Annotated in this window: 55 protein-coding genes and 1 pseudogene (2 of these 56 cut by a window edge); 33 read left to right on the top strand and 23 right to left on the bottom strand. The window is 72.6% G+C overall.

The genetic code is table 11. The features are described 5' to 3' along the window. From rlmN to MTDSW087_RS09610, 5 genes are all read left to right on the top strand, one after another. Window positions 1-69, top strand: the end of a protein-coding gene (rlmN, locus tag MTDSW087_RS09630) for a dual-specificity RNA methyltransferase RlmN (protein ID WP_144763183.1). The gene continues 1,215 nt to the left of window position 1, outside the view; the window shows 69 of its 1,284 coding nt (coding positions 1,216-1,284); the start codon falls outside the window, past its left edge; it ends in the stop codon at window positions 67-69. 304 nt (window positions 70-373) lie between these two features. Further along, window positions 374-1,273, top strand: coding sequence for a transporter (locus MTDSW087_RS09625; protein WP_144763181.1), 900 nt, complete (start codon window positions 374-376; stop codon window positions 1,271-1,273). A 190-nt stretch (window positions 1,274-1,463) separates the two neighbouring features. Beyond that, the gene (locus MTDSW087_RS09620; protein ID WP_186383793.1) at window positions 1,464-3,191 is read left to right on the top strand and encodes an AsmA family protein; all 1,728 of its coding nucleotides are present in this window, start codon (window positions 1,464-1,466) and stop codon (window positions 3,189-3,191) included. A 26-nt stretch (window positions 3,192-3,217) separates the two neighbouring features. Further along, window positions 3,218-4,144: an efflux RND transporter periplasmic adaptor subunit gene (locus MTDSW087_RS09615; RefSeq protein ID WP_144763176.1), complete on the top strand. Its 927-nt coding sequence runs from the start codon at window positions 3,218-3,220 to the stop codon at window positions 4,142-4,144. A gap of 215 nt (window positions 4,145-4,359) precedes the next feature. Further along, window positions 4,360-6,447, top strand: a complete 2,088-nt coding sequence (locus tag MTDSW087_RS09610) for a methyl-accepting chemotaxis protein (protein WP_144763174.1) — start codon at window positions 4,360-4,362, stop codon at window positions 6,445-6,447. 118 nt (window positions 6,448-6,565) lie between these two features. Here the strand turns inward: MTDSW087_RS09610 and MTDSW087_RS09605 are convergent, their stop codons facing one another. From MTDSW087_RS09605 to MTDSW087_RS09565, 9 genes are all read right to left on the bottom strand, one after another. Continuing rightward, window positions 6,566-9,709 carry an efflux RND transporter permease subunit gene (locus tag MTDSW087_RS09605; RefSeq protein ID WP_144763172.1) on the bottom strand — a complete coding sequence of 1,048 codons (3,144 nt, stop codon included), beginning with the start codon at window positions 9,707-9,709 and terminating at the stop codon, window positions 6,566-6,568. Beyond that, on the bottom strand, window positions 9,709-10,641 hold the full coding sequence (locus MTDSW087_RS09600; protein WP_144763170.1) for an efflux RND transporter periplasmic adaptor subunit: 933 nt from the start codon (window positions 10,639-10,641) through the stop codon (window positions 9,709-9,711). The genes MTDSW087_RS09605 and MTDSW087_RS09600 overlap by 1 nt, the downstream gene beginning before the upstream one ends. 312 nt (window positions 10,642-10,953) lie before the next feature. After that, complete coding sequence (locus MTDSW087_RS09595) at window positions 10,954-11,613, bottom strand: OmpA family protein (RefSeq protein ID WP_144763168.1); 660 nt, start codon at window positions 11,611-11,613, stop codon at window positions 10,954-10,956. Between the two features lie 144 nt (window positions 11,614-11,757). Next, window positions 11,758-13,632 carry a caspase family protein gene (locus tag MTDSW087_RS09590; RefSeq protein WP_186383792.1) on the bottom strand — a complete coding sequence of 625 codons (1,875 nt, stop codon included), beginning with the start codon at window positions 13,630-13,632 and terminating at the stop codon, window positions 11,758-11,760. 221 nt (window positions 13,633-13,853) lie between these two features. Beyond that, window positions 13,854-15,140 (bottom strand): TRAP transporter large permease, encoded by a 1,287-nt coding sequence (locus MTDSW087_RS09585; protein ID WP_144763164.1) that lies wholly within the window; start codon window positions 15,138-15,140, stop codon window positions 13,854-13,856. Beyond that, window positions 15,137-15,766 (bottom strand): TRAP transporter small permease, encoded by a 630-nt coding sequence (locus tag MTDSW087_RS09580; protein ID WP_144763162.1) that lies wholly within the window; start codon window positions 15,764-15,766, stop codon window positions 15,137-15,139. The genes MTDSW087_RS09585 and MTDSW087_RS09580 overlap by 4 nt, the downstream gene beginning before the upstream one ends. A 310-nt stretch (window positions 15,767-16,076) precedes the next feature. Then, the gene (locus MTDSW087_RS09575; RefSeq protein WP_144763161.1) at window positions 16,077-17,093 is read right to left on the bottom strand and encodes a TRAP transporter substrate-binding protein; all 1,017 of its coding nucleotides are present in this window, start codon (window positions 17,091-17,093) and stop codon (window positions 16,077-16,079) included. 87 nt (window positions 17,094-17,180) lie between these two features. Continuing rightward, entirely contained in the window at window positions 17,181-18,371 is a 1,191-nt protein-coding gene (locus MTDSW087_RS09570) for a CaiB/BaiF CoA transferase family protein (protein WP_144763159.1), read from the bottom strand. Continuing rightward, entirely contained in the window at window positions 18,368-19,243 is an 876-nt protein-coding gene (locus tag MTDSW087_RS09565) for an HTD2 family dehydratase (RefSeq protein WP_144763156.1), read from the bottom strand. The genes MTDSW087_RS09570 and MTDSW087_RS09565 overlap by 4 nt, the downstream gene beginning before the upstream one ends. Before the next feature lie 135 nt (window positions 19,244-19,378). Between MTDSW087_RS09565 and MTDSW087_RS09560 the strand changes: the two genes are divergently transcribed. Continuing rightward, window positions 19,379-20,314, top strand: coding sequence for a LysR family transcriptional regulator (locus tag MTDSW087_RS09560; RefSeq protein ID WP_144763148.1), 936 nt, complete (start codon window positions 19,379-19,381; stop codon window positions 20,312-20,314). A gap of 117 nt (window positions 20,315-20,431) precedes the next feature. On the opposite strand, the gene gltX is transcribed toward MTDSW087_RS09560, so the two are convergent. Both gltX and MTDSW087_RS09550 read right to left on the bottom strand, forming a co-directional pair. Beyond that, window positions 20,432-21,775 (bottom strand): glutamate--tRNA ligase, encoded by a 1,344-nt coding sequence (gene gltX, locus MTDSW087_RS09555; protein ID WP_144763146.1) that lies wholly within the window; start codon window positions 21,773-21,775, stop codon window positions 20,432-20,434. Window positions 21,776-21,839: 64 nt separating this feature from the next. Beyond that, the gene (locus tag MTDSW087_RS09550) at window positions 21,840-22,073 is read right to left on the bottom strand and encodes a hypothetical protein (RefSeq protein WP_144763144.1); all 234 of its coding nucleotides are present in this window, start codon (window positions 22,071-22,073) and stop codon (window positions 21,840-21,842) included. A 244-nt stretch (window positions 22,074-22,317) separates the two neighbouring features. Here MTDSW087_RS09550 and MTDSW087_RS09545 point away from each other — a divergent pair, with 244 nt between their 5' ends. After that, window positions 22,318-22,539, top strand: a complete 222-nt coding sequence (locus MTDSW087_RS09545) for a hypothetical protein (protein WP_144763142.1) — start codon at window positions 22,318-22,320, stop codon at window positions 22,537-22,539. A 5-nt stretch (window positions 22,540-22,544) separates the two neighbouring features. Here MTDSW087_RS09545 and MTDSW087_RS09540 read toward each other — a convergent pair whose 3' ends face one another. The 3 genes from MTDSW087_RS09540 to MTDSW087_RS09530 all read right to left on the bottom strand — a co-directional run bounded on the left by MTDSW087_RS09540 (window position 22,545) and on the right by MTDSW087_RS09530 (window position 23,763). After that, on the bottom strand, window positions 22,545-22,727 hold the full coding sequence (locus MTDSW087_RS09540) for a NepR family anti-sigma factor (RefSeq protein ID WP_144763140.1): 183 nt from the start codon (window positions 22,725-22,727) through the stop codon (window positions 22,545-22,547). Window positions 22,728-22,835: 108 nt separating this feature from the next. Beyond that, window positions 22,836-23,162: a hypothetical protein gene (locus MTDSW087_RS09535; RefSeq protein WP_144763138.1), complete on the bottom strand. Its 327-nt coding sequence runs from the start codon at window positions 23,160-23,162 to the stop codon at window positions 22,836-22,838. A 130-nt stretch (window positions 23,163-23,292) separates the two neighbouring features. Then, window positions 23,293-23,763, bottom strand: coding sequence for an SRPBCC family protein (locus tag MTDSW087_RS09530; protein ID WP_144763136.1), 471 nt, complete (start codon window positions 23,761-23,763; stop codon window positions 23,293-23,295). Window positions 23,764-23,946: 183 nt separating this feature from the next. Between MTDSW087_RS09530 and MTDSW087_RS09525 the strand changes: the two genes are divergently transcribed. Then, complete coding sequence (locus tag MTDSW087_RS09525) at window positions 23,947-25,233, top strand: ArgE/DapE family deacylase (protein WP_144763134.1); 1,287 nt, start codon at window positions 23,947-23,949, stop codon at window positions 25,231-25,233. Window positions 25,234-25,240: 7 nt separating this feature from the next. On the opposite strand, the gene MTDSW087_RS09520 is transcribed toward MTDSW087_RS09525, so the two are convergent. Beyond that, window positions 25,241-26,272: a sensor histidine kinase gene (locus MTDSW087_RS09520; RefSeq protein WP_144763132.1), complete on the bottom strand. Its 1,032-nt coding sequence runs from the start codon at window positions 26,270-26,272 to the stop codon at window positions 25,241-25,243. Between the two features lie 214 nt (window positions 26,273-26,486). On the opposite strand from MTDSW087_RS09520, the gene MTDSW087_RS30775 reads away from it, so the two are divergent. The 3 genes from MTDSW087_RS30775 (at window position 26,487) to MTDSW087_RS09500 (ending at window position 30,566) form a co-directional block, all read left to right on the top strand. After that, on the top strand, window positions 26,487-27,167 hold the full coding sequence (locus tag MTDSW087_RS30775; protein WP_244948379.1) for a hypothetical protein: 681 nt from the start codon (window positions 26,487-26,489) through the stop codon (window positions 27,165-27,167). Further along, entirely contained in the window at window positions 27,097-28,392 is a 1,296-nt protein-coding gene (locus MTDSW087_RS09510) for a DNA-packaging protein (RefSeq protein WP_244948378.1), read from the top strand. The genes MTDSW087_RS30775 and MTDSW087_RS09510 overlap by 71 nt, the downstream gene beginning before the upstream one ends. Window positions 28,393-29,087: 695 nt before the next feature. Continuing rightward, entirely contained in the window at window positions 29,088-30,566 is a 1,479-nt protein-coding gene (locus tag MTDSW087_RS09500; protein ID WP_144763126.1) for a methyl-accepting chemotaxis protein, read from the top strand. A gap of 233 nt (window positions 30,567-30,799) precedes the next feature. On the opposite strand, the gene MTDSW087_RS09495 is transcribed toward MTDSW087_RS09500, so the two are convergent. Next, complete coding sequence (locus MTDSW087_RS09495; RefSeq protein WP_144763124.1) at window positions 30,800-31,087, bottom strand: hypothetical protein; 288 nt, start codon at window positions 31,085-31,087, stop codon at window positions 30,800-30,802. A 319-nt stretch (window positions 31,088-31,406) separates the two neighbouring features. On the opposite strand from MTDSW087_RS09495, the gene MTDSW087_RS09490 reads away from it, so the two are divergent. From MTDSW087_RS09490 to MTDSW087_RS09480, 3 genes are read left to right on the top strand one after another with little or no spacing between them, the layout of a single operon-like run. After that, the gene (locus MTDSW087_RS09490; RefSeq protein ID WP_144763122.1) at window positions 31,407-32,579 is read left to right on the top strand and encodes a phage portal protein; all 1,173 of its coding nucleotides are present in this window, start codon (window positions 31,407-31,409) and stop codon (window positions 32,577-32,579) included. 10 nt (window positions 32,580-32,589) lie between these two features. After that, window positions 32,590-33,069, top strand: coding sequence for an HK97 family phage prohead protease (locus MTDSW087_RS09485; RefSeq protein WP_144763120.1), 480 nt, complete (start codon window positions 32,590-32,592; stop codon window positions 33,067-33,069). Window positions 33,070-33,075: 6 nt separating this feature from the next. Then, window positions 33,076-34,350 carry a phage major capsid protein gene (locus MTDSW087_RS09480; RefSeq protein WP_144763118.1) on the top strand — a complete coding sequence of 425 codons (1,275 nt, stop codon included), beginning with the start codon at window positions 33,076-33,078 and terminating at the stop codon, window positions 34,348-34,350. Between the two features lie 36 nt (window positions 34,351-34,386). Here the strand turns inward: MTDSW087_RS09480 and MTDSW087_RS09475 are convergent, their stop codons facing one another. The 3 genes from MTDSW087_RS09475 to MTDSW087_RS09465 all read right to left on the bottom strand — a co-directional run bounded on the left by MTDSW087_RS09475 (window position 34,387) and on the right by MTDSW087_RS09465 (window position 37,180). Then, complete coding sequence (locus tag MTDSW087_RS09475) at window positions 34,387-34,932, bottom strand: PAS domain-containing protein (RefSeq protein ID WP_144763116.1); 546 nt, start codon at window positions 34,930-34,932, stop codon at window positions 34,387-34,389. A gap of 215 nt (window positions 34,933-35,147) precedes the next feature. Beyond that, complete coding sequence (locus tag MTDSW087_RS09470; protein ID WP_144763114.1) at window positions 35,148-35,999, bottom strand: S1 family peptidase; 852 nt, start codon at window positions 35,997-35,999, stop codon at window positions 35,148-35,150. A 425-nt stretch (window positions 36,000-36,424) separates the two neighbouring features. Next, window positions 36,425-37,180, bottom strand: a complete 756-nt coding sequence (locus MTDSW087_RS09465; protein ID WP_144763112.1) for a S1 family peptidase — start codon at window positions 37,178-37,180, stop codon at window positions 36,425-36,427. Between the two features lie 38 nt (window positions 37,181-37,218). Here MTDSW087_RS09465 and MTDSW087_RS09460 point away from each other — a divergent pair, with 38 nt between their 5' ends. The 12 genes and pseudogenes from MTDSW087_RS09460 (at window position 37,219) to MTDSW087_RS09405 (ending at window position 47,771) form a co-directional block, all read left to right on the top strand. Continuing rightward, complete coding sequence (locus MTDSW087_RS09460; protein WP_144763110.1) at window positions 37,219-37,767, top strand: head-tail connector protein; 549 nt, start codon at window positions 37,219-37,221, stop codon at window positions 37,765-37,767. 12 nt (window positions 37,768-37,779) lie between these two features. Next, window positions 37,780-38,001 (top strand): annotated as a pseudogene (locus tag MTDSW087_RS30770) (phage head completion protein); the annotation flags it as partial. Window positions 38,002-38,152: 151 nt separating this feature from the next. Beyond that, window positions 38,153-38,563, top strand: coding sequence for a tail completion protein gp17 (gp17, locus tag MTDSW087_RS09450; protein WP_144763108.1), 411 nt, complete (start codon window positions 38,153-38,155; stop codon window positions 38,561-38,563). Window positions 38,564-38,601: 38 nt separating this feature from the next. Continuing rightward, on the top strand, window positions 38,602-39,015 hold the full coding sequence (locus MTDSW087_RS09445) for a phage major tail protein, TP901-1 family (protein WP_144763198.1): 414 nt from the start codon (window positions 38,602-38,604) through the stop codon (window positions 39,013-39,015). Next, a complete protein-coding gene (locus tag MTDSW087_RS09440; RefSeq protein WP_144763106.1) occupies window positions 39,015-39,338 on the top strand; it encodes a gene transfer agent family protein in 324 nt (107 codons plus the stop codon). The genes MTDSW087_RS09445 and MTDSW087_RS09440 overlap by 1 nt, the downstream gene beginning before the upstream one ends. Further along, window positions 39,335-39,559 (top strand): phage tail assembly chaperone, encoded by a 225-nt coding sequence (locus MTDSW087_RS09435; RefSeq protein WP_144763196.1) that lies wholly within the window; start codon window positions 39,335-39,337, stop codon window positions 39,557-39,559. The genes MTDSW087_RS09440 and MTDSW087_RS09435 overlap by 4 nt, the downstream gene beginning before the upstream one ends. 12 nt (window positions 39,560-39,571) lie before the next feature. Beyond that, on the top strand, window positions 39,572-40,135 hold the full coding sequence (locus tag MTDSW087_RS09430) for a phage tail tape measure protein (protein ID WP_144763104.1): 564 nt from the start codon (window positions 39,572-39,574) through the stop codon (window positions 40,133-40,135). A gap of 107 nt (window positions 40,136-40,242) precedes the next feature. Further along, entirely contained in the window at window positions 40,243-40,884 is a 642-nt protein-coding gene (locus MTDSW087_RS09425) for a DUF2460 domain-containing protein (protein WP_144763102.1), read from the top strand. A 20-nt stretch (window positions 40,885-40,904) separates the two neighbouring features. Beyond that, window positions 40,905-41,777, top strand: coding sequence for a DUF2163 domain-containing protein (locus MTDSW087_RS09420; protein WP_144763100.1), 873 nt, complete (start codon window positions 40,905-40,907; stop codon window positions 41,775-41,777). An 11-nt stretch (window positions 41,778-41,788) separates the two neighbouring features. Continuing rightward, window positions 41,789-42,265 carry an NlpC/P60 family protein gene (locus tag MTDSW087_RS09415; protein WP_144763098.1) on the top strand — a complete coding sequence of 159 codons (477 nt, stop codon included), beginning with the start codon at window positions 41,789-41,791 and terminating at the stop codon, window positions 42,263-42,265. Continuing rightward, entirely contained in the window at window positions 42,253-46,164 is a 3,912-nt protein-coding gene (locus tag MTDSW087_RS09410; RefSeq protein WP_144763096.1) for a baseplate multidomain protein megatron, read from the top strand. Before MTDSW087_RS09415 ends, MTDSW087_RS09410 begins: the two co-directional genes overlap by 13 nt. A 26-nt stretch (window positions 46,165-46,190) precedes the next feature. Then, complete coding sequence (locus MTDSW087_RS09405; protein ID WP_144763094.1) at window positions 46,191-47,771, top strand: DUF2793 domain-containing protein; 1,581 nt, start codon at window positions 46,191-46,193, stop codon at window positions 47,769-47,771. A gap of 26 nt (window positions 47,772-47,797) precedes the next feature. On the opposite strand, the gene MTDSW087_RS09400 is transcribed toward MTDSW087_RS09405, so the two are convergent. Both MTDSW087_RS09400 and MTDSW087_RS09395 read right to left on the bottom strand, forming a co-directional pair. Next, window positions 47,798-48,706, bottom strand: a complete 909-nt coding sequence (locus MTDSW087_RS09400) for a hypothetical protein (RefSeq protein WP_144763092.1) — start codon at window positions 48,704-48,706, stop codon at window positions 47,798-47,800. Between the two features lie 240 nt (window positions 48,707-48,946). Then, the gene (locus MTDSW087_RS09395) at window positions 48,947-49,996 is read right to left on the bottom strand and encodes a hypothetical protein (protein WP_144763090.1); all 1,050 of its coding nucleotides are present in this window, start codon (window positions 49,994-49,996) and stop codon (window positions 48,947-48,949) included. A gap of 187 nt (window positions 49,997-50,183) precedes the next feature. Here MTDSW087_RS09395 and MTDSW087_RS09390 point away from each other — a divergent pair, with 187 nt between their 5' ends. The 6 genes from MTDSW087_RS09390 (at window position 50,184) to MTDSW087_RS09365 (ending at window position 53,107) form a co-directional block, all read left to right on the top strand. After that, window positions 50,184-50,819, top strand: coding sequence for a lysozyme (locus MTDSW087_RS09390; protein WP_144763088.1), 636 nt, complete (start codon window positions 50,184-50,186; stop codon window positions 50,817-50,819). Then, a complete protein-coding gene (locus tag MTDSW087_RS09385) occupies window positions 50,816-51,307 on the top strand; it encodes a hypothetical protein (protein WP_144763086.1) in 492 nt (163 codons plus the stop codon). The genes MTDSW087_RS09390 and MTDSW087_RS09385 overlap by 4 nt, the downstream gene beginning before the upstream one ends. 91 nt (window positions 51,308-51,398) lie before the next feature. Further along, entirely contained in the window at window positions 51,399-51,719 is a 321-nt protein-coding gene (locus tag MTDSW087_RS09380; RefSeq protein ID WP_144763084.1) for a hypothetical protein, read from the top strand. Further along, complete coding sequence (locus MTDSW087_RS09375) at window positions 51,716-51,925, top strand: hypothetical protein (RefSeq protein ID WP_144763082.1); 210 nt, start codon at window positions 51,716-51,718, stop codon at window positions 51,923-51,925. Before MTDSW087_RS09380 ends, MTDSW087_RS09375 begins: the two co-directional genes overlap by 4 nt. Window positions 51,926-52,038: 113 nt before the next feature. Beyond that, window positions 52,039-52,416, top strand: a complete 378-nt coding sequence (locus tag MTDSW087_RS09370; RefSeq protein ID WP_144763080.1) for a PepSY domain-containing protein — start codon at window positions 52,039-52,041, stop codon at window positions 52,414-52,416. Between the two features lie 13 nt (window positions 52,417-52,429). Beyond that, window positions 52,430-53,107, top strand: a complete 678-nt coding sequence (locus MTDSW087_RS09365) for a response regulator transcription factor (protein ID WP_142583754.1) — start codon at window positions 52,430-52,432, stop codon at window positions 53,105-53,107. 3 nt (window positions 53,108-53,110) lie between these two features. Here MTDSW087_RS09365 and MTDSW087_RS09360 read toward each other — a convergent pair whose 3' ends face one another. Together MTDSW087_RS09360 and MTDSW087_RS09355 are read right to left on the bottom strand one after the other, a co-directional pair. After that, entirely contained in the window at window positions 53,111-53,515 is a 405-nt protein-coding gene (locus MTDSW087_RS09360; protein WP_144763078.1) for a type II toxin-antitoxin system VapC family toxin, read from the bottom strand. Then, on the bottom strand, window positions 53,515-53,751 hold the full coding sequence (locus MTDSW087_RS09355) for a type II toxin-antitoxin system VapB family antitoxin (protein ID WP_144763076.1): 237 nt from the start codon (window positions 53,749-53,751) through the stop codon (window positions 53,515-53,517). Before MTDSW087_RS09355 ends, MTDSW087_RS09360 begins: the two co-directional genes overlap by 1 nt. A 77-nt stretch (window positions 53,752-53,828) precedes the next feature. Here MTDSW087_RS09355 and MTDSW087_RS09350 point away from each other — a divergent pair, with 77 nt between their 5' ends. Next, window positions 53,829-54,568 carry the 5' portion of a sensor histidine kinase gene (locus tag MTDSW087_RS09350; RefSeq protein WP_373322020.1) on the top strand. The gene runs 706 nt beyond the window's last position, so 740 of the gene's 1,446 nt are visible here — the first part of the coding sequence; the start codon lies at window positions 53,829-53,831; its stop codon lies off the right edge, out of view.

Here is a 54,568-nt window from a genome sequence, read left to right as displayed (position 1 = left end):
GCCCGCGCCCGGATGATGCTCGAGGAGGGCATGGGCGCGGAAGGGTTCTACGCCGATCCGGAGGATTAAGCGGCGATTGCTTGCGCCTTGTTTTGACGCGCGCTCTTACGCCGAACCGGTATCCACCTCGGCTCGAAGAGCGCTTTGGAGGATCCATCAGGCCTGTCATACGACATCCGGGTGGTCCCTTCGGGAGGCGGATGTCGCCTTCGCTCAGGCGCCGCGCGGGCTTGCCGAGACCGCGTCCGGTCCGATCAACCGGACGCGGTCTCAGGCGGAACGGACTAAAGCCAAGCTTTGAGCCGTCACACCTTCCAAGGGCCGGCCGTCCGCATTCCGCGGCCACGGCGGCCGCGGGAGGTGGACCGAACGGATGCGAAGGTTCTCGGCACGGATTTCGGCACGGATCACAGCAAGCGTCACGGCACGGATCACGACGGCCCTCGCGGCGGTGCTCGCGGCCGGCCCGGCGCTCGCCGGCTCGGCGGCGCAGCCCGGCCAGACGATCGGCCTGCCGACCGGCGCGCAGCTTCCCGTCGGCCTCTACTTCGTGAACCTGTCGAGCTTCGGCGTGCGGGAGACCGCGCCGCTCTCCTCCGAATCGAACGTGAACCTGCCGACGCTCGCCCTCTCGACGCCGTGGACCGTGCTCGGGGCGCGGCTGCACCTCTTCTTCACCCAGCCGGTGGCGGCCTCCAGCGTGCGCGGCGCGCCCTACCAGAGCGGCATCGGCCAGCAGCTCCTCGCCGGCCAGCTCGCCTGGGACCTCGGCGGCGATGTCGGCGTGAGCTACCTGTTCGGCGGCTACCTGCCGATCGACACGCGCTTCCTCACGCAGGAGGCCTCGCTCAGCCACCGCTTCGCCGTGAGCTATACCGGCCAGGGCTACAACCTGACCGCCAACCTGCTCTACGGCACCTTCCTCAGCGAGCGCTCGCCCTTCGGCGTGCTCTATCCCGACTATCTCAACCTCGACATCACGGCGACGAAGAAGTTCGGCAAGTGGGAGATCGGCCCGGTCGCCTTCGGCTCCCTCGACCTGCCGGTGAACGTGGCCGGCTATCGCCGCCAGGGCCAGATCGCCGTGGGCGCCCTCGTGGGCTACAATTTCGGGCCGGTGACCCTGCAGGGCTACGTCACCCGCGACGTGGTCGAGCGCACTTACGGCGGCGCCGAGACCCGCGGCTGGCTGCGGGCGATCGTGCCGCTCTATCAGGACAAGGGCGAGGCCGAGCCGGACCGCGCGCTGGTGACGCGCCGGCAGGCGGAGTGACGGCCCGCTCCTCCCGACCAAGGCCCGCATCCCGCATCGACAGGTCCCGGGAGCGGCAGGGACGGGACGGCGCCCGGGCTCAGCTTGACGGCTGCGCGGGCTGAGCGTCTAACGGTCGCGCGAACACAGGATGTCCGCCGGCCGGCCAGCCGCCAGGACTGATCTCCACAAGGCTGATCCACGTGAGCCGATGCGTCTTCGCGGTCTCCTGATCGGCGCAAGCGGACTCGCCCTCGCGGCGGTCGCCGCAGCCTATCTCGCGCGGCCCCTGCTCGCGGAGCGGGCGCGCGGCCTGATCGAGACCCGGCTCGCGCGCGAGACCGGCCTCGCCTGGACCATCGGCAGCGTCGGCCTCGACCCGTTCGGCGTGACCCTCGACGACGTGGCCCTTTCCGGCGAGGGCCTGAACGGCCGGCTGAGCCGGGTGCGGGCCTCCGGCCCGTTCAGCCTGCTCTTCGGCGGCGGTGGTACGGTGAAGGTCGCCCTCGAGGGCGCACGCCTGACCCTGCCGCTCGCCCTGCCCGCCCTGCGCACCTCCGCGGGCGGGGACGGCCCAGCGCTCACGGCCTTGCGCGGTGTGGTGCGCGGCTCCGATGCCGCGCTCACCGAGGACGGCCGGGCGCTGGCGCTCGCCATGGCCGGTGCCGACCTCACCCTCGACCTGATGCCGGGCCCCGGCACGCGCGGCCCGGCGATCCGCCTGGACCTGCTGGAGCGGGGGGCGGTCGCGGAGATCGATTCCGCTGCCCCCGGCGCGGCGCGGCCGGTGCGCCTGACCCTGGTGCCCAAGCAGGGGCCGCGGGTCACGGCCGCCGCGACCGCCCGGTTTGACGCGGCCGCCCTCCGCCTCGACGCGGTCTCCGGCACCCTCGACCTCGCGCCCTTCTCCGGCAGCCTCGCGCTGGAGGCCGGGAGCCCCGGCGCGAAGCCCCGCCTCAGGCTCGACCTGCGCCTCGAGGCGCTGGCGCTCGCCGACGAGAACGCCGCGATGCGCGTCGATCCGGTGGCCGGCATCACCGTGCCGGTGCGGGCCGACCTCGTGCCGCATCCGAGCTGGTTCGCCGGCTACGAGGCGGATGCCACCATCGCCGTCGCGCGCCTCGCCCTCGGCCCGGTGCGGGCCGGCGCGCTCCGCCTGACCGCGCGGGTCAAGTCCGGACAGCTCGACGCCTCCTTCGACGCTGCCTCCCTCTACGGCGGCACGGCGCGGGGACGCTACGTGGTCGCGCCGGAAGGCGGCCAGGGCCGCCACCAGGTCGGCCTGTCGCTCAACGCCGTGCGGGTGCAGCCGCTGGTCCAGGACGCGGCCGGCGTGTCGAGCCTCGACGGCACCGGCAACGGGCGCCTCGACGTGCAGGCCCTGGGCGGGTCGATCCCGGCGCTCCTGCGCAGCGCCGGCGGACAGGCCGAAATCTCGGTGACGGACGGGCGGATCGACGGGCTCGACCTCGCCCGCGCCGCGGGCCTCACCGCCGCCCCCGGGGGCCTCGCCGCCCGCCTCGACCGCCTCGGCGCGCACTTCGCGCTGGCGGAGGGCCGGGCGACCACCGACGACCTCCAGATCAAGACCGGGCTCATCGAGGCGCAGGGGGACGGACGGCTCGACCTCGTCGCCCGGACGATCGACCTGCGCCTCAAGCCGCTGAAGGTGGCGGGCGGCGGCCGCCTCAACGTGCCGATCCGGATCTCCGGGCCCTGGACCGGGCCCGCCATCTCCGCCGACCTCGCGGGGCTGGCGCAGGATCCGGGCGGCACGCTCCAGGGTCTGCAGAACCTCGGCAACAGCCTGCTCGGCAACGACCCGAACACCGATCTCGGCGAGGCCATCGGCGGCTTCCTCGACGCGCTGATTCCGCGCCCGGACCGCGGGCCGGCGGAGCGCCTCCCCTCGGACCGCGCCCCGCGGCGCCGGCCCTGACCCTCACGCGACGAGTCCCTGCGGCGATGCCCATCCCCTCCCTCCGGCCTCACGCCCTGCTGGGCCTCTCCCTTGGACTCACCCTTGGACTCACCCTTGGCCTCCCGCTCCCCCTCGCCGCCGCGCCGGCCCGGGCCGCGGAGGAGGCGCCGCGCTCCGCGGTCTCGGTGAGCGTGCGGCCGGCCGCGGCGCGCTGCTTCCCCGACCGGGTGGAGGTGACCGGGACCCTCACGCCGCGCGAGCAGGTCGATCTCGGCGCCGACCGCGAGGGACTGAAGGTCTCGCAGGTGCTGGTGAACCCCCTCGACACGGTGACCACGGGGCAGATCCTGGCCCGGCTCACGCCGATGGAGGGCCCCTCCGACGGGGCCGGGACGCCCCTGCGCGCGCCGGTCGGCGGCACGGTGCTGCGCAGCCAGGCGATGATCGGCCAGCCGGCCTCGCCGCGGCTCGGGCCGCTGTTCCAGATCGTGACGGGGGGCGAGATCGAGCTCTCCGCCGAGGTGACCCTGTCCGATCTCGGGCGGATCGCCGCCGGCCAGGCGGTGGCGGTGCGCCCCCTCGGCCTTCCCGAGGTCGTCGGCAAGGTCCGGCGCGTCGAGGCCGCGACGGATCCGGCCTCGCAGACCGGCCGCGTGCGGATCGCCCTGCGGGGCGCTCCGGAGGCCCGGGTCGGCACCTTCGCGCGCGGCATCGTCACCGTGGGCGAGCGCTGCGGCATCGGCGTGCCCTACTCGGCGGTGCAGTACGAGCCGGACGGCACCATCGTCCAGGTGGTCGACGGCACCCGCATCGAGACGCGGCAGGTCACGGTGGGGCTGCTCGCGGGCGACGACGCCGAGATCCTCGCGGGGCTCTCGGACCAGGATCTCGTCGTGGTCCGCGCGGGCGCCTTCCTGCGCGAGGGCGACGTGGTCCAGCCGATCGTGACGGAGCCGGCGGGGCGCCCCTGATTCAGGCCGAGCGGTGCGTCTCGATGCTCGCCCGGCCGATGGCCTGAAGCATTCGCGAGGATCCGATACGCATTGCGGCCTTCGACAAGCGTTCTCGTTTCCGGATCCGAAGATTTCATGCTTCATTAACCGCACAATGTTTCCTCTTTCCCGACGATCCGCGCTGGCTCCGAGAGATCATTCATCGGAGCCGGCGGCGAAGTCGGGAGGACCCAGTGACAGTCAAACTTCGCCTGATCGCGATCATTTCCCTGTTGAGCCTCGCGGCGATCGCCGAATCGGGCAAGCAAGTCTACGAGGCCTGGGGGCGCTGGCGGCAAGCGTTGCTGGTCTCCGAGCTGACGAATGCCGACCGTCACTTCCTGCGCGGCATCTCGGAGCTGCGCTTCGAGCGCGGCGCGACGCTCTCGGCCCTGCGCCTCGACAGCGAGAAGCTCGGGCCCAACCTCGCCGACATCGCGGCGCGGCGCGCGGCCATCGATGGCGGCCTGCCGCAGGCGCTCGCCGCCTTCCCCACCGGCGGCGATGCGACGATGCGGACCGCCCTCGCGAACCTGCAGGCGCAGTACGAGGGCTGGCGCCGCGCCCGCAGCGACGCCGACGCGGCGCTCGCCAAGCCGCTCCCGGCGCGCGATGCCGCCCTGCACGGCCGGGTCTCGAGCCAGGGCCTCGCGCTCATCGCCGCGATCGAGGCGGCGATGAGCGCCACCGAAGCCTGGGTCCGCGGCGAGGATCCCTCCCTGTCCGACGCGATCCAGATGCGGGCGATGAGCTGGGCGGCGCGCAGCTTCGCCGGCAATGCCAGCGTGCTCATCAACGACGTCCTCTCCGAGAACCGCCTGATCACCCCGAAGGAGCAGATCGAGTTCGCCGCCCAGCGGCGGCAGGCGGATTTCGCCTTCGGCGTCGCGCGCGCCGTCGCGGAGACGATGCGCGAGGCGGGCGAGGTCCCGGCCGCGATCCAGGCGGCGCAGGCCGGCTACTTCTCGGGCCCCTTCGACGAGCAGGTGCGCAAGACGCTGGAGGCGCTGGCGGACCGGTCGCTGCCGCGCCCGACGCTCGCCGAGTCGCGCAGCCGTTCGACGCCCGCCCTCAACACGATCACGGGGGTCGCCTACGCCTCGGTCGACCGGCTCGACGCGGTCGCCGCCGGGGCCGCCGCGCACGCCCGGGCGGACCTCGCCCTGCAGGCCGGCCTGCTCCTTCTCGCCCTGGTGCTCGCCGGGGGCGGCACCGCCTGGGTGATCCGCGGCGTCACCGGCCCGCTCACCGCGATGACCGCGGCGATGCGGCGCCTCGCCGACGGCGACGTCGCCGTGGAGCTCCGCCAGAGCGGGCGCCGGGACGAGATCGGCGCGATGGCCGCCACCGTCGAGGTGTTCCGCGCCAACCTGATCCGCGCCCGCGAACTGGAGCAGGAGACGGCCCTCGCCCGCGCCTCCTCCGAGGAGCAGCGCCGGGCCGGCATGCGCCAGATGGCCGACCGCTTCGAGCAGGCGGTGAGCGGCATCGTCGGCCAGGTCTCGGATTCGGCCGCGCGCCTCCAGACCACCGCCCGGACCCTGTCGGCCAACGCCGCCGCCACCGCCGACCAGTCGGTCACCGTCGCGGCGGCGGCCGAGCAGGCGGCGGGCAACGTCACCACCGTGGCGGCGGCGGCCGAGGAGCTCGGCGCCTCGGTGCAGGAGATCGGCCGGCAGGTGACCAGCTCGGCGGATTTCGCCCGCACCGCCGTCGCCGAGGCCCGCCAGACCGCCCGGCACGTCCAGGCCCTCAGCGAGACCTCGGCCCGGATCGGCGACATGGTCGGCACGATCTCGCAGATCGCGAGCCAGACGAACCTGCTGGCCCTCAACGCCACGATCGAGGCGGCCCGCGCCGGCGAGGCCGGCCGCGGCTTCGCGGTGGTCGCGGCGGAGGTGAAGGAGCTCTCGAACCAGACGGCCAAGGCCACCGAGGAGATCGCCGCCCAGATCGGCCAGATCCAGGGCGCGACCGATCAGGCGGTCCGCGCCATCGAGAGCATCAGCGCGCGCATCCAGGAGATCAGCGGCGTGTCGGCCTCCGTCGCCGCGTCGGTGGAGGAGCAGGGCGCGGCCACCAGCGAGATCGTGCGCAACGTCGCCCAGGCGGCGGTCGGCGCGGGCGAGGTGACGAGCAACATCGCGGGCGTCGCCGATTCTGCGACCGTGACGGGCACGGCGGCGAACGAGATGCTCGCCTCCGCCTCGGACCTGTCGCACCAGTCGGACCACCTCTCGACCGAGGTCGCCCGCTTCCTGGCAACGATCCGCGCGGCTTGAAGCCTGGGTGTCGAGAGGGCTCAGCCCTCTCGCGGGTCCGGGCGGAGCCCGGGTGTCGATGCCGGGGCGCTGCCCCGGCACCCCGCCAAAGGGACGATCCCTTTGGGATCTCCGGAATTCAGGCCGGCGGGCTTGCCGGCCCGAGGCCCGGGGCGACGGCGCCGCCGCCGGGCGGCGCGTCCTGCGGCTTCTCCGCCGCGGCCTTGCGCCGGCCGAGCGAGCCGAGCCGGCGCAGGAGAGCCAGCGAGCGGTCGCTGATCTCCGAGACCGTGACGAAGACCGCCGGCACGAAGACCAGCGAGAGCAGCGTCGAGAAGATCAGGCCGCCGATCACCGCGAGCGCCATCGGCGAGCGGAACTCGCCGCCGATGCCGAAGGCCAGCGCCGAGGGCAGCATGCCCGCCACCATGGCGATGGTCGTCATCACGATCGGCCGCGCCCGCTTCTGGCCGGCATCGATGATCGCCGCGTCCCGGGCCATGCCGTGCCGCATGGACTCGACGGCGAAGTCGACCAGCATGATCGCGTTCTTGGTGACGATGCCCATCAGCATCAGGATGCCGATCCACACGGGCGTGGTGAGCTGCTTGCCGGTGATCATCAGCGCGATCACCGCGCCGCCGAGGGAGAGCGGCAGCGAGAACAGGATGGTGATCGGCAAGAGGAACGAGCCGAACAGCAGCACCAGCACCGCGTAGACCATCATCAGGCCGGCGCTCATGGCGTGGGCGAAGCCGTCGGCGAGCTCGTTCAGGCTCTCGGCGTCGCCGCCCTGGTCGACGGTGACGCCCTTGGGCAGCGACTTCATCACCGGCAGGTCGTCGATCGCCTTCAGCACGTCGCCCAGCGCCGCGTTGCCGACGAGGTCGCAGGCGACGGTGGCCTGCCGCTGGCGATCGTAGCGGGTGATGTTGGTCGGGCCCTGCTGGAAGTCGAGCGCCGCGATCGCCGAGAGCGGGATCGAGCCGCCCCCGCCCTTGGGCACCCGCACCTGCTCCAGCACCGACTGGTTGACCCGGGCCGAATCGTCGAGCTGCACCCGGATCGGCACCAGCCGGTCGCCGGCGTCGAACTTGGCGAGCGCCGGCCCGACATCGCCGATCGTGGCGACGCGGATGGTCTCGGCGAGCAGCGTCGGCGAGACGCCGAGCCGCGCCGCGAGGTCGAGATGCGGGCGGATCCGGAGCTCCGGCCGGTCGAGGGTGGTGCCGGAGATCACGTTGGCGACCGTCGGCAGGCGCCGCATCTGGCCGGCCAGCTCGTTGGCGACGTTGGCGACCGTGCGCGGGTCGGAGCCGCGCACCACCAGCGAGATCGCCCGCAGGCCGTTCTCGTCCACGAAGTAGAAGCGGATGTCGGGCACCGCCCTCAGGCGGCTGCCGATCTCGCGCTCTAGCTCGCGCTGGGTGATCGAGCGGTCCTTCTTCGCCGTGTAGTTGATGATGAACGAGGCCCGGCGCGCCTCGATCGGCTCCTTCGGCACGCGCCCGCCATCGACGAACACGCTCTTCACCTGCGGCAGCTCGCGGATCACCCGGGCCACGTCCTCGCTGACCTTCTCGGTCTCGGAGAGCTGCGAGCCCGGCGGCAATTCGAGCGCCATCACCGAGCGCGAGGAATCCTGCGCCGGCAGGAAGCCCTTCGAGAGCAGGCCGATCGAGGCGATCGAGGCGGCGAAGGTCAGCAGGCCGACGAGCACGGTGAGCGGGTAGTAGCGCACCGAGAGGGTGACGAGGCGGGTATAGGCCCGCAGCACCGGGCCCGGCGGCTTCTCGGGCTTGTGGTGCGGCTTCATGATGTAGGCCGCCAGCATCGGCGTGACGAAGCGGGCGGCGAGCAGGGAGAAGAACACCTGCACCGCGACCGTGATGCCGAACTGTTTGAAGAACTGCCCGGCGATGCCGGACATGAAGCTCGCGGGCGCGAAGATCGCGATGATGGTGAGCGAGATCGCGATCACCGCGAGGCCGATCTCGTCGGCGGCCTCCATCGCCGCCTGGACCGGCGACTTGCCCATGCGCATGTGCCGGACGATGTTCTCGATCTCCACGATCGAATCGTCCACGAGGATGCCGGTCGAGAGCGTGATGGCGAGGAAGCTGACGAGGTTCAGCGAGAAGCCGAGCAGGTCCATCGCCCAGAAGGCGGGGAAGATCGATAGCGGCAGCGAGACCGCGACGATCACCGTGGCGCGGAAATCCCGCAGGAACAGGAACACGATGACGACGGCGAGGAAAGCGCCCTCGAACAGGGTCGAGATCGCCGCGTCGTAGTTGCCGTGGGTGAAGTCGACCGAATTGTCGATCTGGCGGATGTCGTAGTCCGGGTTCTCGGCGCGGATCTGCGCGACGCGCTTCTCCACCGCCTTGGCCACCACCACGTCGCTCGCCCCCTGCGCGCGCTTGATGCCGATCGCCACCACCGGCTCGCCGTTGAGGCGGGCGAAGGTGCGCCGGTCGGCCACCGTGTCGGTGACGCGGCCGAGATCCTCCAGCCGCACCTGCCCCCCGGTCGGCAGGGTGATCATGGTGCCTGCCAATTCCTCCAGGGTCTTGGCCGAGGCCAGGGTCCGGATCGCCTGGTCGCGGCCGCCGATCTCGGCGCGCCCGCCCGTCACCGTGATGTTGGTGCCGTAGAGCCGCCGGCTCACGTCCACGGCGCTGAGGCCGAAGGCCTGGAGCCGGTCGGGATCGAGGGAGACCAGGATCTCGCGGGCGGCGCCGCCGATCACCTCGGCCTCGGCCACGCCCTTCACGTCCTGCAGCGAGCGCTTGACGGTGTTCTCCATGAACCAGGAGACCTGCTCCGGGCTCTTGTTCGGCGCGGTCGCCGCGTAGGTGACGATCGGCAGCCCCACCACGTCGACGCGCTGGATCAGCGGCTCCTGCACGCTCTGCGGGAGGTTGGCCCGCACGCGGGTGACCGCGTCCTTCACGTCGTTGAGCGCCCGGTCGGTGTTGGTCTCCAGCCGGAAGGCGATGGTGGTCACCGACAGGCCGTCCGTGACCGAGGAGATGATGTGGCGCGCCCCCTCGACGCCCGAGACGCCGTCCTCGATCGTCTTCGTCACCTGCGCCTCGATCTCGGCGGGCGCCGCGCCGAACTGCGAGACGACGACGGAGATCAGCGGGATGTCGGCGGCCGGCAGGCGGGTGACGGGCAGCTTCATGAAGCTGACCCAGCCCAGCGCCAGGAGGATGATCGAGGCCACAACCGAGGGCAGCGGACGCTTGATCGCCAGGGCCGAGATGTTGACGGACATCAGCGCGAGGCTCCGACCTGACCGGTGATGACGGGGGTGACGCGGTCGCCGGCGCGGAGCGCGGTGCCGGCATTGGCCACCACCGGCTCGCCGTCGCTCAGGCCCTCGCGGATCTGCACGTTGCTCTCGTCGGAGAGGCCGGTGCGGACGCTGCGGGTCTCCACCCGGCTGCCGTTGAGCACCTGCACGGTGGGCACCCCGTTCTGGTAGCTCACCGCGGCGCGGGGCACGGCCACGCCGCAATCGCGGGCTGTCTCCAGGACGGCGCTCGCGAACTGGCCGGGCCGGAGCGCCGTCGGCGGCTCGAGGCTGATGCGGGCGCGGCCGAGCTGGGTCCGCGGATCCACCTCGCTCACCGGCACCCGCACGCTGCCGCGGATCTCGGCCCCCTCGTCCGGGATGATGCGGGCGGCGATCCCGGTGCGGATCTTGGCGGCGTAGGGGCTCGGCACGTCGACCAGCAGCTCGGTGCCGGCATCGGCCATGATCCGCACCTGCGGATCGGGCATGCCCGCGGGCGCGGCCGGCTGGGCCGGGGCGCCGAGCCCGGGCCCCGCGCCGGTCACCTGGCCGAGGCGCAGGCCGATCCGGGTCACCCGGCCGGCGATCGGCGCGCGCAGGGAATAGCTCTCGGGGGTCTGCGGGCGGGCGGGACCGCCATCGGGCTGACGCACGGCGCGCAGGATCTCCTGGCCCGCCGTCACCGTGTCGCCCTCTGCCACCAGGATCTCGGTGACGCGGTAGCCGTCGAAGGGGATGCTGGCGCCGCTCTCCTCGCGGGCCAGCGCGAAGCCGGTGATGCGGACCTGCTCCTTCAGGCAGGCATTGCCGGCGCGCACCCCGAGCACCCTGGTCCCCTCCGGCGTGCTCTGGGCCGCGGCCGGCCCGGCCGAGGGGAGCACGGAGACGAGGAGCGCGGCGAGGAGCACCATCCGGCCGTCCGCGCGCCCGCGAGGGCGCCGCCCGGACGGCGGAGCGCCCTCCCCTCGGGCGAGGCGCAGCGCGACGGACGGTTGCTCGGACATGGCGTGCACGGGCCCGGGGTCGGGTCTATGGCTGTCGCGCCGGCGACCGCCCCCAGGCGCCGGCTTGGCGGGCCGCCGTTCCGGCGACCCGCGCTCGTTCTAGAGCCGTGCCCGATCACGTTGGATCGGGACACGACTCTCAGTCCTTGTTTTGACGCGCTCCCCGTCGCCGAACCGGCGTCCACGTCGGCGGAGAACGCTCTCGAACGCTCCGACCCCTCAGCGGCCCGCGGTCTGGACCTGCATCATGTTCACCGCCTGCACCCGGCGGTTCTCGCGGGAGGCGGGATCGGCCGGGACCTTGAGGTGGGCCTTGCCGTAGCCGACCGTGATCAGGTTCGCGGCCGGGATGCCGTATTTCTGCACGAGGAAGCCCTTGACCGCGTCGGCGCGCCGCTCGGAGAGCCGCTGGTTGGTCGCGTCGCCGCCCCGGGCATCGGTATGCCCGGCGATCATGAAGGTCTGGCCGCGCATGCTCGCGCTCGACAGCGCCTTGCCGAGGTTCTCCGCGTTCTTGAGCGCCTCGCCGCGCAGCACGTCGGAATTGTAGTCGAACTCCATGGGGAGATCGATCTGCGGCTTGCTGGCCGCGAGGCTGCCGAGCTTCTCGCGCTCGCCCGTCGAGAGCGAGCGGCTCGGCTTGTTGCGCAGGCCGTCCACGAAGGCCGCGTCGGGCGAGGCGGCGATCACGGGCGCCACGGCCGGGGCCGGCGCGCCGATCGAGAGGCCGCGGGTGCGCGGCGGCTCGATCCCGTTCGGCGACAGCGCCTTGAGGATCTGCGCCTCGCTGACGTCCTCGGCCGATGCGGGTGCAGAGGCCAGGACGGCGAGGGCCGCCGCGAGGAACAGATGAGCACCACTCCGCGAAGAACCGAACATTGGACCCTCCAGTCGCTCAGGCGGTCCTTCTCTACCGCTGATCGGGTTGTGTCACGGCGCCTTTCGCCGTTCAACATGGCATGACAGAGTTCGTACCGGACCTGTGTGCGAGCCGACACACCCGGGCGCCGGCCGCCATTGTTCTCAACGAATGCCGTAGCCGGCGAATTCCTTGTCGATCTGTGGATTGAGCTCCAGGGCGCCGGCCATGTCCTTCTCGGCCAGGCCCCGCTCGCCGAGGCGCAGCCGCGCGATGCCGCGCCCGTAGAGGGCCGAGGCGTGCTGGCCCTCGCCGCGCAGGATGACGTCGTAATCGGCGACCGCGGCGCGCAGCGCCCCCGATTTCAGGTTCACGAGGCCGCGGCTGTCGAGGGCGTCGACGAAGCCGGGGCGCAGCTTGAGGGCCTGGTTGCAGTCGGACATCGCCCGCTGCAGGTCGTTCGAGAGCGCGCGCATCCAGCAGCGGTTGTTGAACGCCTCGGGGCTCGCGGGATTGAGCCGGATCGTCTGGTCGAAGTCGCGGATCGCCGCCGCCGCGTCTCCGCGCTGGGCGTGGAACTGCCCGCGCTCGTAATAGGCGGCGTCGTCGCGCGGGTTGCTGGCGATGCGCTGGTCGAGGGAGGCGAGGCGCTGGCGCTCCTCGTCCCGGCGGCGCTCGGCGGTGCGGGCGATCCGGTCGAGCTCGTTGCGCGCCCGCTCGGCCTGGGTGCCGGAAGGGTGCTTATCGAGGAAATCCTGATAGGCCGCCTGGGTGCCGGCGGCCTCGGCGCGCTCGTAATCGGCGGTCGCCTGCCGGTCCTCGCCCTCGATCCGCGCGACCTCGGCCCGCGCCCGCTCGGCGAGGGGGCTCGCCGGATAGGCGGCGAGGAAATCCTGGTAGGCGGCCTTCGTCCCCTGCGCGCGGGCGGATTCGAAGGCGCGCTCGGCCGCGCGCTGCTGCCCCTGCTCGCGGACGAGCCTGTCGCGATTGGCCTGATCGCGCGCGGCCTGGTCCCGGGCCGCCTGGTCGCGGGCGGCTTGATCCCGCGCGGCCTGGTCGCGGGCTGCCTGATCCCGGATGGCCTGCTCGCGCGCGGCCTGATCCCGGGCGGCCTGGTCTCGCGCAGCTTGGTCCCGTGTCGCCTGCTCCTTCGCGGCCTGTTCCTTGGCCGACTGCTCGCGGCTGCGCGCCGCCTCCTTCGCAGCCTGATCCCGGGCCTCCTGCTCTTTGGCCGCCTTGTCGGCGGCCTCGTCGGGCTTGCGGCGGACGAGGGTGCGGGGCTGGTCCGGATCGAAGGAGAAGGTCTCCTCGAGATTGACGGCGAGGGCCGGGCTCTGCCCGCGCACCCGCCGGGCGATGGCCTCGGCGGTGGCCGCGAAAGCGCGGTCGGCGGTCTGATCGAGCACGCCGATCTGCTGGACCAGCTCGCTGACGAACGGGCTGCGCGTCGCGCCGCCCTCGTTGACGACGCCGCCGGGCGCGGTGGACGACAGGATCAGCGAGCCGGGCGTGGCCGGGACCGCCGCCAGCCCCTGCGAGAAGCTGCGGAAGCGGCGCTCGAACGGGTTGCGGCGCGAGGCGTCGAGGACGACGGCGCGGATGCCGGCGCGGCTGCGGCTGAGCCCTTCGAGCAGGCCATCGAGGCTGAGCCCGTCGCGGACCACGTCCGCCTCGCTCCAGATCCGGGCATCGACAGGGATGAGGTAGTTCTTCCGCGCGACCTGGATCCCGTAGCCGCCGAAATACACGAAGGCGATGCCGTCCGGCTCGAGGCCGCGCTGGAAGCGGTCGATCGCCGCCTGCAGCGCCTCCTTCGAGGCATTCTCCACCGTCTCGACGGTGAAGCCCTTGGCCTTCAACGCCTCGCCCAGCGCGCGGGCATCGGCGATCGGCGTCGGCAACACGGCCTCGCTGTCCGGATAGGCGGCGTTGGCGATCAGGAGGGCGGCCCGGCTGCTCGTCGCGGCCTGCAGGGCGGACGGCAGGAGCGCCGCGAGCATCAGGAGGAACGCGGACGCCAGGATACGAACGGACGGCATGCGGCGCTCGGACGATGTCTTTTTGCCGCCCGGTGATGCCCTGGAATCCCGGGCTCGGCAATAGTGCCGGAGTACCGGACGGCAAGGGGGCCGGCGCGATGACACGCTTGCCCACATCTGAAACCAGTCCTTGCCGACCCCGCGCGGGGACCGGGATCGGCGAGATCCGGTTTCGCGGCCGGCGTCCGGGCCACGCCTCGGGACGCCGGCCGCGTGGATCCTCACTGCATCAGCCCGAGATAGCGCGGCAGGAACAGGGACAGGCCGGGCCAGTAGGTGACGAGGATGAGGAAGCCCAGCATGGTCAGCAGCCAGGGCCAGACCGCGATGGTCAGCTCCGTGATGCCCATCTTCGCGATGCCGCTCGCCACGTAGAGGTTGAGCCCCACCGGCGGGTGGCAGAGGCCGACCTCCATGTTGACCACGATCAGGATGCCGAAATGGATCGGGTCGATGCCGAGCTTCATGGCGATCGGGAACAGGATCGGCGCCATGATCAGCACGATCGAGGACGGCTCCATCACGTTGCCGGCGAGCAGCAGCAGCACGTTGACCACGAGCAGGAAGGCGATCGGCCCCATGCCGGTGCCGATCATCCAGTCGGCCATGGTCTGCGGGATCTGCTCCGAGGTCATCAGGAACGAGAACAGGGCCGCGTTGGTGATGATGTAGAGCAGCATCGCCGACATGTTGGCCGAGTCGAGCAGCACCTTGGGCACCCGCGACAGCGGCATGTCCCGGTAGACGAACACGGCGACGAAGAAGGCGTAGACGGCGGCGACCGCGGCCGCCTCGGTCGGCGTGAAGAAGCCCGAATAGATGCCGCCGATCACGACGAGGATCAGCAGCAGGCCCCAGAAGCTCTTGCGGAAGGTGACGAAGCGCTCGGTCCAGGTCGCCTTCGGCAGGCGCGGATAGCCGAACTTGCGCGCCCGGTACCAGGTCGTCACGCCGAGCAGGAAGGCGAGCACGAGCCCCGGGATCACGCCCGCCATGAACAGGGCGCCGACCGAGGTGTTGGTGGAGACCGCGTAGAGCACCATCACGATGGAGGGCGGGATCAGGATGCCGAGCGCGCCCGAGGTGGTGATGACGCCCGCCCCGAAGCGGTTCGGGAAGCCCTGGCGCACCATGGCCGGCATCAGGATCGAGCCGATCGCGACTACCGTCGCGGGCGACGAACCTGAGACCGCCGCGAACAGCGCGCAGGCGAAGACGCCGGCAAGGCCCAGGCCGCCGTAGAAATGGCCGACCATCGCGGTGGCGAAGTTGATCATCCGCCGCGCCACGCCGCCATGGGTGAGGAAGTTGCCGGCCAGGATGAAGAACGGGATCGCCATGATCTCGAACTTCTCGATGCCGGTGAACAGCTTCAGCGCCACCGCCTCGATCGGCACGGTGGTGAGCGTGAACAGGAAGGTGAGCACCGTCAGGCCGAGCGAGATCGAGATCGGCATGCCGGTGAGCATGAGGGCGAAGAGCAGCCCGAAGATGATGGCCGCGTTCATGCCCGTTCTCCCCGGTGCGTGCCCGGTCCGACGGGCTTCGGATGCAGATTGTCCTCCGGCACGAAGTGGGTGACGTCGGAGGGCGTCTCGATGCCCTCCACCGCGCCGTGGTCGTGGCGGGGCAACTCGCCGGTGCGCCAGAACGCGACCGCGACCTGAAGGAAGCGGAAGCACATCAGGTAGGAGCCCGCCGGCACCGCGAGGTAGACGAGCCACATCGGCACTTCGAGATCGGGCGAGGTCTGGTCGGAATGGGCGATCTTCCAGACGAAGATCGCGCCGAGCGTGCCGACCACCGCGGTGAAGAGCGCGCCCGCGAGCAGGCCGAACTCCACGAAGAGCTTGCGCTTGGGGCCGTCGAGGCGGTTGATCAGCACGTCGACGCCGACATGGATGCCGGTGCGCACGCCGTAGGCGGCACCGAACTTCGCCATCCAGACGAACATGTAGATGCAGAGTTCCTGCGCCCAGCCGAGGTTCAGCGACAGCAGGAAGTCCTGCAGCACCGGGATGTCGACGGAGGCGAAGTAGCGGTGGAGGACGGCAACGAAGATCAGCAGCGTCGCGGCACCCATCAGGGTCGCGATCAGCACCTCCTCGAGCCGGTCGAGGATTCGTAAGAGCATGGCAGGCTCCGGGGAGGAGGCGTGGGGCCGGACCGGGGTTCCCCCTCCCCGGATGCGACGTCGCTGGAAGGTTCCGCGCGGATCAAATGGTCAGCGCGGGTCCCCTCTCCCGTTCGGGAGAGGGACAGGGTGAGGGATGAGAACGAGCAGGAAGGGGCGGAGCCGGAGCCGCCTCACCGTCACGACCTTTCCGGCGCGTTCTCGACCCTCACCCCAACCCTCTCCCGCACGGGAGAGGGGGCGCGTCGCGGGTCCCGTGAACATCCGGAAGCCGGGGCGCCTCTCGCTCTCCCGCCGAGGGAGAGCGCGCTTACGACTTGTTCGGGTCGAAGCCGGTCGCCTCGTAGAAGTTCTGGATGACCTCCTTGCCAATGCGGGAGGCCATGTCCTTGTGCACCGAGACCAGAGCCTTCTTCCAGGCCGCGACCTGCTCGGGCGTGGGATTGTGGATCTCGGTCTTGCCGGCCTTGCGGATGGCCTCCAGCGCGTCGTCGTTGTCCTTCTTGGCGATCTCGTTGGCGTAGACGCTCGCCTCCTTCATCGCCTCGTCGAGCTGCCCGCGGACATCGGCCGGCAAGCCCTCCCAGAATCCCTTGTTCACGATCACGGCGTAGCCGATATAGCCGTGGTTCGAGACGGTGAGGTGCTTCTGCACCTCGTGCATCTTCTGGGTGAAGATGTTCGAGGCGGTGTTCTCGGTGCCGTCCACGACGCCGGTCTGCAGGGCCTGGTAGACCTCCGAGAAGGCCATCACCTGCGGGATGGCGCCGAGCGCGCGGAACTGCGCCTCAAGGACCTTCGAGGACTGGATGCGCATCTTCTGGCCGCGGAAATCGGCCGGCAGGAGCAGCGGCTTGTTGGCCGTCATCTGCTTGAAGCCGTTGTCCCAGTAGGCGAGCCCGATGAAGCCCTTGGGCTCCAGCTTCTTCAGCAGGCTCGCGCCCATCGGGCCGTCCACGACCTTCCGCAAGGCCTCGCGGTCGGGCAGGATGTAGGGCAGGTCGAAGACCTCGAACTCCTTGACGCCGAGCGGCCCGAACTTGGCAAGCGAGGGCGCGAGCATCTGCACGGAGCCGAGCTGGAGCGCCTCCAGCTCCTCCTTGTCCTTGTAGAGGGTCGAGTTCGGATAGACCTCGATCTTGACCTTGCCGCCGGTCTTCTTCTCGGCAAGCTCCTTGAACTTGTCCGCAGCGCGGCCCTTCGGCGTATCACTCGCCGTGACGTGGCTGAACTTGATGATGATCGGGCTCTGCGCCTGCGCGCCGCCGATGCCGAATGCCAGGGTCAGGCCGACGAGAACCCGGCCGAGATGCGTGCGCAGACCCATCCAACTCCTCCCGAAATCTTGATTTGACGTCGCAGTGTTCTGCGTTTTCCGAGGCTTAGCGCGACCCTGGCACCGGCCGCAATGTGGTCAGACCACCTTTTCCACGCGCAGGGTTTCGATCTCGCCCGGGCCGTAACCCAGCTCGGCGAGGATCGCGTCGGTGTGCTGGCCCAGATCCGGCACCGGATCGAGGCGGGGCGCATAGGCGTCGGTGCGGCCCGGCGGCAGCAGGGTCGGCAGGAGGCCCACCGGCGAGCCCATCTCGGCGAAGCGCCCGCGGGCCTGGAGCTGCGGGTGCGCCCAGATGTCGGCCATGGCGTTGACGCCGGCATTGGCGATGCCGGCAGCATCCAGCCGGGCCATCACCGCCTCGCGGGAGAGCGGCGAGAAGGCCTGCGCGATGATGGCGGCCAGCTCCTCCCGCGCCGCGCTGCGCTTCGCGTTCGAGGCGAAGCGCGGATCGGCGGTCAGTTCCGGCTGCTTGAGGACGCGCTCGCAGAACAGGGCCCATTCGCGCTCGTTCTGGAGGCCGAGCATGACGGTGCGCCCGTCGCCCGTGGGGAAGGGGCCGTAGGGATAGATGGTGGCGTGGGCGGCGCCGGCCCGCGGCGGCGGGGCCGCGCCCTCGAAGGCGTAGTAGAGCGGGTAGCCCATCCACTCGACCATGCATTCGAGCATGGAGACCTCGTAGCGGGCGCCCCGGCCGGTGCGCCCGCGCTGGATCAGCCCGGCCATGACGCTGTTGAGCGCGTACATGCCGGCGGCGATGTCGGCGATGGAGCAGCCGGCCTTGGCAGGCTCGTCCGCGCTGCCGGTGACCGAGAGGAAGCCGCCCTCGGCCTGGATCAGGAGGTCGTAGGCCTTCTTCTCGCGATACGGCCCGTCATCGCCGTAGCCGGAGATGTCGCAGACGACGATGCGCTCGTTCTTGGCCGAGACCGCCTCGTAGGAGAGGCCGAGCCGGGCGGCGGCGCCGGGGGCGAGGTTCTGCACCAGCACGTCGGCCTTGGCGACCAGCCGGTCGAGGATCCCGGCGGCCTGCGGCGCCTTGAGATCGAGGGTCAGGCTCTCCTTCGAGCGGTTGGTCCAGACGAAGTGCGAGGCCATGCCCCGCACGCGCTCGTCATAGGCCCGGGCGAAGTCGCCCACGCCCGGCCGCTCGATCTTGATCACCCGGGCGCCGAGATCGGCGAGGTGGCGGGTGCAGTAGGGGGCGGCGATGGCGTGCTCCAGGGAGAGCACGGTGATACCGTCGAGGGGGCGGGAGGCCATAATCATGCGTCCGGGACCTCGTCCGAGAAGTGCGCCTGCATGCCGACGCGCCCGTCGGCGGTGAGCGTCCAGGCCTCGCCGGCCGTCCCGTCGGTCAGGCGGCCGGCGATGGTGAGCGGGGCGCCGTCGAAGACGGGGCTGAGGCCGCGGAAGCGGAAGCGGCACGGCGCCGTGCCGCCCCGCAGCCCGGCGGCGAGATGGAGCAGCCAGGTCGCCTGGAGCGGGCCGTGCACCACGAGGCCGGGATAGCCCTCGACCTCCGTGGCATAGGCGCGGTCGTAGTGGATGCGGTGGCCGTTGAAGGTCAGCGCCGAGTAGCGGAACAGCAGGGTCGGCGTCGGATCGACCGCGCGGCTCGCCTGCGCCTCGGGCACGCCGCCAGCGGCCTCGGGCGGCTGGCCCGTGCGGCCGGGCGTCATCTCCCGGTAGACGATGTCGTGCCGCTCGGAGAGAGCGAGGCCGCGCTCCGTCTCGAAATCATGGTGGACCGCGACGAAGCAGAGGGGGCCCGTGCGCCCGTGCTTCACCTGCACGTCGCCGATGCGGGAGACCCGGCGCACGCGGTCGCCGACCTGCAGGGGATCGTGGTGGCGGATCTCGCCGCCCGCCCACATCCGGCGCGGCAGCGGCACGGGCGGCAGGAAGCCGCCGCGGGCCGGGTGGCCGTCCGGCTCCAGCTCGCGCATCGGGCGGATCGCCGGCGACAGGCACCAGTGGATCGCGAGCGGCGCCGCCTCGCCGGGCCGGGGCTCGCCCGGATCCTGGTCGAGCGTCGCCCGGAAGCCGCGCACCAGCTGCTCGGAGAGGTCGTCCTCGGCGGTCTCGGTGCGCCCGATCCAGCTGCGCAGGTGGTCGATGTCGAGGGAGGTGGCGTCCATCGGGCTCTTCTGCGGGAGGCTCTCGATTCGGCGCCGACTATGTCAGCCGCGATCCCCGCCGCCCAAGACAGCTTTCTTCTCGCCCCCATAAGCGGATGCTATGCCGCCCGGACCCGACAGCATCCGCCGGTATCGATGGACCTGCGCCAGCTCCGTTACTTCGTCGCCATCGTCGAGCAGGGCTCCTTCTCGAAGGCCGCCGAGGCCCTGCGCGTCGCCCAGCCGGCGCTGAGCCAGCATATCCGCCACATGGAGGGCGAGCTCGGCCTGCCCCTGCTGCACCGGGGCCCGCGCGGCGCCGTGCCGACGGAGGCGGGCGAGCGGCTCCTGCTCCATGCCCGCGCTATCCTGGAGCGGTTCGCGGCGATCCCCGATAGCGTGCGCGGTGCCGACCGGCCGGTGGTCGGGGACGTGCGGATCGGCCTGCCGGGCACGGTGAGCGAGATCCTGTCGGTGCCGCTCTTCGAGGCGGTCCGCGCCCGGCATCCCGGCATCCGGCTGCGCATCGCCGAGGCGATGAGCGGATTCATCCTCGACTGGCTGAACCGCGAGGCGATCGACCTCGCCGTGCTCTACAACCCGGCCTCGCCGAAGGGCTTCGTGCTCGCCCACGTGCTCACCGAGGATCTCTGTCTGTTCGCGGTGCCGGGCCAGGAGGGCGCGCCCCCGGACGGGCCGGTGCCGCTCGCCGCGGCCGCCGCCCTGCCGCTGATCCTGCCCGGGCTCTCGCACGGCCTCCGCGACCTCGTGGAGGAGGCCGCCGAGGCCGAGGGCGTCGCGGTGGCCGCCCCGGTCGAGATCGATTCCTACGCGCGGATCAAGGAGCTGACGGCCCGGGGCCACGGCTTCGGCGTGCTGCCGCGGGTGGCCGTGCAGGCGGAGACCGAGGCGGGCCAGTTCCGCGTCTGGCCCCTCGGGGCACCGCCTCTCCAGCGCCGGATCTACCTCGCCCACGCCGCCGAGCGCCCGCTCTCCGCAGCGGCGGCCGCCGTGCGGGGCCTCGCCCTCGACCTGCTGCGCGACTTCGTGCGCACCGGCCGCTGGACGGCCGAACTCGCACCGGAACCGTGATCCCGGGTGTCGAGAGGGATCATCCCTCTCGCGGGTCCGGGCGGAGCCCGGGATCCATCAGGGCTTCGCCCCGACACCCCACCAAAGGGATGATCCCTTTGGGATCCCGGACTTGGACTATGCCGTCTCGCCTGCGAGGCGGCGGGCCGCCCGGTCGCGGCCGATCAGCGGCAGGAGCCCGGCGAGGTCCGGCCCGTGGTCGAGGCCGGTCAGGGCGAGGCGCAGCGGCATGAACAGGGCCTTGCCCTTGGCGCCCGTCCGCTCGCGGACCGCGCCCGTCCAGGCCTTCCAGGTCTCCGGCCCGTAGGGCTCCTCCGGCAGGGTCTCGGCGGCGGCGGCGATGACGGCGGGGTCGGCGATCACCGGCGCGACCGGTCCGGCCATCACTTGCCACCACGCAGCGGCCTCGGCGACCGTGGCGAGGTTGGCCCGCACCGCCAGCCAGAAGGCCTCGCCCGCCGCCTTCGGGACCCCGAGCGCGGCGAGCCGCGGGGCCACCTCCGCGTAGGGCATGGCGTGGACGAGGCGGGCATTGATCCCGTCGAGCTCGTGCGGGTCGAACCGGGCCGGCGCCCGCGAGATCTGGGCGAGGTCGACGAGGGAAGCCAGTTCGTCGAGGGAGGCGACCGGCCGCACCGCCTCGGCCGAGCCGGTGAGCACCGCGAGCGAGCGCACGGCCGCCGGCTCGTAGCCCGCCTCGCGTAAGGAGCGCAGCGAGAGGTGGCCGAGCCGCTTCGACAGGCCCTCCCCGTCCGCGGTGGTCAGCAGATTGTGGTGGCCGAAGGCCGGCATGGGCGCGGCGAGCGCCTCGAAGATCTGCACCTGCACGCCCGTATTGGTGACGTGGTCCTCGCCGCGGATGACGTGGGTGATGCCGAGATCGATGTCGTCCACCACGGAGGGCAGCGTGTAGAGATAGGTGCCGTCCTCGCGGATCAGCACCGGATCGGAGAGCGAGGCGCAATCCACATGGGCGGCCCCGCGCACGAGGTCGTCCCAGGCGACCGTGCGGGCATCGAGCTTGAAGCGCCAGTGCGGGCGGCGGCCCTCCGCCTCGTAGGCGGCGCGCTGCTCGGCCGTCAGGCTCAGGGCGGCCCGGTCGTAGATCGGCGGCAGGCCGCGGGCGAGCTGGCGGCGCCGCCGCCGCTCCAGCTCCTCCGGCGTCTCGTAGCAGGGGTAGAGCCGGCCCTGCGCCTTCAGCCGCTCGGCCGCCGCGTCGTGCTGCGCCGCCCGGTCCGACTGGCGGGCGAAGAGATCCGGCACGATGCCGAGCCAAGCGAGGTCCTCCTCAACGGCGCGGGCGAATTCCGCCGTCGAGCGCTCTCGGTCGGTATCGTCGAGGCGCAGCAGGAAGCGCCCGCCCCGGGCGCGGGCGAACAGCGCGTTGAGCAGCGCCGGCCGGGCATTGCCGATATGGAGATAGCCGGTGGGCGAGGGAGCGAAGCGGACGAGAGGTGCCATGCGGTCCCTCTAGCGCATTTTGCGGGGCGGCGGTGCCGATCGTGGGCCTCGCCGCGAACGCACCCTACGCGTCGAGGTAGCCAGCCTCGCCCAGTGCCGCAGCGACCGCCTCGAAATACGGGGAGCCGGGCGCGAAGGCCGGATCGAGCGCGCAGCCGAGGAACTCCGCCTGCCAATCCGCGCCCGCCTCGCCGTCCAGCACGAGCACCGGCAAGTCGCCGCGCTCCGCGCGCCGGCCCAGGAGGGCCGAAGCCGCCTGGAAGGCACCGCCGATCGATCCGATTGCTGCGATGGTCATGGCGCCCCTCCCGCCGGGGGCACCATCGTGAGGCCGCCCCGGACAAAGGTTGACTGATCCTTAACAGGATGGCGGATCAACCTGGGCGAAAGCAAGTCGGGCCCGCCCGCGCCAGGACGACCGCAGGCGCTGCATTGGACGGGCGCGGCCTCAACTTGGAAGATCGGGAAAGAGCGCGTCCCCACAGCAGGTTGGGACGGGCCGGAACCTGCATCGAGGACGCGCGGACCGCACGATCCGCACCGTGCCCGGTCTGCATCACCGCATGATCATTCGCGGGATCGGCGCAGGCGGCCGCCTGAAAAGGACCGCCTGTGGCCGGTTCCGGCGCTATGACGCGCCGGCCGGACTTCTCCGGCCTCCCCACCCGAGACCGTTCCGTACCATGACCGTGATCGCCCTCGTGCTCGCCGGCAACCTGTTGCTCGCCGGCCTGTTCTCCCTCGTCGCCGTCGCGCTGGACTGATCCCGTCAGCGCTTCGGCTTGTCGAGTTGGGCGATGAGCGCTTCCAGGCGCTGGTTCACGGGCGCGGCGAGCGTGTCGGCATAGAGGCCGCGCAGGTTCTGGCCGAGATGGCGCCGGACGTTCGGGCTCAGGGGCTGGGCCGCCTGTGCGGGCTCGGCGGATGGGGCTGGCTGCTTCGGCACCACCATGCGAGATCCTCCACCCAGACTACCAAGGCAGGGATCGTGGCCAAACTCGGTTAAGGCTCCGTCACCGCGATTCCATAAGGTCGCGGCGACGGGAGACCCAGTCGAAGATCAGGGATAGCCGTAGCGCTTCTTCGCCGCCGCGAGCAGGCCGAGCGCCTCGCCCTCGCGGCCGGCGGCGCAGGCCGAGGCGGCGTGGCCGAGATCGGCGCTGAAGCGGTCCCCCACCGGCTTGTTGAGGTTGCCCGTGACGACGTCGCTGTCGACCACCGCCTGGGTCCGGGCGATGGCCGGGCCGCAGCCGGAGCCCTGGGGCAGCACGAGGGGGGCCGGCGCCGCCGCGACGACCGGCGGCGGGGCCGCCGCCTTCTGCTGGCAGGCGCCGAGCCCGGCGGCGGCGAGCAGGACGAGCGTGAGGCGGAGAGCGGGCTTCGACACGGCAGGGACCCTCGAAACGGCACAGCTTGGCACCGCGGGGCTTGTGGGCCGCGCGAGCCCGGCCGGTCAACCGTCCGAGTCGACGCGCCCCATCGGGCTGCCCGCCTTGGCCTGCCCCGATTCGCCGGCCCTACTTGGCCTTGTCAGCGATGGCCTTGAGGCCCGAATCGTAGATCCCCTGGATCACGTCCTGGGCGACCGTGTCCGGCACGCCCTTGGCAGCGAAGCTGCCCTGCCAGCTCACCTTGGAACCGGAGCCCTCGGGCGCCACGGCGAGCGTCGAGCGGTAATCGGAGACGGGGAGCGGGCCTTCCACGATCGTGTAGGTGTAGCTCATCACCTTGTCGTCGCGGGAGACCTGCTGCTCCACCAGGGTGCCGCCGCCCTTGAGGCTGAGGGTGCGGATCTTCTGGCCTTCCTTGTCGGAGGGCACGCATTTCTCGACCGCCGGATGCCAGGCGGCGATGCCGCAGAAATCGCCGATCGTGTGCCAGACCTTGTCCGGCGAGGCCGCGACGGTGGCCGACTTCTGCACCTCGATGGCGTGGCCGGGCAGCGTGCCGGCGAGCAGGACGAGGGCTGGGAGGGCGAGGCGCAACATCTCTGAGGTCTCCATCCGTCGGGTCGTTGTCCGCGGGCCGTTCGGCCCGCGCCGGCTCACAGGCCGCGGGGGAGCTAGGCTGCGGGCCGGCCCATGGCAATGCCCGACCGTCGCCGCGCGCGCGAACCTGTGCCATCTGTCGCCCGTTGGGGGCGTGCCCCCGCATCCTCGACCGAGCGCCCCATGCCCCTCGACCCCGACCGCGCCGCGCGCATCGCCGCCTCCGTCGCGGAGGGCTTCGCCGCGCAGGTGGAGCACATTCAGGGATTGATGCGGTTCGCCTCCCTGCGCGGGCAGGAGCACGCGATCCAGGATTTCGTCGGCCGCGCCTATGCCGAGCGGGGGCTCGCCGTCGAGCGCTTCGCGATGGACCACGCGGCCCTGCGGGCTCATCCCGGGTCCGGGCGGATCACGCCGGAGCATTCCGATGCCCCGATCGTCGCCGCGATCCACCGGCCGCGCCGGCCGGCGGGCCGTTCCCTGATCCTGCAGGCGCATGTGGACGTGGTGCCGCCGGGCCCCGCCGACCTCTGGACGCACCCGCCCTTCGAACCGGTCATCGACGGCGACTGGCTCTACGGCCGCGGCGGCGCCGACATGAAGGCGGGCCACGCGGCCAACCTGTTCGCCCTCGACGCGCTGGCGCGGATCGGCCTGCGGCCGGCGGCCGAGGTGACGCTGCTCTCGGTGGTCGAGGAGGAATCCACCGGCAACGGCGCGCTGGCCGCTCATCTGCGCGGCTACCGGGCCGAGGCCGCGCTGATCCCGGAGCCGGAGGAGGAGATGCTGGTGCGCGCCAATACGGGCGTGCTCTGGTTCACCATCTCGGTCCGGGGCCGCCCGGCGCATGTGCGGGAGATGGGGGCGGGCGCCAACGCCATCGACGCGGCCTACCGGGTGGTCGGGGCGCTCCGGGCCCTCGAGGCGCGCTGGAACGCCGAGAAGGCGCGCCATCCCCATTTCGCGGAGGCGCCCGACCCGATCAACCTGAATGTCGGGCGGATCGCAGGGGGCGACTGGGCCTCGGCGGTGCCGGCCTGGGCCTCCGTCGCCTGTCGGATCGCGCTCTATCCAGGCACGCGCGCGGCCGACGCCGCCGCGGAGGTCGAGGCCGCGGTGGCGGATTTCGCGCGCACCGACCCGTTCCTGGCGAAGAACCCGCCGCGCATCGCCTTCGACGGGTTCTTCGCGGAGGGCTACGTGCTGGAGCCGGGCTCGGAGGCGGAAGCGGTGCTCGGCCGAGCCCATGCCTGCGCGACGGGCGAGTCGCTGAGGAGCTTCATGTCGCCGAGCTATCTCGATGCCCGGGTCCATGCCCTCTACGAGGGCGTGCCGGCCCTCTGCTACGGCCCGGTCAGCCACGACATCCACGGCATCGACGAGCGCGTCAGCCTCGCCTCGGTGGAGCGGATCACCACGGCGATCGCCCTGTTCGTCGCGGAATGGTGCGGGACGGAGAGCCTCGCCTGAACGGCGATCAGTCGGCCACCCGCGCCTCGGGCAGGTGCAGGAGCAGGGGATCGTCCGGCGCGGCCGTGCCCGTCACCGCGATCTCGGCCTGGGCCGCATAGGCCGCGATCAGGCGGGGCCCGAGCTTCGGGATGTTCGGGCGCCCGGCCTCGGCCGCCTCGTTGAGCCCCGAGACGATCGAGAGCCGCACCGGCGCGCCGGCCGCCGCGTGGATCTCGATGGCGATGGTGCAGGCCACCGATTCAGCCGTTGCGTCGAGGCACTCGGCCACGATCTCGGCCACGATCATGCCGAGCGCGTTGGCGGTGCGCGGCTCGACCAAGCTCGTGCCGGTGCCGCCTACCTGCACCCCGATCCGCCCGGCCCGCCGCAGTTGCCCGAGCCCGGAAGCGAGTCGGTGGAGGTAGTCCTTGACGTCGATGCTCGCGATGTGGGGCGCCTCGTGCAGGTGCTGCTGGACGAGGGCGATGGCGCGGACCCGCTGGCCCAGGGCCTCGAAGGAGCCGCGGCAGGGATCGGGCGCGGCGCGGCCGTAGAGGCCGATCAGGCTCACCATCACCTGCAGGTTGTTGCGCACCCGGTGGTAGACCTCCGCGAGCAGGGCCTCCTTCTCGGCGAGCGCGTGCTCGATATGCTCCTCCGCGTGCTTGCGGTCGGTGATGTCGAAGCAGGAGCCGAGATAGCCGCGGAAGGAGCCGTCCTCCACGAGGGGGCGGGCGGTGTCGAGGAGCCAGCGATAGGCCCCGTCGTGGCGCCGCAGCCGGAACTCCACGGTGAAGGGCGCGCGCGCCGCGAAGGCGTCGGCCACGACGCGGGCATGGCGCTCGAAATCGTCCGGGTGGAGCCCGCGCCGCCAGTCGAGCGCCAGCTCCTCGTCGAGGCCGCGCCCGGTGAAGTCGAGCCAGCACTCGTTGTGGTGGACGGTCCGGCCCTCGGAATCGGAGCGCCACATCATCAGCGGCACCGAATCGGCGAAGCGCCGGAAGCTGTCGCCGAGGACCGCCCGCTCCTCCCCGCTCGATGTTGTCTGCGCGACCATGCTGTTCCCGACTCGGACGCCCTGCCCCGCTGATGCGCGTATTGGCAGGCGCCGGTCAACGTGCCGAAGGGGAGGCCCGTTCCGGCCCCGCGGGAACGCCGATTTTCCTGCCGTTTCAAAGAAAAAAGGCGGATGCCAAGAGAACGGTCCTTGACACCGGCACGCTCCTCGGATAAGGTTCAGGCATTATCCAAAAATATGTCGAGAGGCAGCGATGCCCTGGCCGAGCCCGCATCCGGCGGATCTGCGCGCCGAGGCGGAGCGCCGCCTGCGCGAGACCGCCGAGCCGATGACCGCCATCGCGGCCGCGCTCGGCATCCCGCGCGGCACGCTCACGACCTGGAACGCCCGGGGCGGTTGGCGCAAGCCGCGCCCGTCGAAGCTCAGCCCCGCGACCTGGCCGCTGAGCCGGCGCGAGGCGATCGCCCGGCTCTATTACGAGCCGCGCAACCACCCGCAGGACATCGCCGAGGCGCTGGGCATCGGCCGCATGTCGGCCGGCGCCTTCTTCAAGGCGGCCGGCCTGACGCTGCGGCGCGGCGGCCCGGCCGCCGGGCCGCCCCCGCCCCTCGACGCGGCGGGCGCCGCCGACGGGGCGAGCCTGCGCGCGGCCCTGCGCGGCCACATCGCCCGCCAGATCGCGGGGTTCGACGCGGCGCTGACCGGGGGTGGTGCCGCGGTGGTCGATTCGGCGCGCGTCCTGCGCGACCTCGGCGGCCTGAAGAAGCTGCTCGACGAACTGGGCACGGCGGAGGAACGCGATGACGGCGCGGGACGCGACGACGCCGACCTGCCCGCCCTGCGCGCGGAGATCGCGCGCCGCCTTGGCCTCGCCCCGCCTCGACGCGACGCTGGCCCTGCTGCCGCCGATCCAGGTTCGGGCGCTCGCCCGTGACTGGCTGATCGCCGCCCGGCCCGACCAGTTGCCGCCCTGCTGCGCCGGGGACTGGACGACCTGGGCGGTGATCGGCGGGCGCGGCTGCGGCAAGACGCGCACGGGGGCGGAGTGGGTCGACGCGCTGGCCCGCGGCGACCCGGCCTTCACGCCGGAGCCCGTCGCGCGCATCGCCCTCGTCGGCGAAACCTTCGCGGACGTGCGCGACGTGATGATCGAGGGCCCCTCGGGGCTCCTCGGCATCCCCGAGCGCGGCCGGCGCCCGGCCTGGAGCCCGAGCCGGCGCCGGCTCGCCTGGCCGAACGGCGCGGTGGCGCAGGCCTTCTCGGCTGAGGAGCCGGATTCCCTGCGCGGGCCCCAGTTCGGCGCGGCCTGGTGCGACGAGCTGGCGAAGTGGCGCCACCCCGAGGCCGCCTTCGACATGCTGCAATTCGGCCTGCGGCTCGGCCGGCACCCGCGCAACCTCGTCACCACGACGCCGCGGCCGATCCCGCTGCTGCGCCGCCTGCTGGCCGATCCGCGCACGGCGGTGAGCCGCGCCCGCACCGCGGACAATGCCGAGCACCTCGCCCCCGCCTTCCTGGAGGCGGTGGTCGGGCGCTACGCGGGCACGCGGCTCGGGCGGCAGGAGCTCGACGGCGAACTGATCGAGGACCGGCCGGACGCCCTGTGGAGCCGCGCCGCCCTGGAGGCCGCTCGCCTCGCCGCCCCGCCGGACGGGCTCGGCCGGATCGTGGTGGCGGTCGATCCGCCGGCGGGCTCCGGCGCGCGCTCGGATGCCTGCGGCATCGTCGCGGCGGGCCGCGCGGGCGGGCAGGCCTACGTGCTGGCCGATGCGAGCCTGCCCCGGGCCACCCCCGAGGCCTGGGCCGGCGCGGCGCTGGCCCTCTACCACCGGCTCGCGGCCGACGCCCTCGTGGTCGAGGTGAACCAGGGCGGCGAGATGGCCGCCGCGGTGCTGCGCCAGTGCGACCCGGCCGTTCCGGTCACCCCCGTGCGCGCCACCCGCGGCAAGTTCCTGCGGGCCGAGCCGGTCTCGCTGCTCTACGCGCAGGGCCGCGTCCGCCATGTCGGCGCCTTCCCGGCGCTCGAGGACGAGATGTGCGATTTCGGGCCCGAGGGCCTGAGCGGCGGCGGCTCCCCGGACCGGCTCGACGCGCTGGTCTGGGCGGTGACGGCCCTGCTGCTGGAGGAGGGCGGGGCGCCGCGGATCCGGCGGCTGTGAGGGGGGAGCGTGCTTTTGGTATCTGTTTTGACGACTGATATCGGCTTCCAGGCGATCGCTTCGGCCGGCCACACGCGCCCCCCTCTCCCCGCCGGGCGGGGAGAGGCCTGCCTTGCACCTCGTCGTGCAGGCAGGAAGCGGAGGCGAAGCCGCAGCGGCGGTGAGGGGGAGATTCCGGACGAGACTCCTCCGTTCAAGCCCCCTCACCCTCGGCTGCCGCCTCGCTCAGCCGACGACAGGGTCGGCTGAGCCCTCTCCCCGCGCGCGGGGAGAGGGGATCCGTGGCGGGCCGCTCCGATCGATCCGGATACTGGTTTGATCGGTCTCCCAGAAGGAAGGCCTCCAGAAATCGCGGCGCACTCCGAACACCGCCTTCGAGACCCGGCTGACGCCTCACGCCTCACGACGAGGCCGAGATGGGAACCGTCGAGCCCCGGTCGACCGCCAGCATCGTGGCCGAAACAGGCACCGGGAGCGCTCTTCCCTGAAGTGGAGGCCCCATGCGGAACCGAACGCGCCACGGTCTTTACACAAATCAGTTCTGAAAAAAATCTCAGGCTGATATCAATTCGCTCAATTTGCCGATCAATGACCTCTTTGTGATGTTGACCGCTTATAGAAATGAAAACACGCAATTAATCTTTCTGCCGCATCTTGAAGCCATCGGCACACGCCCACGTTCGACGGAAACGCCCATGCTCCCGTTCCGCAGCGACGATTCGCGCGCCAAGCTCGATGCCCTCGACCGGTCCCAGGCCATCATCGAGTTCCTGCCCGACGGCACCGTCCTGACCGCCAACGCCAACTTCCTCGACGCGGTGGGCTACGCCCTGCACGAGGTGCAGGGGCAGCATCACAGCCTCTTCGTCCAGCCGGCCTATCGCGACAGCGCCGAGTACCGCGCCTTCTGGGACGGCCTGCGCCGGGGCAGCTTCCAGGCCGCCGAGTTCAAGCGGATCGCCAAGGGCGGCCGCGAGATCTGGATCCAGGCGAGCTACAACCCGGTGCTCGACCGGAGCGGCCGGGTGATCAAGATCGTCAAGTTCGCCACCGACATCACCGCGCAGAAGGCGCGCAGCCTCAACCTCGACGGCCAGATCGCCGCGCTGCACCGCTCCCAGGCGGTCATCGCCTTCGCCCCCGACGGCACGATCCTCAACGCCAACGCCAACTTCCTCGCCGCGATGGGCTACGCGCTGGAGGAGATCCGGGGCCGCCACCACAGCCTGTTCATGGATCCGGAGGAGCGGGCGAGCACCGCCTACCGTGACTTCTGGGCGGCCCTCGCCCGCGGCGAGTATCAGTCGGCCGAGTTCCGGCGCATCGCCAAGGGCAGGCGCGAGGTCTTCATCCAGGCCACCTACAACCCGGTCACCGACGCGGACGGGCGCGTGACGGAGGTGGTGAAGTTCGCCACCGACGTCACGACCCAGGTGCGCGAGCGCCAGCGCCGCGCCGCCGCGCAGCGGGCGATCGGCACCGATCTCGACGCGATCGGCGAGGCCGTCGCGGACGTCACCCGGCAGACGACGACCGCCGCCGGCACGGTCGGCCGGGTGGCGAGCGACATCCAGGCGATGGCGGCCGGCGCGGAGGAATTGTCCGCCTCGGTCGGCGAGATCAGCCAGCAGGTCAGCCACGCCGCGCAGATGGCGCGGGCGGCCGTCGAGCAGACGCAGCGGACCGGCGGCATCGTTGCGGGCCTCAGCGAGCACGCGGCCCATATCGGCGACGTGGTGGCGATGATCCAGAGCATCGCCGGACAGACGAACCTGCTCGCCCTCAACGCGACGATCGAGGCGGCGCGGGCCGGGGTAGCGGGCAAGGGCTTCGCGGTGGTGGCCTCCGAGGTGAAGGCGTTGGCCGAGCAGACGGCCAAGGCGACGGATCAGATCCGCGGCCAGATCACCACGACGCAGACGGCCACGCGGGAGGCCGTGGACGCGATCGGCTCGATCCAGGGCACGATCCGAGCGCTGGACGAGGTCGCCGCCGCCATCGCGGCGGCCGTGGAGGAGCAGTCGGCGGTGACCCGCGAGATGTCGGGCAGCATGCAGATGGCCTCCCACGGCGCGGCGAGCATCGCCACCGGCATGGAAGCCATCGCCGTCGCCAGCGGCCGCGTCGACGCGGCCACGCGGCAGGTGCAGGAGGAGGCACGGGCGGTCGGCTGAGCGGATCCGCTCGGGCCTCGGCTTCCTCGCTCCCCTTCGCGACGGGCCTCTCCTCCCCAGAGATCTCGGGCTTGCCCGAGATCTGCCCTTGCCTGTCCAGATCGGGCAGGCCCGATCTGGATGGGGAGGAGCCGGAGGTGGGGTCGTGCAGGATGGAGCGGTGCCTCCTGCACCACCCCCACCCCTGACCCCTCCCCGCAAGGGGGAGGGGATACTTCCGTCCCTGACCTGGCTCAGCGCCCGCCGCCACCGCCCTGCGGGGCGACGCGGCTCGGCTGGCCGGCATTGCCGGCGGCGGCCGAGTCGTTCGAGATCACGTCGGCGGGCTGGCCGGTCGGCGAGTAGTTGTAGGCGCCCGGCTCGCCGGTCGAGCCGCCCTGGCGCGTGAGGACGCCGCCGGTGGTGGCGGGGCCGGGCCCCGGGGCCACGACGACGGCCGGGCCGGAGGGCGTCTCGACCACCTGGGCGAGCGCGGGCGTGACGAGAGAGGCGGCAACGGCCGCCAGGAAGAGCGTGCGCATTCGAAGATTGTCCTGTGCGTGGCAGGGAGGAAGGACAACGGTCTTCCATCCCCGGCGTGCACGGAGAACATCGATCGCGCACAAAAGATCCGTCCGGCCAAGCCGGTTCGTTTCACGGATCTGAGATCGCGGCCTCCGTCCATCGCGCGCCCTTCGCCGAGCCGGTCCCCGCTCCGGCAGCGGACCTCACGTGGTCCCGCGCGAGCGATCCCGTCCTCGACCTCTTCCTGAGAGCGCGGGTGGAGGCGACGGGTCGCGAGCCCGGACGGCCCGCTCCGACACGCGCTCACCCGATCCGACCCCAGCAAGGACCTGCCTCATGCCGACCCTGCTCACCCGGCTGGCGCGGGCCGCCGGCTATGTGCCCGCGGCCGCGACCCTGTCGGAGAAGGCGTTCCCGGGATCGGTCCTCGCCGGGCCCGGCTTCGTCCTCTGCGGCGAGGGCCGCGCCGCCTGGACGCCGCGGGAGACCACGGCGCTCGCCAAGGCCGGCTACGCGCGCAACGCCGTGGTCCACCGCGCCGTGCGTCTCGTCGCCGAGACCGCGGCGAGCATGCCGCTGGTGCCGGAGGGCGCGGGCGCCGGGGCGCTCGCCGCGCTCCTCGCCCGGCCGAACCCGCGCGAGGGCGGCACGCGGCTCCTGGAGACGGTCTACGCCCAGCTCATGCTCAGCGGGAACGCCTATCTGGAGGCGGTGAGCCTCGACGGCATGCCCCGCGAGCTGTTCTCCCTGCGGCCCGAGCGGATGCGGGTGGTGCCGGGGCCCGATGGCTGGCCGGTGTCCTATCTCTACGGGGTCGGCGGCCGGGCGCGCCGCTACGAGCAGGCGGGCGCCGTGCCGCCGATCCTGCACCTCGCCCTGTTCCACCCGGGGGACGACACGCGCGGCCTCGCGCCGATCGAGGCGGCGGCGACCGCCCTCGACATCCACAACGCGGCCGGCGCCTGGAACAAGGCGCTCCTCGACAACGCGGCGCGTCCCTCCGGCGCCCTGGTCTTCGGCGGCCAAGCGCATCTGAGTGAGGCGCAGTTCATCCGGCTGAAGGGCGAGCTCGAGGCGAACTACCAGGGCGCGGCCAATGCCGGCCGGCCGCTGCTGCTGGAGGGCGGGCTCGACTGGAAGCCGCTGGCGCTCTCGCCGAAGGAGATGGACTTCGTCGAGGCCAAGCACGCCGCCGCTCGCGAGATCGCGTTGGCCTTCGGCGTGCCCCCGCTCCTGCTCGGCCTGCCCGGCGACAGCACCCACGCCAACTACGCCGAGGCCAACCGCGCCTTCTACCGGCAGACCCTGATCCCGCTGGTGCGGCGCACGGCCGAGAGCCTCGCGCACTGGCTGGCGCCCGCCTTCGGCGCGGTGCGCCTGGAGCCCGACCTCGACCGGATCGAGGCGCTCGCCGCCGAGCGCGAATCCCTGTGGCGGCGCGTCCAGGAGGCCGACTTCCTGAGCGAGGCCGAGAAGCGCGAGGCCGTGGGCTACGGCCCCGCCGCCTGAGGGGGACGCGATGGACGGCGATTTCACGGGCCATTTCACCGGCTATGCCAGTCTGTTCGGGCAGCCCGATCTCGGCCGCGACGTGGTCCGGCCCGGGGCCTTCGCGGCGAGCCTGCGGGCGCGGGGGCCCGCCGGCGTGCGCATGCTGTTCCAGCACGATCCGGCCGAGCCGGTCGGCGTCTGGCTCGACCTGCGCGAGGATGCGCGCGGCCTCCGGGTGGAGGGCCGGCTCAACCTCGCCGTGCAGCGCGCCCGCGAGCTCGACGCGCTAATCCGCCAGGGCGCCCTCGACGGGCTCTCGATCGGCTTCCGGACGCTCGGCGCGACGCCCGACCGCGCCGGCTACCGCCACCTCACCGCGGTCGATCTCTGGGAGATCTCGCTGGTCTCCTTCCCCCTTCAGCCGGGTGCGCGCGTCGCCGCGCCGCTCGGCCCCACGTTGCGCGACCTCGCCCGGCGGATCGCGCCCGCCGCCCATCCCGGAGCCTAGAGACGCATGCAACCGGACATCGCCTTCGAGACCAAGTCCTACGAGACCAAGGCCGGGCTTTCCGGCGGATTGCCCGGCGCCGACGCCCGCGCCGCGCTCGACGAGTTCGCCCGCGCCTTCGACGCCTTCAAGGCCACCAACGATTCCCGCCTCGGCCAGATCGAGAGCCGGCTCGGGCCCGACGCCCTCACCGAGGAGAAGCTCGCCCGCATCGACGCGGCCCTCGACCAAGCCCGCACCCGGCTCGACCGGATCAGCCTCGACCGGGCGCGGCCTCCGCTGCTCGGCGGCCCGGCGCCCCGCGATCCCGCCGCCGACGAGCACAAGGCGGCCTTCGACCTCTACGTCCGGGCCGGCGAGAGCGGCGGCCTGAAAGGTCTGGAGGCCAAGGCGATGCAGGCGGGCTCCGGCCCCGACGGCGGCTACCTCGTGCCGGAGACGATCGAGCGCGAGGTGCTGCGCCGGCTCTCCGACCTCTCGCCGATCCGGGCGATCGCCGGCCAGCGCACCATCTCGGGCGGCCAGTACAAGCGGGCGGTCGCCACCGGGGCGCCGTCTGCGGGCTGGGTCGCCGAGACGGCGCCGCGGCCCGAGACCGACGGCCCGGCGCTTGCCGAGATCGCCTTCCCGACCATGGAGCTCTACGCCATGCCGGCGGCGACCCAGACGCTCCTCGACGACGCCGTGGTCGACATCGACGCCTGGCTCGCCGACGAGGTCGAGACCGCCTTCGCCGAGCAGGAGGGCGTGGCCTTCGTCACCGGAAACGGGGTGAGCCGGCCGAAGGGCTTCCTCGCCTACGACGCCGTGGCCAACGCCGCCTGGACGACCGGCAAGATCGGCTTCGTCGGCACCGGCGCGTCCGGCGCCTTCGCCACCGCGAACCCGGCCGACGCGCTGATCGACCTCGTCTACGCGCTGAAGGGCGGCTACCGCCAGAATGCCGGCTTCGTGATGAGCCGGCGCACGCAGAGCGCGATCCGCAAGCTGAAGGACGGCGACGGCAACTACCTCTGGCAGCCGCCGACCGCGGCGGACCGGCCTGCCACCCTGATGGGCTTCCCCCTCACGGAGGCCGAGGCGATGCCGGACATCGCGGCGGGCAGCCTGTCGGTGGCCTTCGGCGATTTCCGCCGCGGCTACCTCGTGGTCGACCGGGCGGGCTTGCGCGTGCTGCGCGATCCCTACTCCGCCAAGCCCTACGTGCTGTTCTACACGACGAAGCGCGTCGGCGGCGGGGTGCAGGACTTCGCGGCGATCAAGCTCCTGAAGTTCGCCTGATCCCCGTTCGACGCGCCCGCGCGAGCCCGGCGCCGCTCAGTGCGAGCGGCGCCGGACCAGATGGCGCCCGATCTCGAGGAGCAGGGCGTCGATCAGCAGGCGCAGCATCGGCCGGCCGCTGCGGTCGATCGCCTCGCGGGCGGCGATGCAATGGTCGGCCGCCACCTCCAGCACGTCGGGCTCGTCCCAGCCGGAACCCGGCGATCCCGCGGCCAGGTGGCGCTGGGTGGTGTCGATATAGGTGCCGTGCCCGTGGCGTCCCTCGCCCGGCCGCGGCAGGCGGCCCTGGTTGAGCACCCAGCGCACCGCGCCGCCCTCGCCGCGGATGCGGAATTCGGCGGTGAAGGGCCCGCCCTCCTCGCGGACCCGAAGGATCCGGTCGAAGACCCAGGCCCGGTCCTCCGGGTGGATGCGGCCGAGGGCGACGTCGAGGGGAAGCGGCTTGCCGGCGAGCCCGGCATCGCCCGCCATCGCCGCGGCGGCGCCGTCGTCCAGCACGGAGCGGCCGGCCCTCACGTCGGTCGTCCACGTACCGATGACGCCGGCCGCCTCCAGCGGAAGGGGAAAGGACCGGCGTGTCATGCGCTCGTCGTCTTGCAGGGCCTCGCGGCAAGATGCGAAGCCGGCTCGGAAACCAGTCCGGGATAATCTGGCATCGGATAGCAAAACTACCGGTTGCAGCACAACCGTACCGGGCCTGCATGGTTGCCATGAGCCGGCCGAAAGCGCGCTCGGCACACACTCCGCGGCACCATGCCGCGCCGCATGCAGGCTGCCGGATTTCTGGAGACCCGGCCTCAGCGCGTGCGGGGCGGGCGCGCCATCCAGCCGCTGCGGCCGGGGCTCACCACGGCGGCATCGACCTGGGACATCTCGGCCGCCCGCGAGGCGATCCAGCCCGCATGCTCGGCCACGGGGGTGACGGCGGTGAAGCCGCCGCAGGCGGTGCGCCGCTTGGTGTTCTGCTGCAGCGCCCCGCTCGACCAGCTGACGACGCCGACGATGCGGTAGCCGCCCGGGCCGCCGCTGAGGATCGGGCCGCCGGAATCGCCGAGGCAGGCGCCCGCCCCCGCCGTCTCGGCGAAGCGGCGCCGGTCGGTCACCACCGTGACGCGGTTGGCGACCTGCAGGGAGCCGATCGAGACGAGATGAGCCTGGCGCAGCGTGCGGGCGGTGTTGCGCCGGTTCTCGGCGACGACGCCGAAGCCCGCGATGTCGACCGCATCGCCCGTGCCGATCGAGCCGGCGCCGCGGGGATCGAGGGGCACGAAATCGGCGCCGAGCGGCTGGGCGAGCTTGATCAGGGCGAGGTCGACCCCCGGCTGATCCTCCGGCGTGGTGCCGGGCACGAATTCGGGATGCATCGAGACCGCCGCCGCCCCGACGCGCCGGGAGCGGAAGCCGCGGTCCACGGCGATCACGTTGTAGCCGGCCCGGTGCATGACGCAGTGGGCGGCGGTGAGCACGAGGTCGGGTGCGATCAGGGTGCCGGAGCAGATCTCGCCCTGCGTGCTCTCGATGCGCACCACGAAGGTGCGGGTGCCGTTCGGATCCCGCGAGACCTCGCCCTGGATCACCGCGCCGGCCGAGGCCGGGACGAGACCGATAAGGGCGCCGAGCGCGGCCGCGCGGAGGGTTCTGGCGAGCATCGAGCGTTCCCTGCTGTCGGATTCCGAGCCTAGCCCAAGGCAAACCCCCGGCCAAGCTGCGGTTCCCTGCGGACCCGGTCGATCGACGCCAAACCTTGTTCGAAGGCGATCCCGGGCCTCGACGCGCCCCCTCTCCCGTTCGGGAGAGGGCTGGGGTGAGGGATGAGAAGTGTCCGGATTGGTCGCGACGGTCCGAGACGGGCCTCTCCTCCCCACGGATCTCGGGCTTGCCCGAGATCTGCCCTTGTCTGTCCAGACCGGGCAGGCCCGATCTGGATGGGGAGGAGTCGGAGGTGGGGGTGCCGCAGAAGGCACCGATGAGCCGCATCCGGCACCACCCCCACCCCGAACCCCTCCCCGCAAGGGGGAGGGGACCTGCGCCTCCTTCGGTCGGCGGCGAGATGTGATCCGCGCGCCGAGGCCGCTCAGCCCTCCCAGCGCGCCGCGCGGCCCCAGCCGGCGAGCGTCCGGTCGAGCCAGTCGCGCTGCGGGCCGACGAGGATGCCCTGGGTCAGCCCGCCGCAGCCGCCGCCGATCCAGGCGGTGACGGCGACGACGGCGCCGCCGGATTCCGTGACCGGGCCGCCGGAATCGCCCTGGCAGCCACCGGCCTTGCCCGAGGCCGCGCGCAGCCAGACCAGGATCCGGCTCGGGCCGTGGGGCTCAACAACGCCGAGCGCCGCGCTGCGGAAGCTGCCGGTGGAGCGCGGGTCGCCCGGACGGGCGGCGCCGTAGCCGCCGAGGTCGAGGCTCGCCCCGGCCCGCGGCATGGCGGGGCTCAGGGCGGCCGGCGCGAAGCGGGCGGGCAGCGGGGTCGCGGTGCGCAGCAGCGCGAGGTCGATGGAGCGCCGCCGCCCGGCGATCGCGCCGGCATCGTAGCCCGGATGCACGGCGCGGGCGGCGAGCGGCACCAGCACCGGCTGGCCCGCCTCGTCCTTGTAGTGGACGCGGTGCTCCAGCCCGCCCGCGGCGCAATGCCCTGCGGTGAGCACCACGTCGGGCGCCAGCACGATGCCGCTGCACACACCCCCGTTCGAGGACAGCACCATCACCGCCGATCCGGGCGGCGCCTCCGCACCCCCGACCACGGCGCCCGCTGGGACCGGCGCCTGCGCGAGGCAGAGGCCGAGAAGCGGCCCGAGAAGCGCGGCGGCGCGGGGCGGACGCCTCGAAGGATGCATCGAAACAGCCTTGGCTCGAACCGGGAAGGACACGGACGATGGTCCCGATACGCGTGGCGGAGGACGGCGTCGAGCCGGTGAGCGTGGCGGAACTGCGCCTGTATCTGCGCCTCGATCCCGACGACCACAGCGAGGACGGGCTGCTCGCCGACCTCGTCGCGGCGGCGCGCGCCGGCATCGAGACGGAGAGCCGGCGCATCCTGCGGCCCGCGACCTTCCGGCTGGTCCTGCCCGCCCGGCCGCGCGGCTGGCTGGCCGTGCCGCTGAGCCCGCTCGTCGCCGTCACGCGGCTCGCCCTGTCGGGTCCCGATGGCGCGACCGCCCTCGACCCCGTCCTGGTGCGCCTCGGCGACGACACGATCGAGGCGCCCGGCCTCGCGGTCGATCCCGCTCTGCCGGCCCTCGACGGCCGCAGCCTCCTGATCGAGCTGCGCGCCGGGTATGGCGGCGACGGGCCGGCCCTGCCCCCGCCGCTCAGGCTCGCCGTGCTGCGGCTCGCCGCCGCCCGCTACGAGCACCGCGGCGACGAGCCCGATGCGCCCGATCCGGCCGCCCTCGCCGCCCCCTTCCGCCGACTCAGGCTCTGACCGGAGACCACCATGGCCGACATCGCACGTCCCGCGCTCGGCGCGCGGCGGCGCCGCTTCGTGCTGGAGATGCCCGTCGAGGAGCCGGACGGCTTCGGCGGCGTGCTCCGGCGCTACGTCGCCGGCCCCGTGCTCTGGGGCGCGCTCAGCCCGGCGGGCGCGGTCGAGCGCCTCGCCGGCGGCCGGAGCGACCGCGTCGCGACCCACCGCATCACCCTGCGCGCCCGGCCGGGCCTGACCCCGGCCATGCGCCTCGCCGCGGGACCGCGCCGCTTCGCCATCCGCGCCGCTTCGCCATCCGCGGCGTGGACGAGGCGGACCCGCAGGGGCGCGACCTCGTCTGCCACGTGGAGGAACTGGTCGAGGCGACGGCGGGAGCCGCCTCGTGAGCGCCGCCTCCCTCCTGGCGCTCCGCGCCGCCCTCCTCGCCCGGTTCGCGGGCGATCCCGCGCTGGCGGCTTTGATGGGCGGCGCGGTGCGCCTCCACGACGAGCCGCCGCGCGGATCGGTGCCCGTCTACGCTCTGTTCGGCGAGGCCGGATCCCGCGACGATTCCGTCGACGGGGCGCGGCGCGCCATCCTCAGCCACGCGCTGATCGTGATCGCCAGGCCCGGCTCGGCCCGCACCGCCCTCGACGCGGCGGCGCGGATGGCCGCGCTCGCCGAGGACGGCCTCGCGCTGACCGGCCACACCCTGGTGAGCCTCGTCGCCGAGAGCCTGAGCGCGAGCCGCGACGAACGCAGCGGCGAGGCCCGCGCGATCCTCACCCTGCGGGCGGTCACCGAGACGCCCTGAAGTCCCATCCGCAAACCAAATCTCCCACGGAGACATCGATGAGCGCCCAGAAAGGCAAGGACCTCCTCATCCGGGCCGGCGACGGCGCGGGCGGCTTCACCGCGGTGGCGGGCCTGCGCGCCCGCCAGCTCGCCCTCAACGCCGAGACCGTCGACGTGACGAACGCCGATTCCGCCGGGCGCTGGCGCGAGCTGCTGGCGGGAGCAGGCGTGCGCCGGGCCGCGATCTCGGGCGCGGGCGTGTTCCGGGACCAGGCCTCGGACCTGCGCCTGCGGCAGCTCTTCTTCGACGGGCTGATCGAGACCTTCCAGGTGGTGGTGCCGGCCTTCGGCACCATCGAGGGGCCGTTCCAGATCACGGCGCTCGAATATCGCGGCGACCATGCCGGCGAGGTCACCTTCGACATGAGCCTCGATTCCGCCGGGGCCGTCAGCTTCACGGCGCTGGCCTGATGGCGAACCGCCGCCGCGGCGAAGTGCCGCTCGATCTCGGGGGTACGCGCTACACCCTCTGCCTGACGCTCGGCGCCCTGGCCGAGCTGGAGGACGCCCTGCGGGCGCCCGACCTCGCGGGCCTCGCCGAGCGCTTCGCCGCGGGGCGGCTCTCCGCCCGCGACCTCGTGGCGCTGCTCGGCGCCGCGCTGCGGGGCGGCGGGCACGACCTCGACGACCGCGCGGTGGCGGAGCTGCCGCTGGCGGGCGGCTTCGCGGCGATGACGGAGGCGCTCGGCGCCGCCCTCGTCGCGGCGTTCGGGGAGGACGGGCCCCGCCCCTGAGGGCCGCGGGAGGGCACGAGGGCGCCCTCCCGCGGCTTCCCACGCCGGCGGTCGCCCTGCCCTGGGACGACCTCCTCGCCCTCTGCCTCGGCCGCCTCCGCTGGCCGCCCGCCGCCTTCTGGGCGGCCACGCCCCGCGAGGTGGCGGCGGCAATCGGGCGGGCGCCCGCGCCGATGTCCCGCGCCGAGCTCGACCGGCTGATCGCCGCCCATCCCGACTGACGGAGCCTCCCCATGGCCGAGACCGACACGGACCGCGCCAACACAGCCCGGATCCGGCAGCTCCAGACCCTCGACAAGCTCGCACAGAGCTTCGGCCGCAGCCTGTCCGCGGCGCTCGCGGGCAGCCTCGGCTCCGGGCGCCAGCTCGACGGGCTGCTCGGCTCTCTCGGCAACCGCCTCGCCGCGGCCACGGCGCGGGCGGCCATGAGCCCGGTACGCAGCGGCATCACCAGCCTCGTCAACGGGCTCCTCAGCGGGGATGCCGCCTTCGCGCAGGGCGGCGTGATCCAGTCCGGCCGGGTCCGCCCCTTCGCTGCGGGCGGGATCGTGTCGGCGCCCACCTACTTCCCGATGCGGGACGGCGCCGGCCTGATGGGCGAGGCCGGACCCGAGGCGATCCTGCCGCTCCGCCGCGGCCCGGACGGCCGCCTCGGCGTCGCGGCGGGGGCCGCCGCCCGGCCCGTCTCCATCAACGTCACCATCGCGACGCCCGACCCGGGGGCCTTCCGCCGCTCGGAGGCGCAGGTCGCGGCCCAGCTCGCCCGCGCGGTGGCCCGCGGCCAGCGGGCCCTGTGAGGGCGCCCGGCGACGGTCCGCGAAGCGCCAAGCGCGACCGCGCGTCGGCGCCCATGCGCCGGACGTGAAGGCTCCGCGGAGCCTTCACACCAAGAAGGGATTTTTCGATGCCGGCCGACTTCCACGAGGTGCTGTTCCCCCTCGACGTCGCCCTGCGCGGCAGCGGCGGACCGGTGCGGCTCACCGAGATCGTGACGCTGGCCTCGGGCCGCGAGCACCGCAACAGCCGCTGGGCGGATTCGCGGCGCCGCTACGATGCCGGCTTCGGCATCCGCAGCCTCGACGCGCTCCACGCGGTGCTGAGCTTCTTCGAGGAGCGGCGCGGGCGCCTCTACGGCTTCCGCTACCGCGACCGGGTGGATTGCCGCTCCGGCCCGCCGGGCCGGGCGATCGGCCCGGGCGACCAGATCCTCGGCACCGGCGACGGGCAGACCGCCATCTTCGCCCTCGCCAAGACCTATGGCGCGGGCCCGAGCGCCTACCGGCGGGTGATCGCCAAGCCCGTGGCCGGCAGCGTGCGGGTGGCGGTGGCGGGCCGCGAGCTGACCCCGGCCGAGTTCGCCTGCGACCCGGCGACCGGCCTCGTCACCGTCGCGGGCGGCGCGGTGCCGGGCCCGGGCGCCGCCGTCACCGCGGGCTTCGCCTTCGACGTGCCGGTCCGCTTCGACACCGACGACCTCACCGTGAACTTCGAGGCCTTCACCGCGGGCGAGATCCCGAAGGTGCCCCTCGTCGAGATCGTGCCCTGAGGCTTCCGGGAGGACCATCCATGCGCGAGATCCCCGACGCCTTCGCCGCCCATCTCGCGGGCGGCGTCACCACGCTCTGCCGGTGCTGGACGCTCGCCCGCCGCGACGGCGTGCGCCTCGGCTTCACCGACCACGACCGCGACCTCGTCGTCGGCGGCCTCACCTACGCCGCCCGCACCGGGCTCGAGGCGGCCGAGGCCAGCGCGGAGCTGGGCTTCGCCGTCTCCGGCGGGGACGTGGCCGGCGCGCTGACCGGCCTCGGGCTGACCGAAGTGGAGATCGCGGGCGGGCTCTACGACGGCGCGAGCGTCGAGACCTGGCTCGTCGACTGGACGGCGCCGGAGACGCGGCTCCTTCTCGACCTCGCCACGATCGGCGAGATCCGCCGCTCGGGCGATGCCTTCGTGGCGGAGCTGCGCGGCCTCGCCGACCGGCTGGAGGCCGAGCGCGGCCGGACCTACCGCGCCACCTGCGGCGCCGATCTCGGCGATGCGCGCTGCCGGGTCGACCTCGCGGGCTTCCGAGCCAGCGGCACGGTGCTGGCCCAGCCGGAGCCCGGCACGCTCGCCGTGGCGCTCGACGGGACCTTTCCGGACGGGCTGTTCTCGGGTGGGCGACTCGCCTGGACCAGGGGCGCCAATGCCGGCCGCGCCGCCGACCTGTGGGTCCAGGCCGGCGGCCTGATCGAGCTGTGGGAGGCGCCGCCGGCCACGATCGCCCCGGGCGACGCCTTCACCCTCACCGCCGGCTGCGACAAGCGCCTCGCCACCTGCCGCGACCGCTTCGCCAACGCGGTCAACTTCCAGGGCTTCCCGCACATGCCGGGCAACGACTTCGTGGTGCGGCCGCCCGGGGGCGAGACCGGCCTCGACGGCGGCAGCCTGTTCCGCTGACGGAGCGCGCGATGAGCATCACCGGAGAAGCCGTGGTGGCCGAGGCGCGGGCCTGGCTCGGCACGCCCTACCGCCACCAGGCCTCGCTGATCGGCATCGGCTGCGACTGCCTCGGGCTGGTGCGGGGCGTCTGGCGCGGCCTGCACGGCGACGAGCCCGAGGCCGCGCCGCCCTATTCGGGCACCTGGGCGGAATCGGCCCCGCCCGGGCGCGACCCGCTGATGGAGGCGGCTTACCGCCACCTCGTCCCGGTGGACGGGCCGCTCGTAAGCTACGCGGCCGAGCCCGGCGACGTGCTGCTCTTCGCCTTCCGCGCCCACCTGCCGGCCCGGCACTGCGCCATCGCCACCGAGGCGGGCGCGATGATCCACGCCCACGACCGGGCCGCGGTCGCCGAGGTGGCGCTCACCCGCTGGTGGCGGCGCCACCTCGTCGGCGCCTTCCGCTTCCCCGGCCTCGCTCCAGGAGATCCGCCATGGCGACGCTGATCCTGTCCACGGCCGGCGCGGCGGCGGGCACCGCGCTCGGCGGCCCGATCGGCGGGGTGATCGGTCGCGTGGTCGGGGCCGCGGCCGGCGGCGCCATCGACGGGGCGCTGCTCGGGTCGCGCTCCGGCCCGCGCCATGTCGAGGGGCCGCGGCTTGCCGACGTCGCCGGTCTCACCTCCACCGAGGGCGATCCCGTGCCCCGCGTCTACGGGCGGGCGAAGCTCGGCGGCACCCTGATCTGGGCGACGCGCCCGCTCGAGGTCGCCAACACCACGGTGGAGCGTGCCGGCAGCGGCGCCAAGGGCGGCGGCGGCCAGCGCATCGTGCGCACGGCCTACGCCTATTCCGCCAACCTCGCGGTCGGCCTGTGCGAGGGCGAGGTCGCCTGCCTGCGCCGGATCTGGGCCGACGGCCGCGAGATCGACCAGACCCGGATCACGCTCCGCGTCCATACCGGCGCGGCCGACCAGGAGCCCGACCCGCTCGTCGTCGCCAAGGAGGGTGCGGACAACGCCCCCGCCTATCGCGGCCTCGCCTACGTGGTGTTCGAGGGCCTGCCGCTCGCCGAGTTCGGCAACCGCGTGCCGCAATTCGCCTTCGAGGTGATCCGCCCGGTCAACGGCCTCGCGCCGCTCGTCCGCGCGGTGGACCTGATCCCGGGCTCCAGCGAGTTCGGCCTCGACCCCGCCCCGGTCGGCGTCGATCTCGGCCTCGGGCGGACCCGGGCCGCCAACCGCTTCCAGCTCCAGCGCGAGGCCGACGTCACCGCCTCCCTCGACGCGCTCCAGGCCCTGTGCCCGCGCCTCGAGCGCGTGGCCGTGGTGGCGTCGTGGTTCGGGAACGACCTGCGGGCCGGGCAGTGCCGGGTGGTCCCGAAGGTCGAGGCGGCGGACCAGGACACGACCGGCGACGTCTGGCAGGTGGCGGGCACGGGCCGCGCGGGGGCGGAGCGCGTCTCCACCACCCCGGACGGCGCCCCGGCCTATGGCGGCACGCCCTCCGATGCCGGGCTCGGGCGCCTCGTCGCCGACCTCGCCCGGCGCGGGCTTGAGGTGGTGCTCTACCCCTTCGTGATGATGGACATCCCCGCGGGGAACGGCCTGCCGGACCCGCGCGACGCGAGCGCCCCCGGCCAGCCGCCCTATCCCTGGCGTGGGCGCATCACCTGCCATCCCGCCCCGGGCCGGCCGGACAGCCCGGACGGCACCGAAGCGGCCGAGGCCCAGGTCGCGGCCTTCTTCGCGAACGGCTACCGGCGCGCGGTGCTGCATTACGCGGGCCTCGCCGCGGGCTGGGCCGAGGCCGGGATCCGCCTGTCCGGCTTCCTGATCGGCAGCGAGCTCGTCGGGCTGACCCGCGTGCGGGGCGCGGCCGGCTACCCCGCGGTGGCGGCGCTACGGGCGCTCGCGGCCGAGGTGCGGGCGATCCTCGGGCCGGGCGTGCCCCTCGTCTACGCCGCCGACTGGACCGAGTACGGCGCGCATATGCGCGAGAACGGGGCGGCCGTCCGCTTCCCCCTCGACCCGCTCTTCGCCGACCCGAACATCGCGGCGGTGGGCATCGACTACTACCCACCGCTCACCGACTGGCGCGATGCCCCCGTCCACGCCGACCTCGCCCGGGCCGACACCCTCTACGACCGCGCCTTCCTGAAGGCGGCCTGCGCTTCGGGCGAGGCCTTCGACTGGTACTATCCGGACGAGGGCGCGCGCGCCGCGCAAGGCCGCGTGCCCATCGCCGACGGCGCCTTCGGCAAGCCCTGGACCTTCCGGGCGAAGGACCTCGTCGCGTGGTGGTCGAACCGCCATGTCGAGCGGGAGGGCGGCATCGAGACCGGGCCGACCGCGTGGCTGCCCGGAGCCAAGCCGATCTGGCTCACGGAGGTGGGCGTGCCCGCCGTCGACAAGGGCACCAACGGCCCCAACGTCTTCCCCGACCCGAAATCCTCCGAGAACGCCGTCCCGCCCTTCTCCCGCGGGATCCGCGACGACCTCATCCAGCTGCGCGGCCTGGAGGCGATCCTGTCGCGGTTCGATCCGGAGGCGCCGGGCTTCGAGCCCGCCCACAACCCGGTCTCGCCGGTCTATGGCGGGCGCATGGTCGATCCGGCCTCGGTGTTCGTCTGGGCCTGGGACGCGCGGCCCTTCCCCGCCTTCCCCGATCTCGGATCGGTCTGGGCCGATGCCGGCAACTGGCGGATCGGGCACTGGATCACCGGGCGCATCGAGGGCTGCGACCTCGACCTGCTGGTGGCCCGCATCCTCGCCGATCTCGGCGTGGACGCGGCCGTGCGGATCGAGGCCGCCGCCTTCCTCGACGGCTACGTGGTCGACCGCCCGCTCTCGGCGCGCGCCGCCCTGGAGCCCCTCGCCCAGATCTACGGCCTCGACGTCTCGGCCGTGGCGGGGGTGCTCCGCATCCGCGGCCCCCGCCGCGAGGCCGCCCTGGCCCTCGCCGAGGGCGACCTCGTGCGCGTCGCCGAGGACAGGCCACCGCTCGCGCAGGTGCGGGCGGAGGAGAGCGCCCTGCCGCGCAGCCTCGAACTCGGCATCACCGATTCCGAGAGCCCGGCCTATCGCCGCGCCAGCGCCGCGGCCATGCGTCCGGCGGGCGGGCGCCGCCGCGAGAGCCGGATCGAGGCGGCGATCGTCACCCGGCGCGCGAGCGCGGAGGACCTCGCCGATGCCCTGCTCGACCGCGCCATCGCCGCCCGCGACACCGCGAGCCTCACCTTGAGCCCCCGCCTCCTGGCGCTCGAGCCGGGCGACCTCCTGGCCCTGCCCGCCCCCCGCGCCGCCGGCCCGCTGCTGCAGCGGATCGTCCGCATCGACGACGGGCCGGGCGGCCGGCGCCTGGAGACCCGCGGCGTGCCCCTGCACGGCTCCGGCCTCCGCCCCCGCGACCGGGCACCCGCCGGAGCCGGCTCGGCGCCGCCCGGCCTGCCGGGACGGCCCTTCGCCATCGCCCTCGACCTGCCCGTCGACCGCTCCAGCCCGACCGCCCTGCAATATCTCGCCGTGGCGGCCGATCCCTGGCCCGGCTCGGTGGCGGTCTGGCGCAGCGCGGGCGCGGACGGCCCGCTCGCCCTCCACGCCACCCTCGACCATCCGGCCTGCCTCGGGCACACCCTCTCCGACCTGCCGCCGGGCCCGCTCTGGCGGATCGACCGCCGCGCCCGCCTCGACGTGACGCTGCGCCATGCGGGGGCGCTCGCCAGCATCGAGGAGACGGCAATGCTCGCCGGCGGCAACCTCTTCGCTGTGGTCGCCCCCGATGGCGGCATCGAGATCCTCGGCGCGGCCGAGGCGGTGCTCGCCGGGCCCGAGCGCTACCGGCTCGCCCGGATGCTGCGCGGGCTTGGCAACAGCGAGGCGGCCGCGGGCCGGGGTGCCCCGGCGGGCAGCCTGATCCTGCGCCTCGACGGGGGCGCGGTGGTGCCGCTGGTGGACAGGCTCGACGAGGCGGGGCGGCCGTTCCGCTACCGCATCGGCCCGGCCGAGCGCGATCCCGGCGACCCGGCCTTCGTCGAGATCGCCGCGACGGCGGGGCTCGCCGCGCTGACCTGCCTCGCGCCCGTGCATCTGCGGGCGCGGCGCGAGGCGGAGGGCGTGCGCCTCGCATGGACCCGGCGGGCGCGGCGGGCGGCGGGCGCCCGGGAGCCCGCCGAGATCCCCCTCGACGAGGCGGCGGAAGCCTACAGTATCGACGTGCTGGCCGATGACGGTCAGGTCCTGCGCCGCCTGACCGCCACCGGCCCGAGCGTCCTCTACGCGAGCGCCGACGAGATCGCGGATTTCGGAGCGCCCCGGACCGCGATCGAGGCCGTCATCGCCCAGATCGGCACCGCCGCGGGCCCCGGCGCCCCCTGCCGCGCGCGGGTGCCCGTCCGCGCCGCCTGACGATTCCCATCCCCGGAGAAAGCCGCATGTCGACCACGCGCAACCTCGCGCTGCCGCTGATTGCGGCGGCGCAGGCGCAGAAGCACGTCACCCACAACGAGGCGCTGACCCTCCTCGATGCGCTCGTGCAGATCGCCTGCCTCGACAAGGACCTGGCGAGCCCGCCCCCCGCCCCCGCGGAGGGCGACCGCTACCTCGTCGCGGCGGCGGAACCCGGCGGCGCCTGGACGGGCCTGTCCGGCCGGATCGCCCTGTTCCAGGACGGCGCCTGGACGGGGATCGCCCCGCGCCCCGGCTGGCTCGCCTATCTCGTGGACGAGGCCGACCTCTACACCTTCACCGGCACCCGCTGGACGAGCTTCCGCAGCACGCTCTCGATCCTGCAGAACCTCGCGCGGCTCGGCATCAACACCGCGGCCGATTCAGCGAACCGCCTCGCCGTGAAGGCGGAGGGCGCCCTGTTCTCCTGGGACGATTCCGCGCCGGGCTCCGGCTCGATGCGGCTCAGCGTGAACAAGCAGGACGCGGCCAAGGATGCGGGCCTCGCCTTCCAGACCGGATTCTCGACGCGCGCGCTGCTCGGCACCTTCGGCTCGGACGGCTTCGGCCTCAAGACCAGCCCGGACGGGACGCGCTTCGTCCAGAGCCTCTCCGTCCGGCCCGACAATGGCTGGCTCACCGTGAACGGCCCCGGGCCCGCCCTGGCGCCGCTGCACGTCGTCAACAACGCCAACGGCGACCCGACGAACAACGCGCTCTACTTCGAGAACTACGGCAACGATCCGAGCGGCATGTTCGGCCCCGTGGCTGTCATCAAGGCAGCCGTGGCGCGCGGGACCGCCGGCGCACCGCTGCCGATCCTGAAGGGCGACCGCTTCTTCGGGTTCTTCGGTTCGGGCTGGCACGCGGGCGGCGCCTATTCCGGCAACGCCGTGGCGTTCAACGGCGGCGCGGAGGAGGATTTCACGGCCGGCGCCTGGGGGACCTGTCTCGACTTCCAGACGACGCCGCTCGGTGGCACGGGCCGGCGCTCGGCCGTCAAGTTCAGGGCGAACGGCGCCCTGGAACTGCAGCCGCAGGCGGCTCCCCCGAGCGCCGGCACGGCCGCCGGCCAGCTCGTCTTCGACAGCACGGCTGGCGCCTTCAAGGGCCATGACGGGACGCGCTGGAGCCGCCTGACCAACCAGCCCTGCTTCGCCGCCACGACCAGTTTCGACAACTATCTGCCGGCCGGCACCTGGACCAAGGTCCAGTTCAACACCGCCGATAGCAACGATCAGGGCGTCTTCCGCGCGGATGCGAATCGCTTCGTCGCCCCGGAAGGCGGCCTCTACCGTTTCGGAGCAACGCTCGGCTTCAAGCGCAACGGATCGAGCGCTCCCTCCGCCTTCGAGATCCGGGCCTACCGCAACGGCTCGTCGGCGGGGCGCGGGCGCGGCGCGGCCACGGGCAGCCTCGTCGATGGCGTCACGGCCATCGCGCTCGATACGGTGCTGAAGCTCGATACCGGCGACACCGTGGAGATCTTCGCACGCCTCACCGGGGCCGATGGGTACGCTGCAGCCGCGGAGTCCCTGTTCGCCGGCGTGCAGGTTGCTGCACGGTGAGGGCCGCCTCGGCCGTCACCCACGATTCAAGGTGCTCGGACCACCGGCACCAAGGCCTTCGAGAGGCGGGCGAGATCGTAGTGGCGGATGCCGCTACGGAAATCGTTGATCCCGTAGGTGATGAGCAGCCTATGGTCGTCCGGATCGGCCAGAGCGCCGCAAGGATAGAAGCAGGTGTCGACCGCGGGATTGAGGAGTTTACCGGGCCGAAGGGCGAGCTCCTCGTCGGCAAGGGTAAAGAGGGGTCGGGGGGCAACTGCGATCGGCCTGAACGGTGGGACCGCCTCGAAGGTCAGAAGCGTTCCGCGGTAGGTCTGGCCAGCCGCTCCTGCCACATTCGACTGGGCGACGAGAAATCCCCGGTCGCCGATCAGAATTGGGGCTGCACCGCCGTGCAACGGACCATAGGATCGCTGCAGACTATCGGCTTCCCAATGATGAACGGCGACCGTATCACCTAAAATTTCGTGACCAGAGAAACGCAACCGCAGCACCACGAACGGTGCGATCGAGTAGATTGCGTAAATATCACCTAAATAATCGAAGAAGCCCCAGTTCTTCTCGAAATTCCGACGGCCGTCGCGCTTGACCAATCGCAACGGCGGTGTCTGCGGCACGCCCAACCCGTCGACCCGGACGAGGTAAATCTGATTCGGGCATTCGGAATGCCCTGTATTGAACGAGATATAGATATCGGACCGGCGACGGGTTGCGCGGGGATCGGCATACCAGCGGACGTTACCGCCGAGGTTGCGAACCTCGTCGGACCAGATTTCGTAGGTCGAGGCACGGAATGCTTCATCGAGCAGGCAACGGCGCAGGGTCCGGACGCCATCGGCTCCGACATGGCGATAGAGGCAGACAAGACCCGCGGTCGATCGAAACACGGTCGGGTTGAATGCGTAACCGTCGGCATCCACCGGGAGATCGATCACCCCCCTCCGCAGCAGGCCGTGATCAGACCTTTCCATTCCGGGCGGCCTCCGGGGCGTGGCAGCCTCATCAACCATGCTGTCGGTCACTCAAGGTCAGGGCAGGTATCCCGCGCACGGTCTGGCACGCGCTCTATCGAAATGGCTACCGGCTCGGCGCGAGAGGGCGCGTGAAGACACGGATCGAGGGCCGTTTCCCATTGCAATGCGATCGGCACGAAGCGAGATACAGCGCAGAGATCTTCAAGGCCTCGGCTGAGCCCCCACCTCTCTCAAGAGGGCGGTCAGGTCGGCCACCTCGTGATGCTCATGGTAGGCGCGGGCAAGGGGCGCCGGCGTCCAATCAGGAACCGCGTCGCGTTGCGCGATGATCGCGTCGAGCTTGTCTGCGAGATCGGCGACCGCGGAGTCCGGCACAGCCGTGGTCTTCGTGCGATAATCATAGGCGATCCCGCTCCTGATGACGGAGCCGACACCCATGGTCTGCAGCAATTCCTCGGCGGTAAAGCATTCCTCGAATGCGATCGGATAGCAGCCTGCGGCTATCGCCTCGGGCATGATCCGCGACCCGCTCGCCTCCGTCAGCGAGGACAACCAGAACGTCTTCGCCCGTCCGAGCCCCGCGGCGAGTTCGGGCCGGGTCATGTCCTGAAAGTTGCAAACGCGGCGGCCCCGACTCTTCAAGACCTCCAGGACCGCCTCGACCACGGACCGGTTCCGGGCCGGATGGCTGTTGCAGGCGCAGACGAGATCGAAATCGCGCTCCCTGAAATGCCGCGCCGTGCGAGCCATCACCTCGGCATCGATGCCGAATGGCAGCGCATGGACAGGACCGCGAAATCCGAGGTCGCGAACCGCAGGGATCTGGCCGGGCGTCGGAGCGATCGCGACGTCGCAGGCGAGGACCGACTCCGCAAATCCCTCATGGGCGGCCAGATAGGTCACCTGATGGTGGATTCGGATCACGTGCAGGGTACCGGGGAGCGCCTCGCGCAGCCGACGGATGATCGGGGCCCCGGCCTTATAATAGCAAAGGTTGTACAGGATCAGAGAAGGCCGCTCGGAGATGATCGCTTCGGCCCAATCCGGAAATTCCGTATTGCGGAAGCAATATCGGACACCGCGAACGGGAATTTCCAGATCACGCCTGTAGTGATGCTCGCGCAGATAAGCGACCGTCTCGACGCCCTGTGCCTGCTCGAAGGCCCTCAGCCAAGTATAGGAAACACCAGCATCCAGCCACCGGACTGCAGAATCGGAATGGTCGTGAATTCCGATCCATTTCTGATGCATGGCACTTCCCGCATGGCCCGTGGCGCCAGCGGTCTATAGCGGCGCCCCCCAACCGAGCCAAGCATCGGCTACCGGATGCGGGACGCTCGCGCCTGCACATGCTCCGATGCCCGTATCGCGCCCGGTTCGTTCTGACGGCCGCCGGTGACGATCACACGCGCCATCCCTCGAAAGCGGAGATCGCCCGATGACTCTCAGCCCCATCGGAACGGCCGTCCTGATCGCGCGCGAGGGCCGGCGCCTGAATGCCTACCGCGACACGGCCGGGATCTGGACCATCGGCATCGGCCATACCTCGGCGGCCGGGCCGCCCGCGGTCCGGCGCGGGCTGAGCATCACGGCGGCCGAGTGCGACGCGATCTTCGCGCGCGATGTCGAGGCCTATGCCGCGGCGGTGCGCGCGGCGCTCGCCGTGGCGCTTCCCCCGCACAGCTTCGATGCCCTGGTCTCGGTCTGCTTCAATATCGGGCCCGCCGCCTTCGCCCGCTCGACCTTCCTGAAGCGCCTCAACGCGGGCGACCTGGCCGGCGCGCGCGAGGCCCTGCTCTGGTGGGACGAGCCCGCCGCCATCCGCGGCCGCCGCCGCGCCGAGGCCGACCAGCTCGTCACGCCCTATGCCGAGGCCCTGCCCCGGCCCACCGCGGAGGCGGCGCCGATCGCCCTCGCCGCCCCGGTCGCGGCCGTGCTCGATCCCGCGATCCCGACACCGACGCTCGTCCCTGTCGTCCCGCCCGCCGGCGGCGCGGCCGGGCTCCTGCGCCGCCTGGGTGCCCGCCCCGCGCCGGGCCGCAGATTCATCCGCCCCCGAGGAGACCTCCGATGATCCGCCTGCTCGCCCCCGCCGCCGCCCTCTGCCTCTGCGCCCGCCCGGCCGTCGCGGCCGAGGGGATCGCCGTCGTGCTGCCCTGGGGCGCCTGGCTCGTCGCCTTCGCCGAGGCGGTGCAGGCGGTGCTGAGCCCCGTCCTCGTCGCCCTGGTCACCGGCCTCGTCGCCCGCTTCGTGCCGCTCGCCAGCTACGTGATCTCGCGCAGCGTGGTGGAGGGCGTGGTCCGGCACGTCACCGACTACGCCCTCAACGCCGTCGAGGGCGCCGCCAAGGGGCAGGTGCTCACCGTGCCGGTCGGCTCCGCGGTGATCGCCGCAGCCGTGCAGCGGGCGGCCGACACGGTGCCCGGCTTCCTGATCCGCGCCGCCGGCAGCCTGCCGGGGCTCGCCGAGACCGTGTTCCGCCGGCTCGACCTCGAGCCCGCCGCCACCGCCGCCAACACCCTCGCCCCCGCCCTCGGCGCGGCGGGGCTTGCGGCCCGCTAGAGCCGCTCTCCGCCGAAGTGGATACCGGTTCGGCGCAAGAGAGCGCGTCAAAACAAGAGCTTTGAGCCGCTCCCGAGAACGAAGGCCCGCCATGAGCCGCGCCCAGGATACGAGCCATGCCCAAGATGCCGGCCGGCCGGACACGGCCGAATCGGACGAGGAGCGGCGCGTCGTCCGATTCGGCACCGAGTGGCGGGCCTTCATCCGGCGCCAGAACCCGGACCGGCTCACCGCCCTCGACGAGCTGATCGACGAGCGCATCGAGCGCCGGGCGCTCGCCCGCTTCTACCGCCGCGTGCGCCACGCGGCCGTGGCCGTCACGGTGGCGGCCTTCGCGATCGCTCAGTTCGGGATCGACCGCCTGCCGATCGTGCGCCAGCTCTGGCGCCTGCTCCGGGGAGAGGTCCGATGAACGCCCGCCTCGACCGCGGTCTGACGCGCCTCTACCGCCTCGCGGGCGCGGCCCTGTTCCTCGCCCTGTGCGGCCACGCCGCCTACCGGGCGGGCGTCCGCGGCCGGGAGGCCGCCATCCTGTGCAGCGATGCCGCAGGGGCGAGGGACATGGAACCGCGGCGCGCCTCGCTCGTAACGCTCCGCAACCCGGCGCCCGAGCGATGAGACCAGCCACAGACCCGCACCGACCGATCCCAGCCCCGCGCGGAGCGGTGCTGCGCCCGCATGAGGATGGTATTCAGGGGGCATTCAGTGCCGTTGGCCGACAAGCTCTACCCATGCGCCACGCCCTCGCCCTCGTTGCCCTGAGCCTGACCGCGGCGGCGCTCGCCGTGGGCGGATTCGGCACGATGGCCGACGAGACCCCGGCGAGCACGCCCCGGCCGGTCCAGGCCCCCGCCTCGCCGCCGCCGCGGATCGAGGCCTGCCTCTCGCCCGCCGACATGCGCGAGGAGGTCTCCGAGCGGCGCGTGATCGAGCCGGTGGCCGCGATCCGCGCGGCGCGCACCGTGATCCCGCGGGCCGACATCCAGCGGGCGAGCCTGTGCCGTCACGAGGACGGGCTCGTCTACATGCTCACCGCCTTGCGCCGGGACGGGCATTTCGTGCACGTGGTGGTGGATGCCAAGACAGGCCAGGTTGCCGGCCAGTACTGACGGAGTTTGAGCCGTGCGTCTGCTCGTCGTGGAGGATGACAAGGACATCAACCGGCAGGTCGTGGCCGCGCTGGAGGAGGCGGGCTACGTCGCCGACAAGGCCTATGACGGCGAGGAGGGCGGCTATCTCGGCGAGAGCGAGCCCTACGACGCCATCATCCTCGACATGGGCCTGCCCAAGGCCGACGGCGTCAGCGTGCTGCAGAAATGGCGCCGGGCCGGGGTGAAGACCCCCGTCATCATCCTCACCGCCCGCGACCGCTGGTCGGACAAGGTCGACGGCTTCGATGCCGGCGCGGACGACTACGTCACCAAGCCCTTCCACATGGAGGAGCTGATGGCGCGGGTGCGGGCGCTGCTGCGCCGCGCCGCCGGCCACGCCTCCAGCCAGATCTCCTGCGGCCCCGTCACCCTCGACACGCGCTCGGGCAAGGTCTTCGTGGACGGCAACCAGGTGAAGCTGACGAGCCACGAATACCGGCTGCTCTCCTACCTGATGCACCATACCGGCCGCGTGGTCTCCCGCGCCGAGCTGACCGAGCACCTCTACGACCAGGATTTCGACCGCGACTCGAACACGATCGAGGTCTTCGTCGGCCGCCTGCGCAAGAAGCTCGCGGTCGACCTGATCCAGACGGTGCGTGGGCTGGGCTACCTCGTCGACCCGAACCAGCCCGCAGCGCGGGTGTGAGGCTCAGGCAAGGCCCGCGTTCACGTCGGTCCGCGCGAAGTCGTCACCCTTGAACAGCAGCGGCACCCGATGGCGCCGCGCGACCGCGTAGGCGAAGCAGTCGCCCATGTTGAGACTGGCCGGATGGCCGCGGCCCTTGCCGAAGCGCTCGAATGCGTCGAGCGCCGCATCGCCATCCTCCGGCGCGATCGGCACGCATCGGATCCGCGCTTCCGTAAGCAGGATCTGTATGTCGATCCGGGCCGCCTGCTGACCGCCCTTCCGGTTCCGGGCGACGGCCAGCACCGCCTCGTAGATGGCCATCGGCGAGGTGATCGGATCGGAAGCCGCCTCCAGCCTTGCCGCGAGCGCCTCGCCCTCTGGTTCCTGCAGCGTGATCGCGACCAGTGCCGACGCGTCGACGAACATCACTCGTCGTTCAAGCTGTCGTAGAATGCCTTGTCGGCGACGAGCCCCGTTGACGGACGGGCCGCGACGCGCTCGTGCAGGGGCTTGAGCCGCTCCCACAGGCTCGCCTTCTCGTCCTCGCGGCGGAGTTCGTTGCGCACGGCCAGCTTGACCGCTTCGGTCAGTGGAATCCGGCGGCGCTCCGCTAAGGTACGGACGAGGCGGTCGGTCTCGTCGTCTCGGATGTGTAGAGCCATCGTGCCTGCCCAGGATCGCGTGTGTACATGGAATGAGAGAGCATTCTACACAGGCCGCCGGCTCTCAGGAAGACGGGATGCCGGTCGTCGGCAGCGCCTCGCCGATGACGGTCGTCTTGCAGTTCCTCTCGCTCCGCCGCCGCTCCATCGCGGTGCGCCTCGCGGTCTCGGCCTTCCTGGCCTCGTCGGCGATCCTGCTCATCGCCGCCTGGATCCTGACGACCCTCTACCGGGAGAACACCGAGCGCGCCTTCGACAGCCGCCTGCTCGTCTTCGCCAACAACCTCGCCACCGACCTCGTCTCGCCGAGCGATCCCGAGAGCCGCTCCTTCTCGCTCGGCGACCCGCGCTTCGACCTGCCGCTGTCGGGCTGGTACTGGCAGGTTGGGCGGCCCGACGCGAAGCCGCGGGACCTGCGCACCTCGCGCTCGCTGGTGGGCGTGCCGCTGAAGCCGGCCACCAACCCGGACGGGAAGGCCGGCATCGGCCAGATCCGCCAGGGCTACGGCGTCGCGCAGGACGAGCGTCCCTTGCGCATCATCGAGCGCGACGTCGATCTCGGCGAGGAGGGCCGCTACACCGTGCGGGTGGCGGGCCCGGCCGACGAGATCGTCAACGACGTCGACCGCTTCCGCTTCTCCCTCTACGTCACCTTCGGCCTGCTCGGGCTGTCGCTCGCGCTCACGACGCTCCTGCAGATCCGCTTCGGCCTCGTGCCGCTCAAGAAGATGCGCGCGGCGCTCGGCGCCATCCGCCGCGGCGAGGCCGACCACATCACCGGCACCTATCCGCGCGACATCGCCCCGGTCGCGAGCGA

The sequence above is a fragment of the Methylobacterium dankookense genome, from assembly GCF_902141855.1.
GTDB lineage: Bacteria > Pseudomonadota > Alphaproteobacteria > Rhizobiales > Beijerinckiaceae > Methylobacterium > Methylobacterium dankookense.
Note: the sequence above shows the minus strand (reverse complement) of the source record. Positions and strands in the feature narration are given on the sequence as shown.

Excerpts from the sequence above, each read along its gene's own strand:
- MTDSW087_RS09480 (WP_144763118.1), top strand. The coding sequence starts at position 33,076 with ATGCAACCGGACATCGCCTTCGAGACCAAGTCCTACGAGACCAAGGCC.
- MTDSW087_RS09575 (WP_144763161.1), bottom strand. The coding sequence starts at position 17,093 with ATGGGTCTGCGCACGCATCTCGGCCGGGTTCTCGTCGGCCTGACCCTG.
- MTDSW087_RS09540 (WP_144763140.1), bottom strand. The coding sequence starts at position 22,727 with ATGGTGGTGCCGAAGCAGCCAGCCCCATCCGCCGAGCCCGCACAGGCG.
- MTDSW087_RS09590 (WP_186383792.1), bottom strand. The coding sequence starts at position 13,632 with ATGCCGTCCGTTCGTATCCTGGCGTCCGCGTTCCTCCTGATGCTCGCG.
- MTDSW087_RS09415 (WP_144763098.1), top strand. The coding sequence starts at position 41,789 with ATGAGCATCACCGGAGAAGCCGTGGTGGCCGAGGCGCGGGCCTGGCTC.
- MTDSW087_RS09595 (WP_144763168.1), bottom strand. The coding sequence starts at position 11,613 with ATGTTCGGTTCTTCGCGGAGTGGTGCTCATCTGTTCCTCGCGGCGGCC.
- MTDSW087_RS09550 (WP_144763144.1), bottom strand. The coding sequence starts at position 22,073 with ATGACCATCGCAGCAATCGGATCGATCGGCGGTGCCTTCCAGGCGGCT.
- MTDSW087_RS09485 (WP_144763120.1), top strand. The coding sequence starts at position 32,590 with ATGGACGGCGATTTCACGGGCCATTTCACCGGCTATGCCAGTCTGTTC.
- MTDSW087_RS09490 (WP_144763122.1), top strand. The coding sequence starts at position 31,407 with ATGCCGACCCTGCTCACCCGGCTGGCGCGGGCCGCCGGCTATGTGCCC.
- MTDSW087_RS09370 (WP_144763080.1), top strand. The coding sequence starts at position 52,039 with ATGCGCCACGCCCTCGCCCTCGTTGCCCTGAGCCTGACCGCGGCGGCG.
- MTDSW087_RS09390 (WP_144763088.1), top strand. The coding sequence starts at position 50,184 with ATGACTCTCAGCCCCATCGGAACGGCCGTCCTGATCGCGCGCGAGGGC.
- MTDSW087_RS09520 (WP_144763132.1), bottom strand. The coding sequence starts at position 26,272 with ATGGTCGCGCAGACAACATCGAGCGGGGAGGAGCGGGCGGTCCTCGGC.
- MTDSW087_RS09470 (WP_144763114.1), bottom strand. The coding sequence starts at position 35,999 with ATGCTCGCCAGAACCCTCCGCGCGGCCGCGCTCGGCGCCCTTATCGGT.
- MTDSW087_RS09425 (WP_144763102.1), top strand. The coding sequence starts at position 40,243 with ATGCCGGCCGACTTCCACGAGGTGCTGTTCCCCCTCGACGTCGCCCTG.
- MTDSW087_RS09560 (WP_144763148.1), top strand. The coding sequence starts at position 19,379 with ATGGACCTGCGCCAGCTCCGTTACTTCGTCGCCATCGTCGAGCAGGGC.
- MTDSW087_RS09570 (WP_144763159.1), bottom strand. The coding sequence starts at position 18,371 with ATGATTATGGCCTCCCGCCCCCTCGACGGTATCACCGTGCTCTCCCTG.
- MTDSW087_RS09430 (WP_144763104.1), top strand. The coding sequence starts at position 39,572 with ATGGCCGAGACCGACACGGACCGCGCCAACACAGCCCGGATCCGGCAG.
- MTDSW087_RS09445 (WP_144763198.1), top strand. The coding sequence starts at position 38,602 with ATGAGCGCCCAGAAAGGCAAGGACCTCCTCATCCGGGCCGGCGACGGC.
- MTDSW087_RS09580 (WP_144763162.1), bottom strand. The coding sequence starts at position 15,766 with ATGCTCTTACGAATCCTCGACCGGCTCGAGGAGGTGCTGATCGCGACC.
- MTDSW087_RS09530 (WP_144763136.1), bottom strand. The coding sequence starts at position 23,763 with ATGTTGCGCCTCGCCCTCCCAGCCCTCGTCCTGCTCGCCGGCACGCTG.
- MTDSW087_RS09395 (WP_144763090.1), bottom strand. The coding sequence starts at position 49,996 with ATGCATCAGAAATGGATCGGAATTCACGACCATTCCGATTCTGCAGTC.
- MTDSW087_RS09475 (WP_144763116.1), bottom strand. The coding sequence starts at position 34,932 with ATGACACGCCGGTCCTTTCCCCTTCCGCTGGAGGCGGCCGGCGTCATC.
- MTDSW087_RS09525 (WP_144763134.1), top strand. The coding sequence starts at position 23,947 with ATGCCCCTCGACCCCGACCGCGCCGCGCGCATCGCCGCCTCCGTCGCG.
- MTDSW087_RS09565 (WP_144763156.1), bottom strand. The coding sequence starts at position 19,243 with ATGGACGCCACCTCCCTCGACATCGACCACCTGCGCAGCTGGATCGGG.
- MTDSW087_RS09460 (WP_144763110.1), top strand. The coding sequence starts at position 37,219 with ATGGTCCCGATACGCGTGGCGGAGGACGGCGTCGAGCCGGTGAGCGTG.
- MTDSW087_RS30775 (WP_244948379.1), top strand. The coding sequence starts at position 26,487 with ATGCCCTGGCCGAGCCCGCATCCGGCGGATCTGCGCGCCGAGGCGGAG.
- MTDSW087_RS09405 (WP_144763094.1), top strand. The coding sequence starts at position 46,191 with ATGTCGACCACGCGCAACCTCGCGCTGCCGCTGATTGCGGCGGCGCAG.
- MTDSW087_RS09440 (WP_144763106.1), top strand. The coding sequence starts at position 39,015 with ATGGCGAACCGCCGCCGCGGCGAAGTGCCGCTCGATCTCGGGGGTACG.
- MTDSW087_RS09495 (WP_144763124.1), bottom strand. The coding sequence starts at position 31,087 with ATGCGCACGCTCTTCCTGGCGGCCGTTGCCGCCTCTCTCGTCACGCCC.
- gltX (WP_144763146.1), bottom strand. The coding sequence starts at position 21,775 with ATGGCACCTCTCGTCCGCTTCGCTCCCTCGCCCACCGGCTATCTCCAT.
- MTDSW087_RS09420 (WP_144763100.1), top strand. The coding sequence starts at position 40,905 with ATGCGCGAGATCCCCGACGCCTTCGCCGCCCATCTCGCGGGCGGCGTC.
- MTDSW087_RS09385 (WP_144763086.1), top strand. The coding sequence starts at position 50,816 with ATGATCCGCCTGCTCGCCCCCGCCGCCGCCCTCTGCCTCTGCGCCCGC.
- MTDSW087_RS09615 (WP_144763176.1), top strand. The coding sequence starts at position 3,218 with ATGCCCATCCCCTCCCTCCGGCCTCACGCCCTGCTGGGCCTCTCCCTT.
- MTDSW087_RS09375 (WP_144763082.1), top strand. The coding sequence starts at position 51,716 with ATGAACGCCCGCCTCGACCGCGGTCTGACGCGCCTCTACCGCCTCGCG.
- MTDSW087_RS09620 (WP_186383793.1), top strand. The coding sequence starts at position 1,464 with ATGCGTCTTCGCGGTCTCCTGATCGGCGCAAGCGGACTCGCCCTCGCG.
- MTDSW087_RS09410 (WP_144763096.1), top strand. The coding sequence starts at position 42,253 with ATGGCGACGCTGATCCTGTCCACGGCCGGCGCGGCGGCGGGCACCGCG.
- MTDSW087_RS09500 (WP_144763126.1), top strand. The coding sequence starts at position 29,088 with ATGCTCCCGTTCCGCAGCGACGATTCGCGCGCCAAGCTCGATGCCCTC.
- MTDSW087_RS09380 (WP_144763084.1), top strand. The coding sequence starts at position 51,399 with ATGAGCCGCGCCCAGGATACGAGCCATGCCCAAGATGCCGGCCGGCCG.
- MTDSW087_RS09605 (WP_144763172.1), bottom strand. The coding sequence starts at position 9,709 with ATGTCCGTCAACATCTCGGCCCTGGCGATCAAGCGTCCGCTGCCCTCG.
- MTDSW087_RS09355 (WP_144763076.1), bottom strand. The coding sequence starts at position 53,751 with ATGGCTCTACACATCCGAGACGACGAGACCGACCGCCTCGTCCGTACC.
- MTDSW087_RS09360 (WP_144763078.1), bottom strand. The coding sequence starts at position 53,515 with ATGTTCGTCGACGCGTCGGCACTGGTCGCGATCACGCTGCAGGAACCA.
- MTDSW087_RS09625 (WP_144763181.1), top strand. The coding sequence starts at position 374 with ATGCGAAGGTTCTCGGCACGGATTTCGGCACGGATCACAGCAAGCGTC.
- MTDSW087_RS09600 (WP_144763170.1), bottom strand. The coding sequence starts at position 10,641 with ATGGTGCTCCTCGCCGCGCTCCTCGTCTCCGTGCTCCCCTCGGCCGGG.
- MTDSW087_RS09465 (WP_144763112.1), bottom strand. The coding sequence starts at position 37,180 with ATGCATCCTTCGAGGCGTCCGCCCCGCGCCGCCGCGCTTCTCGGGCCG.
- MTDSW087_RS09585 (WP_144763164.1), bottom strand. The coding sequence starts at position 15,140 with ATGAACGCGGCCATCATCTTCGGGCTGCTCTTCGCCCTCATGCTCACC.